The organism is Ensifer sp. ENS07 (assembly GCF_014852185.1).
GTDB lineage: Bacteria > Pseudomonadota > Alphaproteobacteria > Rhizobiales > Rhizobiaceae > Ensifer > Ensifer adhaerens.
Genome location: NZ_JACVBE010000004.1, coordinates 389,953 through 446,836, shown reverse-complemented (window position 1 = coordinate 446,836; position 56,884 = coordinate 389,953). Strand labels below are relative to the sequence as shown.

Genomic DNA, 56,884 nt, shown 5'->3' with positions numbered 1-56,884 from the left:
GAAGCCCGCAATCATGTTGCCGTTGATGATGTAGTCGAACTTGCCGCCGGCGATGTTGTCGCCCTGGCTCGTCAGCACGCGGTAGCGATAACCGAAATAGCCCTTGCCGGCCTGGGCCCTGGCAAGCACTGCGCCATCGGCGAGCGCTTCACCCGCGGGACTCTGTGGCTGGCCCTCGCCCGCGGGCCAGTAGAGCCCGTCGGTCTTGCCCTCGCTGCTGATCAGCTTCTGCGCGTATTCGAGCACGCCGTCGCCGTCATGATCTTCCTGCGCATATTCCTCCTGCGCCTCGACATAGGCGCGGACCGTCGCGATCGTGTCGAGTTCGTTGCGGCCGACCAGGCGATTGGCGATCTCCTCGAGACCGGTATAGGTGTCGAAGGCCCATTTTCCGTCGTCGCCCTTGGCAATCGGGAACGGGAAGGGCCAGAGCACTTCGCCGATCTCCAGTACCTTTCGGTTTTCGACGTCCTGTACGGCCACCTTCTTCTTTACGCCCGCCTGGATATCGGCGTAGGCGTCCATCACCCCGTCGCTGGTCTTGGCCTTGGCCGCATCCAGCCCCACCAGGTTCGCGAGCTTGTCGAAATCGCCCGAACCAACGGCGGCCTTGAACGCATCGATTGCCTGTTCCGGTGTGTCGAACGCCGGCGGATCGCTTGCGGCCGCATAGTCGGAGAGCGGCGTGTGCGCCGCGGGATCCTGCGCAGAAGCGACCGTCGCCGAGCCGCTGGCGAGCACGGCGGCTGCAAAGGAAGACAGGAGCAGATCATGTACGCGCTTGGTCATTTTCGTTCTCCTCCCTTGAGTTACCGGTGCCGTCCGCCGCCGCCGCCACCACCACGCCTGATCTCACGGTGCGGCTGGCCACCGCCGCGCTGGCCGCCACCAAGCGCCTGGCGGCCGCGGTCCGACTGCATCTTGGTCACCCGTCCGCTCTGGACCTGACCAAGGGCGGATGGTTTTCCGCCACCGCCACGATCGATCTTGCCGCCCGGCTTCGGCTTGGCGACCTGGCGATCGGCCCGGGCCGCCGGCTTGGCATTGCCGATCTTGTCGCCCTGAGGTCTCTGCTTGACCTGGTTGCCCGGTTTGCGGTCGCCAGGAGCTGCGTTGGTTCGCCCGAGATTTTCCCGCTGGCGCGCCTCGACCTTGCTCTTGCGGACATCGTCGACCGAGATCCGGCTACCGGATCTATTTGCCGCCGCGCCGATCTCGTTGGTGCGGGCCACCTTCGCCCGGTTGGCGATGTTGTTGCCTTTCGCCGACTTGAAGTCCCGCTCCATGGAGGTGCGATCGATCTTGGCGAACTGGTTCTTGTCGAAGCTGATCTTGCTGCGGTCGACATTTTTCCAGTCGACGTCGTTGAATTTCACCTTGCCGTTGATGTTGTTGAAGCAATTGTTGCAGTCGATATCGACATCGCCGCCGTTCCAGCGCCCGCCCCAGACGCCCCAGTCGTCCCAGTCGACGACCGCGGCAAAGGCAGCCCCCGTGACCACGCCGGCAAAGAAGGTCGCCGTCGGATAGTAGTAGTTCGGATAGGGCTCGGGATAATAGGCGATCGGGGCCGGCTGATAGCCCGGATCATAGAGCATCTGCGGCTCGTATTGGGGGACGTAGATTTTCTCCGGATTGGCGGCCTGGATCACGACGTTGTCGTTTTCCTGTTTCACCACCACCTTGTCGTCCGACTTGATGACGCCGTCGGCGACGGCCTTGTCGCGCAATTGCTGGATGGCGACGAGCACGTCCTTCTGCTGATAGGCGAGCGCGTCGCTGAGCGACTGGGTCCAGTCGAGGTCGTCGCTCATCATCTTTACGATCTGAGGATAGTTCAGAAGCGAGACGATGCTGCCGTCCCAGCTGTCCTTCGGCTTCATGTCCTTCTTGGTCTGCGAAACCTCGAGGAAGCGCTCGGCCTCGACGATCTGCAGCGGGTAGAGCGAGGCAGAGGTCACGAGTGCGACGAGTTCGTCGGGGTAGAGCGCAATGCGCGCGACGAGGACCTCGAGCTCATCTTCGCTGAGCGGTTGCGGCGCCTCTTCGGTCGCCGCCTGGGCGGCGGCCTGCTCCTGCGCCAGCGCAGTGCCCACCGCAAACGAACCCGTCAGCAAGGCAAGCAACGCCACCGTTGGCGCACGCAAAGAACGAGGTCGGTCGAACATGGTCTCTCCTATCCAGGCACAACGATCAACAAACGAGCCTGGGAGATCCCCCGGCTTGGACGTCACGGCGCCGGCCATACGCGGCCGGCGGGGCAATCGCGAGAATTCCCATTCGCTGTCATCGACGTCCCCTTCCGCACGCTTGCGTGGAGAACCTGGTCGCTTGTCAGAAAGCCGAATGGGACAATCAGGAAGAGCGGCATGAGCACCGGCAGCCAGCTGGCCAGCTGCCGGTGAATTTTAGACATGAGAAACAGAACGCCCGGCAATTGCAACCGGAAAATGAGGACGTGCGTGCGCGCACGCCGTCTTTGCTTGCGCGAGAGCCGGGCCGAAGCCCGTGCCCGCCAGCCGCGAACGTCCCGGATCAAGGGCGGTCGGCATCGGCTCCGAGCATCATTTCAGGCTGCCGTCGCCGCTTCGATCCGCGGTCTTGAAATCCGCCATCACCCGATCAAGAAACTCGTTCCGGCTGATCTTGCCGTCGCTGTTGGTATCCGTGGCGGCAAATTGCTGAGCGTTCAGCGCCTGCTTCGTCTCGTCGGACGTAAGATTTCCGTCCTTGTTCTTGTCGAGATTGTCGAAGGCGCTCGCCATGAAGGCCTCGTACTCGGACCGCTCGACCGCGCCGTCCTTGTTGCTGTCGAGCGCGCTCATCTGTCCCTGGTTCATCGTCGCAGCTTGCTGCGCGATCGCCGGTGTGATCTGGCCGAGCGCAAGCACGCTCATAAGAACGATTTTCTTCATTCTGCTCTGTTCCTCGATCAATAATAGCGGCATGTCAGCGCGTTGCCGGCAGCAGCGCCGAGTGTCGCTCCACCACCAACGGCCCATAGCTGACCGGTGCCTGAACCAATGGTCGAGCCGATCAGGCCGCCGACAATGGCCCCACCAACGGTTCCGGCAATGCAGCCGAATTCGTTGCCGGTCGAACCGCTCTTGGACATATAGGCCGATTGGCACCCCGATAAGGCTAGGGCGCCGGCAAGAACGATAGTTATGGTCTGCTTGCTCATCTTATCCTCCAATATGGCCGTCTGATTGCAATAGAGATCGGCGGAGGCGCCATTGAGTGGCGTCGGATGTAAATAAGCTTCCGAATATTCTCCCGGAATCGGGGGAGACTCTTCTGTTGGATCAGAAGCAGCTCGCGGATTAGACATGCAGTCTGGCAACAAGAGGGCCTTGAACTGCCGGCGAATACTACGCCCGAGAACCCCCGATGACAACGGACAGCGTGATTTTGTAGAGCGCACGGCGCCGGCGCCCCTCCCCGCCGCCCTTTCGGCCTCTGGAATCGTCTCCCGCGCGGCGACATCTCACCTTAGATTTTCTAGGGTCTCCCTCGAAATATCGTCATTTGTGCCGTCGGGCCGGGCGGTCTAGCTCTTTGCCGTCCCGTTGGGCACTTCTTGCAGGGTCTCCATGGCCTGGCGGGACATGGGCCGGCAAAGCGCCAGCTCGGACCCGACACAGCATCTCCGACCGTGGCCGGCGACCCTCCCACACCGCGCCACCGACAGCATACCTATCGAGAGAGAACACATCGAATGGATAGAATGGCGACAATTAAATTAGGTCTTTCTACTGCAATCCTTGCGACCCTGGCGTCCAGCGCCTTCGCCGAAGGCGGCGAGCGGGCGCAGATTGCCGCTGCCGTGGACAAGGCGATCCGCCCTATCATGCGCGAACACAAGGTGCCGGGCATGGCCGTCGCCGTCACCGTTGAAGGCCGGCACTACTTCCTGAACTACGGCGTCGCTTCCAAGGAAACGAACGCACCGGTTACCGAGAATACGCTGTTTGAACTGGGCTCGATCAGCAAGGCCTTCGCCGCGACACTGGCGTCCTATGCGCAGGTCACCGGCAAGCTCTCCTTCGACGATCATCCCGGCAAGTACATCCCGGCCTTTGCGGGCACGCCGATCGACAAGGCGACCCTCCTGCATCTTGCCACCTATACGGCTGGCGGGCTGCCGTTGCAGTTTCCCGATGCGGTCAAGAGCGACGCCGACATGGTCGGCTATTTCAGCACATGGAAACCGGAGGCCAAGCCCGGCAAGACGCGTCGCTATTCCAACCCGAGCATCGGCCTCTTCGGCCACACCGCGGCATTGGCGATGGGCGGCAGCTTCAGCGCGGTTCTCGAAAGCGAGATCTTTCCCAAGCTCGGCCTGAAGCACAGCTATGTCCGCGTTCCCGATAGCCAGATGGGCAGCTACGCCTGGGGCTACGGCAAGGCCGACAAGCCAATTCGCGTCACCGCCGGTACGTTCGACGCGGAGGCCTATGGCGTAAAGTCATCGGCGATAGACATGATCCGCTTCGTCGAAACCAACATCCAGCCTGAACTTCTCGACGGCGCGATCCGCAAGGCGGTCGAAGGCACCCATGTCGGATATTTCGACAGCGGCAAGATGGTGCAGGGGCTGGGCTGGGAACAATACCCCTACCCCGTTTCGCTGGAGCGGCTGCTCGACGGCAATTCGCGCGACATGGCCCTGAAAAGCAACCCGGTCAAGGCATTGGATCCCCCGAAGCGCCCCGATGGCTCGACGCTCTACAACAAGACCGGCTCCACCAACGGCTTCGGCGGCTATGTCGCCTTCGTACCGGAGAAGAAGATCGGCATCGTGCTGCTTGCCAACCGCAACTACCCGAACCCCGAGAGGATCAAGGCTGCCCACGCGATCCTGAAGTCGCTGGAAGCGGCGGCGAAGTAACGGCAGATCGCCCGCGTCAGTTTCGTGTCGCGGCAAGCCCGCGACACGGGAAACGACATCCATCAACAACTCTGCAGCGAATCTTCAATCAGCGCCTGCTTGCATATTGACGCCGAGTATTGTCATCTGCATTTCGCGAAAGCGCGATCAGATGCAGTCGAGTTCAGGCGTATGTGGGGATGCCGATGTTCGAATGGGTGGGAGTTCAGGGTTCGTTACATCGGGGAGGCGCAGGCAGGGGGCGGACAATGTTCGTGCTTGCGGCGCTGACGCTGCTTGCCGGCTGCGGCGGCCATGCCAAGGGTGTGATGGCGCCCGTCGCACTCACCACTCCGGTCCCGGGCGCATCCACCGTCGACATGCTTGTCGCAACCACGCGCGAACCCTCCGGCGATCCGGCAACGCTCTTTTCCGGCGAGCGCGACGCCAATACTTTCCTTACCGACGTCGCGGTTTCGATCCCGCCGGAAACGGCACGCAAGTCTGGCACGGTGCAATGGCCGCGCAAGCTGCCGCCGGATCCGGCCAAGGAATTCGCCGTCACGCGGGTGAACGAGCTCAAGTCGCTCGATGAAGCCAAGTCCTGGTTCCTGCAGCACGATGTCGGCGGCAATGCCTTCGTCTTCGTGCACGGCTTCAACAATCGCTACGAGGATTCGGTCTACCGGCTGGCGCAGATCGTGCATGACTCGGAGGTCCAGGCAACGCCGGTTCTCTTCACCTGGCCTTCGCGCGCCAACGTGTTCGACTACAACTACGACAAGGAAAGCACGAACTATTCGCGCACGGCGCTCGAAGACATTCTGAAAAAGCTATCCGACGCGCCGAAGGTCAAAAGCATAACCATCCTCGCCCATTCCATGGGTACCTGGCTGACGATGGAATCGCTCCGGCAGATGGGCATCCGCGACGGCAACGTGCCGTCCAAGATCGAGAACGTCATCCTCGCCTCGCCCGATATCGATCTCGATGTCTTCGCCAAGCAGTTTGTCGAGATGGGCAAGAAACGGCCGAAGTTCACCATCTTCGTTTCGCAGGACGACCGCGCCTTGGCGCTTTCGAGCTTCATCTCGGGCGACGTTTCACGCCTTGGCGCAATCGACCCGTCGGCAGAGCCTTATCGCACTCAGCTTGAAAGGGCCGGCATCACTGCCATCGATCTGACAAAGGTTAAGTCTGAGGACGGCCTGCACCACGGAAAGTTTGCGGAAAGCCCCGAGATCGTCCAGCTCATCGGCACGCGGCTCGCCACGGGGCAGACGCTCACAGATTCCGATATCTCGGTTGGAACCGGCATTGCCGCGGTCGTTGCCGGCACGGCGAGAAACGTCGGCAACGTCGCGGCCGTGACGGTCTCGGCGCCTGTGTCGATCCTCGAAAACCCGCAGCCGGCAAAGAAGAAGAAGGTGGTCGTCGGAGACACGCTGGCGACCGACATGCCGACGCCGGTGAAGATAAAGTAAGGCTTGGCGGCAGCCTGCCGTCAGCCCTCGTCACCGACGAAGCGATAGCCGACGCCCGGCTCCGTACGGATGATCTGCGGATCGGCCGGATCGCGCTCGATCTTGCCGCGCAGCTGGCCGATGAAGACGCGCAGATAATGCAGGTCTTCGCCGTGCGCGACGCCCCAGACCGAGGTAAGCAGCGTCTTGTGGGTGACGACACGGCCGGCGTGATGCGCCAGCATCACCAGGAGGTCGTATTCCTTTGGCGTCAGCCGGACGGGCTCGCCGTCCTTCGTCACCACCCGCTTGATCGTGTCGATCGAAACACCATCGGCGGAAAGCTGCGTGTGGCCACCTTCCATCTGCACCCGGTGGCGAAGGGCCGCACGGATGCGGGCCGTCAGTTCGCCGATACCGAAGGGCTTTTCGATGTAGTCGTCGGCGCCGAGATCGAGTGCTGCGATCTTTTCGCTTTCCCGGTCGCGGGCCGACAGGATGATGATCGGTACCTGCGACCAGCCGCGCAGGTTGGCGATGACCTCCTTGCCATCCATATCGGGCAGGCCGAGATCGAGGATGACGACATCCGGCGCCATCGTCGCCGCCGCCTTCAGCGCCTCGGCGCCGGTCATCGCCTCGCGAACGTCATAGCCGGCAGCACTCAGCGCGGGTTTCAGGAAACGCTGGATCTGGGGCTCGTCGTCGACGACGAGGATACGCTCCACGCTCATGCACGGTCCTTTTCGGAGATTTCAGCCTTGGCGGCGGGAAAGCGCATGGAAATGCGCGTGCCGCGGCGGCGAAGCGCCGGGCTCTCCGCCTTGATCTGCCCGCCCATCGCTTCGACGAAGCCCTTGGCGATCGACAGTCCCAGCCCCGTTCCCGGAGTGCGGCCATCCGCCTTGCCGCGGCGGAAGAATTTCTCGAAGACCTGCTCGAGGTCCCGCGGCGGAATACCCTTGCCGAGGTCGGTCACTGACAGCACGATCTCGTTGCCGTCGGTACGGGCATAGATGCTGATCGGCTCTTCGCCGCCATATTTGTTGGCATTGTCCAGCAGGTTGAAGAGCACCTGGCCGAGCAGCACGCTGTCGCCCCGCATCAGGGGCAAGTCAGGGGCGATGCTGGTTTCGATCTCGCGCTCGGGAAAATATTTGCGAGCGCGATCGACCGCCGCCCGCACCACGTCGGCGACATCGACCCAATCGCGCTTGGCATTGACGGTACCGGCCTCGATGCGCGTCATGTCGAGCAGGTTGGCGACAAAGCGCGTCAGCCGACCGCCCTCCTCCTCGATCGACTGCAACAGGTCGTCGCGGCTTTCCGGCGGCATGCGATCACCGAGCTGGCGCAAGCTGGTGACGGCGCCGGTAATGGTCGCAAGCGGGGTTCTCAGATCATGCGAAATGGATGAAAGAAGGGCAGCGCGGAAGCGCTCGCCCTCGAGCTTTGCGGCCTGGTCGAGGCTTTCGCGTGACAGGCGGGCGCGGTCGACGGCGATCGCCGTCTGGTCGAGGATCGCTGCCAGCGCCCGCTCCTCGTTGATCTCCAGTGGCTTGTCGGCCTGGACGAAGCCGCAGACGCCGACGACGCCGTGCGGGCTCGTCAGCGGCCGGAAATGGAAAGGGCTGTTCGGCAGGGTTCCCGTGCCGTTGCCGGCCGGCTCGCGTTTGTCCATCGCCCAACGCGCCGCCATGATGTCGGTGACGTCGAGCTCGGTGTCCGGCGGCCAGGCGGCTTTCAGCTGCAGGTCTCCGTCCTCAGGCAGAAGCAGCGCTGAACTGCGTTTCAGCGTCGACTGCATCTGCGTCACCGCCGCCCAGAGCACGTCGTCGGCCTTGGCGGTGCCTGATAGCTTGCGCGAAAAATCATAGAGCGCCTGAGTCGCGGCGGCGCGCTGGCGGGCGGTCTTTGCCTGCTCCCGTACCCGCGATGCCAGGCTGCCGGCAAGGGCTGCGGCAGCGAGGAAGACGACGAGCGCAAAAACCTCGTGCGGCTCGGCGATGGTGAAGGTGCCGGTCGGTTTGATGAAGAAGAAGTTATAGGCGAGCACCGAAAAAAGTGCTGCCGCGATTGCCGCGATGTGACCGGCATAGGTCGCCGAGGCCAGCACCGCGAGCAGATAAAGCAACGAGATGTTGGGCAGGACGACGAAACGGCCAAGCAGCAGGCCGACGGCGGTCGAGACGACGACCGACCCGGCGGCGATGCCGATCGCGCGCCCACTTCCCGGCGGCAGCGTCCGTTTCATCTTCGTTCGCCGTTTGACGGGCACCGTCTCGCGATCGGTCACAAGGTGAATGCCGATGCCGGACACGCGCTCGGCCAAGGCGTCGGGAAGCGACTGGCGAAACAGCCGCATCGGGAACGGCTGGCGGCGCGCGCCGATGACGATCTGCGTCGCGTGTTCCCGGCGCGCCAGCTTCAGGATTTCCTCGACGAAGTCGTTGCCGATAATACGGCGCGTCTCGGCGCCGAGACGTTCGGCAAGACGGAAGGTTTCGTCGAGCCGGCGCACGTCTTCGCCATCGCCGCTCTCGCGGTCGGCGCGCTCGATGAAGACGACGATCCAGGGGGCATTCAATCCTTCGGCGAGCCGGCTTGCCGTGCGCACGACCTTTTCGGACAACGGGTCCGAACCAATGCAGACGAGCAGCCGCTCGCCGCTTGCCCAGATGCCTTCGATGGCGTTCTGCTTGAGATAGTCGACCATCTGGTCGTCGACCCGGTCGGCTGTCCGCCTGAGCGCCAGTTCGCGCAGTGCCGTCAGGTTGCCAAGGCGGAAGAAGCGGTCGACGGCGCGCTGTGCGCTGTCGGGCAGATAAACCTTGCCCTCCTTCAGCCGCTCGATGAGCTCGGCCGGCGACAGATCCACAAGTAGTACGTCGTCAGCGCGCTTCAATACGGTATCCGGCACCCGTTCGCGCACGGGTACACCGGTGATCTGGGCGACGATATCCGAGAGGCTTTCGAGATGCTGGATGTTGAGCGCCGTCCAGACATCGATGCCGGCGGCGATCAGTTCCTCAACATCCTGATAGCGCTTGGGGTGCCGGCTTTCGGCCGGATTGCTGTGGGCCAGTTCGTCGACGACGATGATCCGGGGACGCCGCGCGAGGGCCGCATCCAGGTCGAACTCGGAAAGCATTCGGCCGCGATGGTTCACATCGCGGCGCGGCAGTATCTCCAATCCGTCAATGAGCGCAGCGGTCTCGCTGCGCCCATGCGTCTCCACCAGCCCGACGACGATATCGACACCGTCATCCTTCAGCCGGCGGGCCCGCGACAACATCGCATAGGTCTTGCCGACGCCGGGAGCGGCACCGAGGAATACGGTCAGTTTTCCCCGGCGGTCCTGCGCGGCAAGCGCCAGCAATGCGTCTGGATCCGGGCGACTTTTGGCGTCGCGTTCACTGTCGGGCATTCATGATCTCAGGCGTGATCGATTCTAATAGCTTAGAGCGGGATGCGGGCGGAATACCGCAAGCACTTTTCCGCATCCCGCTCTAGGTTCGAGGCGCATCAAGGGCCAGGTTGAGTTCTAGCACATTGACGCGCGGCTCGCCTACGACCCCGAACAGCCGATCCTCCGTCGCCTTGGCGACCAGAGCGGCGACATCCGCTTGGCTCAAGCCCCGCGCCTTGGCGACGCGGGCGACCTGGGCTTCGGCGAAGGCCGGCGTGATATGCGGGTCGAGCCCGGAACCTGACGTGGTTGCCGCATCCGCCGGAATTTCTCCCGCAAGGCCGGCAGCTTTCAGGCGCTCGACATCGGCTGCGACACGGTCCCTGAGCTTGACCGAGGTGGTACCGAGGTTGGAGCCGCTCGAAGCCCCCGCGTTATAGGCGTCCGGACCGGTCGCGGAGGGCCGCGGCCAGAAGTATTTGTCGGAAGTAAAGTTCTGGCCGATGAGGGCGGAACCGATGAGGGTACCGTCCTTCTCGATGAGGCTGCCATTTGCCTGCGCGGGCATCAGCACCTGCGACGCGCCGGTGATCGCAAAGGGATAGGCAAGGCCGGTGATCGCGGTAAGTAGCACGATCATGACGATGGCGGGGCGAAGTTGGTTCAGCATGGTTACACCAGATTGAGTGCGTTGACGGCGAGGTCGACGAGCTTGATGCCGGCAAAGGGCAGGACAATGCCGCCGAGGCCGTAGACAGCCAAGTTGCGGCGCAGAAGGGCAGCCGCACCGACCGGCCGGTACTTGACGCCCTTCAGCGCCAGCGGGATCAGCGCGACGATGATGAGCGCGTTAAAGATCACCGCCGAGAGGATCGCCGATTGCGGCGAGGCGAGGCCCATGACGTTGAGCGTGGCAAGGGCCGGATAGGTGGTGATGAACAGCGCCGGGATGATGGCGAAGTACTTGGCCACGTCGTTGGCGATCGAAAACGTCGTCAGCGACCCGCGGGTCATCAGCAGCTGCTTGCCGATCTCGACGATCTCGATGAGCTTCGTCGGACTGGAATCGAGGTCCACCATGTTGGCGGCCTCGCGGGCGGCCTGGGTCCCCGTCTGCATGGCGACGCCGACATCGGCCTGGGCGAGTGCCGGCGCGTCGTTGGTGCCGTCGCCGCACATCGCGATCAGGCGGCCGCCCTGCTGCTCCTTGCGGATATAGCCAAGCTTGTCCTCCGGGGTGGCTTCGGCAAGGAAGTCGTCGACGCCGGCTTCGGACGCGATGGCGGCCGCGGTCACCGGGTTGTCGCCGGTGACCATCACCGTGCGGATGCCCATGGCGCGAAGAGCGGCGAAGCGCTCCTTGATGCCGGGCTTCACCACATCCTTCAGATGGATGACGCCGAGCAGGCGCGGACCATCGGCAACGGCGAGCGGCGTGCCGCCGGTGCGGGCCACCTGGTCGACGGCGCGGCGAAACTCGTTCGGCACGTTCTCGTCGCGGATACCGGTGAACTTCAGGATCGAGTCGACGGCGCCCTTGCGCAGCCGGCGGCCGCCGAAGTCCACGCCCGAAAGCCTCGTTTCCGCAGCGAAGGGAATGACCGCGTCGATCCGGGTCGCGCCGGCCCGGCTTGCGCCGCCGCCGACGGCGAGCGCCAGGACCTCGCCCTTGTCGGACGCGGGCAGCGACACATCCGGCGTCTGGCGGCCAAATTCACCGGTGGCAAGCGCCGCGATCGAGCGGCCCTCAGGCGTTTCGTCGGCAAGGCTTGCAAGCAGTGCCGCATCGGCAAGCTCGGCCTCGGTGACGCCGGGCACCGGCATGAAGTCGGCCGCCATGCGGTTGCCGAAGGTGATGGTGCCTGTCTTGTCGAGCAGCAGCGTATCGACGTCGCCAGCGGCCTCGACAGCGCGGCCGGAGGTGGCGATGACATTGAAGCGCACCAGACGGTCCATGCCGGCGATGCCGATGGCTGAAAGCAGGCCACCGATCGTGGTCGGAATCAGGGTGACGAGCAGGGCTGCGAGCACGGTAACCGAGAGCACGGTACCGGAATAGCCGGCGAGCCCCCAGAGCGTGACGACGGCCACCAGGAAGATCAGCGTCAGGCCCGAAAGCAGGATCGACAGGGCGATCTCGTTCGGGGTCTTCTGGCGCTGCGCGCCCTCGATCAGCGCGATCATGCGGTCGACGAAAGTGTCGCCGGGTGCCACGCCGATGCGGATCTTGATCCAGTCGGACAGCACCTGCGTGCCGCCTGTGACGGCCGAGCGGTCGCCACCGGATTCACGGATGACGGGCGCCGATTCACCGGTGATGGCGCTCTCGTTGACAGAGGCGACACCCTCGACGACTTCGCCATCGCCGGGGATCAGTTCGCCAGCCTCGACGAGCACGAGGTCGCCGACCTTCAGCGATGTCGCCGGGATCGTCTGGGTCTCGCGGCCTTCGTCGGCAACGAGCTTGCGCGCCGTCAGTTCGGATTTGGTGCGGCGCAGGCTGTCGGCCTGGGCCTTGCCGCGGCCTTCGGCGACGGCTTCGGCAAAGGTGGCAAAAAGCACCGTGAACCACAGCCAGACGGCGATCTGGCCGGAGAACAGCGGGCTGCCTGTGCCGGTGGCGATGTCGCGCACGAAGAGACCGGTGACCACGGCTGCGACCACTTCGGTGACGAAGATCACCGGATTGCGCACGAGCTGGCGCGGGTCGAGCTTGATGAACGCCGCCTTGATCGCCGGCAGCAGGATCGCCGGGTCCAGAAGACTGGGTGCGATAGGTTTGGAAGACATGTGTCGAATTCCTTTAGAAGGTCTGACCGGCAAGCATCGAGAGATGCTCGACGATGGGACCGAGCGCGAGCGCCGGGAAGAATTGCAGCCCGCCGAGAATGAGGATGATGCCGACAAGCAGGCCGACGAAGAGCGGCGTGTCGGTCGGGAAGGTACCCTTGGACGCCGGCACACGGGTCTTCACCGCGATCGAACCGGCGATCGCCATGACCGGAACCGCATAGGCGAAGCGGCCGAGCAGCATCGCGAACCCGAGCGTCGTGTTGTACCAGGGTGTGTTGCCGGTGAGCCCGCCGAAAGCCGAGCCGTTGTTGCCGGCCGCCGACGTGAAGGCATAGAGGATTTCAGACAGGCCGTGCGGGCCCGCCGTGCCGATGCTTGCGACGGCAAAGGGCAGCATCGCGGAGACGGCGGCAAAGCCGAGGATCGTCACCGGCAGAATGAGGACGGCAAACATCGCGTATTTCATCTCGCGGGATTCGATCTTCTTGCCGAGCAGTTCCGGCGTGCGGCCGACCATCAGGCCGGCAACGAAGACGGCGAGGATCGCAAAGACCACCATGCCGTAGAGACCGGACCCGACGCCGCCCGGCAGGACTTCGCCAAGCTGCATCAGGAACATCGGCACGAGACCGCCGAGGCCCGTCAGCGAGCCGTGCATGCCGTTGACGCCGCCATCCGACAGACCGGTGGTGACAGCCGCATAGAGCGCCGTCATCGCCTGGCCGAAGCGGACTTCCTTGCCTTCCATGTTGCCCTGGGCGGCATCGAGGCCAAGGGCGGTCAGGATCGGGTTGCCGTGGGCTTCCGCCCAGTAGACGACCGCAACGCCTGAGATCAGCAGGATCGCGGTGACGGCGATGAAGGCCCAACCCTGGCGGCGGTTACCGACCATCTGGCCAAACGTGTAGACGAGCGCCGCCGAGATCGACAACATAGCGAAAATGTTGAGATAGTTGGAGAAAGCCGTCGGGTTCTCGAAGGGATGGGCGGCATTGACGTTGAAGAAGCCACCACCATTGGTGCCGAGCTGCTTGATCGCTTCCTGACTGGCGACAGGGCCGAGCGAGATCGTCTGCTTGGCGCCTTCGAGCGTGGTTGCCGACAGATCGGCGTGGAAGGTCTGCGGCAAGCCGGTCCAGACCATGGCAAGGGCCATGACGACGGCGATCGGCAGCAACACGTAAAGCGTCGAACGGGTGAGATCGACCCAGAAGTTGCCGACGGTCGAGGCGTTCGAGCGGGCGAAGGCGCGGGTGACGGCAAGCGCCATGGCGATGCCGGTCGCGGCGGAGACGAAGTTATGCACCGTCAGGCCGGCCATCTGGCTGAAATGGCTGAGCGTGGTTTCGCCACCGTAGTTCTGCCAGTTGGTGTTGGTGACGAAGCTGACCGCCGTGTTGAAGGCGAGATCGGACGGCATGCCCGAGAAGCCCTGCGGGTTCATCGGCAGGTAGGCCTGCAGCCGGAGGATCGCATAGAGCGAGACAAAGCCGGCGAGGCTGAAGGCGAGCATCGACATCGTGTAGGCGAGCCAGCCCTGTTCCTTCTTCGGATCGACACCGGCGGCAAGATAAAGGCCGCTTTCGACGGGACCGAGGACGGGTGAAAAAACGTTGCGTTCACCGGAGAAGACCCGCGCCATATAAAGCCCCAGCGGCTTGATGACGATCAGGACGGCGATGAAGAGGAGGCTGATCTGCAGCCACCCGATGATAGACATGAGATTACTCCGCTAAGGGCGGCCGGACGGCGCAAAGGCGCCCGGCTGATGCGAACGGCCAACGGGTTCGATCCCCGTCAACCGGGTCAGAACCGTTCCGGGCGAACGAGGGTGACGACGAGGTAGGCCGCAAGACCGACGGCGACGGCAAGACCGAGCAGGGCTTCGAACATGACGCCCTCCTAAAGCCGGCTCAGCGCGCGCGCATAAAGCGCGAACACGACAAAGCCGCCGATTCCGGCGGCAAGAAAAAGAACATCGGACATGCAAATTCTCCGGACTGTTGAAGTCCGGATCTTGCGCCCGCAGCGGGTCAATTATCGATTGCGATGGTCGGAAGGAGGCATAAGGAAAAGATAAAGACGCCCGCAAAGATCCGTTCGGGAGCGCGGGAGGCGACCTTCATAGGCGCGGGACCGGTCCGGTATCGGCCTATCTGCCACAAGCTGAAGAGATCCCGAGGCCGCCCACATGCGACCGCCGGTTCGGCAAAAGAGCACCTAGCCCTTGATAATCTCGTTCACGCTCGTTTCGGTGGGCGTGGTGGCTTCGCGCATCCATTCGCGCCAGATCGCAACGAGCAGCGCCATCAGCACCGGACCGACGAAGAGGCCGAGGAAACCCATGGTCTTCACGCCGCCCACGAGGCCGAAGAAGGTCGGCAGGAAGGGAAGCTTGATCGGGCCGCCGACGAGGCGCGGACGCAGCGTCTTGTCGACGATGAAAAGTTCGGTCGTGCCCCAGGTGAACAGCGCCAGGCCATGAATGGGCGAACCGCTGGCGACGAGATAGACCGAGACCAGCGTGAAGCAGAGCGGCGCGCCACCGGGGATCAGCGCCATCAGGCCGGTGATGATGCCGAGCGTGACCGGCGACGGCACGCCGGCAAGCCAATAGGCGACGCCAAGCACGATGCCTTCGCCGATGGCGATGATGCCCATGCCGGTGACCGTCGAGCTGATAGTCAGCGGCACGACGCGGGACAGCCGTTCCCAGCGCATCGGGAAGATGCGCTCGCCGAGCTTGTCGAGTTGGCCGGAGAAGGACTGCCCATCGCGATAGACGAAGAACAGCGTGATCAGCATGAACAGCAGCGTCAGGAAGGCATGGAACGTCGAGGCACCGACGACCAGAACGCCGCGGTAGATATTGCCGATGTTGGAGCCGCTGACGAGCTGGACCAGTTCGCCGAGCGCGCCCGGATGGCCGATATGCTTGACCCATTGCTCGCCAAGCCAGACACCGGCGATCGGAATGCTCGACAGCCATGCGGGCACGACGGCACCGTTGGCATTGGTCTCGACGGCCCAGACGACCCAGTCGCGCACTTCGTCGACCGCATAGACGGCGGCAATCGAGATCGGCACGACGATGAAGGAGATGACGCAGACGATCGCGATGGTGGCGGCAAGCGTCCGGTTGCCGTTCACACCGGCGAGCAGCCGGCGATAGATCGGCCAGCTGGCAAACCCGATGACGACAGCGGCCAGAACCGGAACGACGAAACCATGGAAGAAATAGACGCCGGCGAGCAGAACGAAGACCAGCATCCAGCGGGCAGCGGTCATGGGGCCGACAAGGGCATGGCGCGAAATGGCAGTGTGCCCGAGGAGCCGTGGCTCCACGGCGAAATTCTCTCGTTCGCGATTACCCAATTGCACCAATGATCCTCCGTCTTCCGACGAGCTTACAGCAAACCCGCGGCCTTGCCAGCCACTCTGACACCGCGCGCCGCCCCTTTGCCCCTGCTTTACGGTAGTTTCAGGGCCGTGGCCGACGCTAGCGGCGGGACATGACAGAAAAATTTAGGAGGGTTCAAGAGCCCCCGGCTTTCTTTCGATAAAGCCGGTCATTCCGCCGCAGGTTTTGCAGCCATACGCGCAGGCTGTGCGCGATCGACGAAGACTGAGGCGAGAAAGATACCGAAGCCGGCAACGCCGAGAACGGCACCGACGAGACCGGTGGAGGTCCAGCCATAACCCGCAGCGATCGAAACGCCGCCGAGCCAGGCGCCTAGCGCATTGGCGAGATTGAAGGCGGAGTGGCTAAGGGCAGCAGCCAGCGTCTGGGCCTCGCCGGCGACATCCATCAGCCGGGTCTGCACGCCCGGGACGACGGCAAAGCCACCGCCGATGAAGAGCACGTTGACGATGGCGATCCACGGATTGCCCATGGTGAAATAGAAAAGCACATAGGCAAAGATGTTGAAGACGATGGCGATACCGATCGCCGGCATCAGCGCCCAGTCGGCAAGCCGCGCCCCGACGATGTTGCCGAGGATCATGCCGGCACCGAAGACCGAAAGCATGATCGGCACATTACCAAGCGAAACACCTGCGACTTCGGTCAGCGCCGGTGTGATGTAGCTGAAGACGGCGAACATGCCGCCACAGCCGATGGCGCAGATGCCGAGCATCAGCCAGACCTGCAGCTTGCCGAGCGCACCCAGCTCGCGAAGCGGCGTCGCCTTCGGGTTGCCCTTGTCCCGCGGTACGTGGGCGAAGGTGAGCGCCATGGTCAGGAGGCTGATGGCGCCGACGATGGCAAACGCGGAGCGCCAGCCGAGCGCCTGGCCGAACCAGGCGACGAGCGGCGTGCCGAAGAGAGTGGCGATGGTCAGTCCCATCATCACCCGGCCGACGGCGCGGGCCCGCTGGTTCGGCGCGGCAAGGCCGGCCGCCACCAGGGCAGCCACGCCGAAATAGGCGCCATGCGGCAGCCCGGCGAAGAAGCGCGCGGCAATCAGCGTGTAGAAATCCGGAGCGACGGCGCTCGCGAAGTTGCCGACGGCAAAAACCAGCATCAGGACCAAAAGCACCCGGAAGCGCGAGAAGCGGGCGGCAAGCACCGCGATCAGCGGCGCACCGACGACGACGCCGAGCGCATAGGCGCTGATGACCGCACCAGCCTGGGGCACCGATACCGATACGTCTTCGGCGACTTGCGGCAGGAGACCCATGATCGCAAACTCGCCGGTACCGATCCCGAAGCCGCCGACGGCGAGCGCCACTTCGGCGGCAGAAACACGGGCGCGGCGCGGATCGACGGCAGAGGAGAAGGCTTCGTCACACATGGGCTCACTCATGGGCAATGGCCAGTGTCGCCGTGCCTTGCGGCCGGAGAAAAATCTGGGGGATATGTCGGCGGATGTTGGATTGGACCAACGGGGATATGCTGCAATGCAATACAGGCTTTTCCTGCGGCAGGCAAAGCTTTTGCGGTTCTCGTCATACTTTTTCGCAAGGCTCGCAGAAGCCTGTTAACCGTAAGCTCAGTTGACGTTTACGTCAAAGTTATATAATTCCGAATCTCAGCTTGAAGAGGTGTCGCAAAAGCATCATCCTCATCGGCGTGAGAGGATCGGGAGGGATTTTCTCAGGCCGCATCAGGCCAGCCTGTGGCGACCAGAGGGAGAGAGGTCATGGCGGAAGTCAGCGCACAACAGACGGGTATCAGCCCAGGCAAGATCTGGCTGAAATCCTATCCACCCGGAATAGCCGCCGAAATTGGCCCCCTGCCCTACAAGTCGATCGGCGAATTCTTCGACCACGCCGTTGCCCGCTATTCGAGCCGTCCGGCCTTCACCTGCATGGGCAAGACGCTGACCTTTGCCGACCTCAACGCCCAGTCCGCCAGGATCGGCGCCTGGCTGCAATCGATCGGCCTCGCCAAGGGCGACCGCGTCGCGGTGATGATGCCGAACATCCTCCAGAACCCCGTGATCGTCTACGGCATCCTCAGGGCCGGCTTTACCGTCGTCAACGTCAACCCGCTCTACACGCCGCGCGAACTGCAGCACCAGCTCACCGATTCCGGCGCCAAGGCGATCTTCGTTCTGGAAAACTTCGCGCACACCGTGCAGCAGGTGGTCGACAAGACCGCGGTTAAGCACGTCGTCGTCGCGACCATGGGCGACATGCTGGGCCTGAAGGGTGCGATCGTCAATCTGGTGGTCCGCCGCGTCAAGAAACTCGTTCCCGCGTGGTCGATTCCCGGCCACCTCTCGTTCAAGGACGTTCTTTCCAAGGGCGCGCGAGCCAAGCTGACGAAGCCCAACATCGCCGCGAGCGACGTCGCCTTCCTGCAATATACCGGCGGGACGACGGGCGTCTCGAAGGGCGCGACGCTGACCCATTCCAACCTCTTGTCGAACATGGCGCAGATGGAAATCTGGTTCCAGACGGCGTTCCGCTCGCGCACCCGGCCGGACAATCTCGTCTTCATGTGCGCGCTGCCGCTCTACCATATCTTCGCGCTGACCGTGAATTCGCTGATGGGCCTTGCCACCGGCGGCAACAACATCCTGATCCCCAATCCCCGCGACATCCCGGGCTTCGTCAAGGAACTCGGCAAGCACAACACCAATATCTTCCCGGGCCTCAACACGCTGTTCAACGCGCTGATGAACAATGCGGAGTTCCAGAAGCTCGATTTCTCGTCGCTGATGTTGACCTTCGGCGGCGGCATGGCGATCCAGCGCCCGGTTGCCGAACGCTGGAAGCAGATGACCGGCTGCTCGATCGCCGAAGGTTACGGCCTGTCGGAGACCTCGCCGGTGGCAACAGCCAACATCCTCGACGCGACCGAGTTCACCGGCACGATCGGCATGCCCATCCCGTCCACCGACGTCGAGATCCGCGACGACCAGGGCAATACGCTGGCGATCGGCGAAGTCGGCGAGATCTGCATCCGCGGGCCGCAGGTGATGGCCGGCTACTGGCAGCGGCCGGACGAGACCGCCAAGGCGATCTCGCCGGATGGCTTCTTCCGCTCGGGTGACATCGGCTTCATGAACGCCGACGGCCTCGTCAAGATCGTCGACCGCAAGAAGGACATGATCCTGGTCTCCGGCTTCAACGTTTTCCCGAACGAGATCGAGGAAGTGGCGATGACCCATCCGGGCATCCTCGAATGCGCGGCGATCGGCATTCCGGACGAGCATTCCGGCGAAGCGGTCAAGCTCTTCGTCGTCAAGAGGGATGCAGCACTGACGGAGGAAGAGGTCAAGCGCCACTGCGCCGCCAACCTCACCAACTACAAGCGTCCGCGTTTCGTCGAATTCCGCACCGAACTGCCGAAGACCAATGTCGGCAAGATCCTGCGCAAGGATCTGCGCGGATAAACTACTCCGAAATTCAAACGATTTAAAAAATCCTGAAAACCGCCGCCTCGGCGGTTTTCCAGTCTTGATTTGGTCCACTTAAAGCGAATAGCTACGCAGGCGATTGTCCGACACCCCTGTCCGACCAAGGAGCCCCGCGATGAAAGCGCTTGTCGACCAACTCAAAGCCACCGCCGCTCAAACCAACGCAACCGATATCCGCGCGGCCTTCGCCGCCGACGCAGAACGTTTCGCGCGTTTCAGCACCACGCTCGGCGACCTGCTGCTCGACTATTCGAAATGCGCCGTCAACGACAAGGTGCTGGACGGACTGGAGGCGGTCGCCAGGGCCGCCAAGGTCGAGGAGAAGCGGGACGCCATGTTCCGCGGCGACATCATCAACATCACCGAGGAGCGCGCCGTGCTGCACACGGCGCTGCGCAACCGCGGCAACCGCCCGATCCTCGTCGACGGCAAGGACGTGATGCCCGATGTCAACGGCGTGCTTGCCGCCATGGGCGCCTTTGCCGACGGCATCCGCTCGGGCGCGCTGAAAGGTGCGACCGGCAAGAAGATCACCGACGTCGTCAACATCGGCATCGGCGGCTCGGACCTCGGTCCTGTCATGGCGACGTTGGCGCTTGCGCCCTTCCACGACGGCCCGCGCCTGCACTTCGTTTCCAACATCGATGGCGCCCATATCGCCGATACGCTGAAGCTGATCGATCCGGAAACCTCGCTCTTCATCATCGCCTCGAAGACCTTCACCACCATCGAGACGATGACCAACGCGGCGACCGCCCGCGCCTTCATCGCCGATAAGCTCGGCGAGGCTGCCGTCGGCCATCACTTCGCAGCCGTTTCGACCGCGCTCGACAAGGTCGCCGCCTTTGGCATCGACCAGGCCCGCGTCTTCGGCTTCTGGGATTGGGTCGGCGGGCGCTACTCGATCTGGTCGGCGATCGGCCTGCCGCTGATGATCGCCGTCGGCAAGGAGAATTTCGGCCGCTTCCTCGATGGCGGCCACGCCATAGACGAACATTTCCGCACCGCACCGATCCGTCAGAACATACCGGTCCTGCTCGGCCTTCTCGGCTTCTACCATCGCAACGTGCTCGGCTACCCGTCGCGGGCGATCCTGCCCTATGACCAGCGCCTGTCGCGCTTCCCCGCCTATCTGCAGCAGCTCGATATGGAATCGAACGGCAAGGCGGTGACGCTTGAGAGCACGCCGGTCGAATACTCGACCGGCCCGGTCGTCTGGGGCGAGCCCGGCACCAACGGCCAGCACGCCTTCTACCAGCTGATCCACCAGGGCACGGACGTCATTCCCGCCGAGTTCATGATCGCCGCCAACGGCCACGAGAAGAACCTGCGTCACCAGCACGAGCTGCTGATCGCCAATTGCCTGGCCCAGTCGGAAGCGCTGATGAAGGGCCGCACGCTCGCGGAAGCCAAGGCGCAGCTGACCGCCAAGGGTATGGCCGATTCCAAGGCCGACAAGATTGCGCCGCACCGCGTCTTCACCGGCAATCGCCCGTCGCTGACGATCGTCTATGACCAGCTCGATGCCTTCGCGCTCGGCCGCCTGATCGCGCTTTACGAGCACCGCGTCTTCGTCGAGGGCGCGCTCTTCAACATCAATTCCTTCGACCAGTGGGGCGTCGAGCTCGGCAAGGAGCTGGCGACCGGCCTGCTTCCCGTCGTCGAAGGTAAGGAAAGCGCCGAAGGTCACGATTCGTCGACGGCGGGTCTGGTGGCAGCCTTGCTGAAAGCCGCCCATTAAACAAATCCGCAGGGTTCTCCCCGGAACCGCACCGCTGAAGACGATAGAGGCCTGAGGCGCTTTTCGCGCCTCGGGCCTCGTGATTTTGCACAACCCGGCAACGTCGTGGCGCCGGGTTTCAGCACCTCCATCAGATCGAGCTTCAACAGCAGCGGAAAATAGTCCGTGTCCGACCCCATCTGCATCCGGGCATTGACCATGACCTTTCGGCAACGTCCGGAGAACCGGCCGACAGGCTGCCGCGGTTAGGCTCGCCCCGTTTCGAGCGTGCGATCTTTTCCTGCAACAGCCGCAAACGCGCGGCATCCGCTTCGGCGAGAGCCAGGAGATAGAGCGTTTCTCCCGGTGGCACGCGGCTCCCGAGCGCCGCAGCCGGCACACTGCCCGCGTGGACGTTGAGCGCATAGCTCTGGCTTTCCGCAGGCGCGCTCCCCTCCTGCCAGGAAAGCTCCAGGGCCGCATCCAACATCACAATTGACGGCAATTATTTATTGTTTTACGATAAAAATACAAGTGAAACGATAAGGGACTTTGTATGACGAACTCCGCCGAGAGGCTGCGCAAGCTCAGCCGCTTCATGAAGCTCATGATCATATTGTGCGGAGCGTTGTTCTGTTCGGCGGTCGTCTACACGCATTGGCAGATCTTCTTCGACCGGCAAGGCTTCGAACAGGGCGTTCGCGACATCGTCTTCCCTCGGGTCGAGATCATCACTCTGTCCTATCGAGCCATCGGGACCGTCGCCTTTCTGACTGCGATCAACAACGCGCTCGTCATTGCCGGCCTCGCATTCGCCTGGCAGCTTTTCGACAGCTTCCAGCGCGGCGAGATCCTGTCCGGCCGCAATGGCGTGCTGTTGCGGCGGGTGGGACTGACCGCCCTTTTCGGCTCGCTGTGCATGACCGTCAGCAATGGGATCGGCATCCTCGCTGTCACCTATGACAACCCGGGCACCACGGGACATGCGGTGATGTTCGACATCAATGGCGGCACGATGATCGTGCTTCTGATGGCCGGGCTCGTCGTCGGCCTCGGCCATGTCATGGTCATCGCATCGGGGGTCGAGGCGGAGAACAGGAGCTTCGTCTAGCGCATGCCGATTGTCGTCAATCTCGATGTGATGCTGGCGAAACGCAAGGTTCGTTCACGCGATCTTGCCGAACAGGTGGGGATCACCGAGCAGAACATCTCGCTGCTGAAATCCGGAAAAGTGAAGGGCGTGCGCTTCGACACGCTGGAAAGGATCTGCGCAGCACTCGACTGCCAGCCGGGCGATATCCTGGAATACCGCCCGGACCCGGACTAACGATCAAAGACCGATTTCATGCTTCCACGGCGGGCTGGCGCCTGCGCGCGAGACCGTGACGGCCGCCGCCTTGGCGCCGAGCGCCAGCGCGTTGCGAACGGCGGTTTCAGTGAGGCCGGCGACATCGGCCTTGCTCAGGAGACCGGCGAGCTTCAGCGATGCCAGCACGCCGGCATCGAAAGTGTCGCCGGCACCGACCGTATCGACCACGGTCACGCGCTCACCGGCAACCTCGACCTTGTGGCGGGCGGTATAACCGACGGCGCCATCGGCGCCCTTGGTAATCAGCACCAGCTTCGGGCCGCGCCTCAGCCATTCGGCCGCGAGATCGTCGTGACTTCCCTCCATGCCGAACCAGGCGAGATCCTCGTCGGAGAACTTGATGATATCGGACATCGCCGCCATGCGGTTCATGCGGGCGAGATGAGCCTCTCGGTCCTTGATGAAACCGGGGCGGATATTCGGATCGAAAGAAATGACCCGCTTTTCATGCTCGCGCGTCATCAATGCTTCGTAGGTCGAGCCGCAGGGCTCGGGGATGAGGCTGATCGCGCCAAAATGCAGTGCCTCACAGAAATCGCCGAGCGTTGGCAGGTGCTCGCGGGTGATCATGCGGCCGGCAGTGTTTTCATCGAAGAAGGCGTAGCTGGCATGGCCGTTGACCAGCTTGACGAAGGCAAGCGTCGTGTGCAGCGACAGCGTCGCGCAGGGGCCGAAATCGACATTCGCTGCCTTCAGCGTGTCGCGCAGGATATCGCCGAACATGTCGTCGGAGAGACCCGTGAAAAATCCGGTCTGGATGCCGAGGCGGCCAAGGGCGATCGCCGTGTTGAAGATCGCGCCGCCGGCATAGGGCGCAAAGGCACTCTCGCCCGCGGTCGTGTCCCGCGGCAGCATGTCGATCAGCGCTTCTCCGCAGCATACGATCATCGGCTTATCCTCCTCGACAGATTTTCAATCGATTTAAAAATTATGACTGAAGACGCTACGAGGCCCCGGCAGAACCGGGGCCTCGCCAGAGATTACGCCAAGGCGCTGACGCCGCCGTTGCGGCCCGACCAGGCGAGCGGCGCGTTGAGGAAGGCCTCGACCTCACCGAGCGTCTTTTCGTCGAACAGCTTCTGCTCGCGGGCGACCGCAAGCACGTTGCGCCATGTGGCGATCCAGTGCAGGTCGACGCCCTTGCCTTTCATCTCGCCGACCGCTTCCGGGAAGATGTCGTAGTAGAAGAGCGCAATGCCGTGGTCGACGATGCCACCGGCTGCGCGGATCGCGTCGATGAACTTGAACATCGAGCCACCAGCCGTCGTCAGGTCCTCGATGACGAGAACGCGGGCGCCTTCCGGCATATGGCCTTCGATCTGGGCGTTGCGGCCGTGGCCCTTGGGCGCCTTGCGCACATAGATCATCGGCAGACCGAGACGTTCGGCAAGCATGGCGGCGAAGGGAATGCCGGCGGTTTCGCCGCCTGCAACCACGTCGAACTTCTCAAAACCGGCTTCGCGCAGGATCGACGCTGCAGCAAAATCCATCACCGCCGAACGGATGCGCGGATAGGAAATCAGCTTGCGGCAGTCGATATAGACGGGGCTCGCCATGCCGGACGACAGCTTGTAGGGCTTGTCGGCGCTGAAATGCACGGCCTTGATCTCCCAGAGCATCTTGGCGACCAGCTCGGCCATGACGGCCTTGTCGGTGAACGCGTTGGAAAACATCAAACTCTCCTTCAAAACTTCAAGCGATCAAACGACGGCCCAGTGCAGCGGGAACATCGGATCGAAGACGGTGACCGGACCGGCACCGGTCTCGATCTTCTTGGGATAAGTGACAGCCTCTGCCTGTTTCCTGAGCGTGATCGTTTCCTCGTTCACCGGCAGCCCGTACCAGGCGGGACCGTTCAGCGAGGCGAAGGTTTCGAGCTTGTCGAGCGCGCCCTCCTCCTCGAACACATGCGCCAGGCAGCTCATGGTGTTGATCGAGGTGTAGATGCCGGCGCAGCCGCAAGCGCATTCCTTCAGCGGATCGACGTGCGGTGCGGAGTCCGTGCCGAGGAAGAAGCGCTTGTCGCCGGAGACGGCAGCCGCGCGCAATGCCAGGCGGTGGTTCTCGCGCTTGGCGACCGGCAGGCAGTAATAGTGTGGCTTAATCCCACCGACGAGAAAGGCGTTGCGGTTGATGATCAGGTGATGGGTGGTGATCGAACCTGCAAGGTTCGCCTTCGACGCCTTGATGTAGTCGATGCCGTCCTTGGTAGTGACGTGCTCCATCGTCACCTTCAGTTCCGGCAGGCGCTTGCGCAAGGGATCGAGCACGGTCTCGATGAACACGGCCTCGCGGTCGAAGATGTCGACATCAGAGCTGGTGACTTCGCCATGCACGCAGAGCGGCAGGCCGATCTTTGCCATGCGCTCCAGCACCGGCATCGCCTCGTCGATGTTGCGCACGCCGCAGTGCGAGTTGGTCGTCGCACCTGCCGGGTAGAGCTTGACCGCCTTGACGAGACCGCTCTTGTGGCCGGCTTCGACGTCGTCGGGATTGGTGCCTGCGGTCAGGTAGAGCGTCATCAGCGGCTCGAACCGGTCCCCGGCCGGGATCGCCGAGACGATACGTTCGCGATAGGCGGAGGCGTCTGCGGTCGTGACGACAGGCGGCACCAGGTTGGGCATGATGATCGCGCGGGCGAAATGGCGGCTGGTATCGGCGATAACGCCCTTCAGCATGTCGCCGTCGCGCAAATGAAGGTGCCAATCATCCGGGCGGCGGATAACGAGGTCTTGCATGGTCAGCGTTCTCCTAGGTCAGAGCAGGCGCAGACGGAAAACCGCAGCCCCGGGCTCGCGCCCGATCCGCGCGCGCAGCTTTGCGAGCCGGCGGGTACGCGGGTGGCGGGCGGTTTCTCATGTGGTGGAACCGCGTCTCGATATCACCAATGCGCCCGCAAACACAATCCGCAATCCGACCATCGCTCAGAAATCCGCAAGCACCAGATCCGCCGCCCGCTGATGGTCGACCACGCGATGCGCGTTCGGGATGTCGTTACCGAGAGCCTTGCGCTTCGCCGCCTCCTCGTCATAGCCGTGATCGGACCAGCGCTGCAAAAGCCGCCGCTCCAGTTCTGCCACGCCGGGATTGATGAAGATCGAGAAATCGAAGGCGCCTTCGAGCCCGTCCCACGGCGCCTCGTCGAGCAGCAGGTAGTTGCCCTCGACCAGGATGATGCGGGTCTCGGGCGCAACGATCCTGGCAGAGGCGATCGCGATCTCGCGCGAGCGGTCGAAGACCGGAACCAGCACCTCGCCGTCATTGGCGCGCACCGCGGCGACCGTCGAAAGAAAAGCCCTGACGTCGAATGTCTCCGGCGACCCCTTCCGTGGGAGGAGACCTTTTTCCTCAAGAACGGCATTGTCCATGTGGAAGCCGTCCATCGGCAGAACCGCCGCCCTTTCGCCGCCGGCAACCAGGGTTTCGGCCAGCGCCTCGGCCAGCGTCGACTTCCCGGCACCGGGCGGCCCGGCGATGGCGACGACGAAGCGGGCGGCACCAGCCGCCCGTTTCAGGATTTCGTTTGCAATCGGCTCGACATTCATGCCGCAAGCGCCTCGCGCGGCGGCTCCTTCGCCCCGGTCATGAAGGCAACCGCATCCGACATCGTATGCTCCTTCGGATTGATGACACAGAGCCGCTTGCCGAGACGGTGAACGTGGATGCGGTCGGCCACCTCGAATACATGCGGCATGTTGTGCGAGATCAAGACGATCGGCAGGCCGCGCGAGCGCACGTCGAGGATCAGCTCCAGCACCCGCCGGCTTTCCTTGACGCCGAGTGCCGCCGTCGGCTCGTCCATGATCACCACCTTGGAGCCGAAGGCCGCGGCCCGCGCCACGGCCACGCCCTGGCGCTGGCCGCCCGAGAGCGTTTCCACCGCCTGGTTGATGTTCTGGATCGTCATCAGCCCGAGCTCGGACAGTTTCGCCCGCGCCCGCTTTTCCATTTCCGCGCGATCGAGGGTGCGGAAGAGCTTGCCCATGATGCCAGGTTTGCGGATTTCGCGGCCGAGGAACATGTTGTCGGCGATCGACAGCGCCGGCGACAGCGCCAGGTTCTGATAGACCGTTTCGATGCCGGCTGTTCGCGCTTCCATCGGCGAACGGAAGTTGATCAGTTGGCCCTCAAGCCGGATCTCGCCCTCATCCGGCGTGATGGCGCCGGAGATCGCCTTGATCATCGAGGACTTGCCGGCACCGTTGTCGCCAATCACGGCGAGGATCTCGCCGGGATAGAGATCGAAATCGGCATGATCGAGGGCGGTGACGCGACCGTAACGCTTGACCAGGCCGCGCGCGGTGAGAATGGGTTCCTGAGCCATCAGCCTGCTACCTTTCTGATCCATTGGTCGATTGCGACGGCGGTGATGATCAAGACGCCGGTGAGGAAGACTTTCCACTGCGGATCGGCGCCGAGCATGTTGAGCCCCATGGAGACGACGCCGACGATCATCGCGCCGATCAGTGTGCCGAGGATCGACCCGCGGCCGCCGAAGAGCGAGATGCCGCCGATAACAGCTGCGGTGATGGCCTGCAGATTGTAGTCGGTGACGGCTGCAGACGGCGAGATCGAGCCGTTGCGGCCGATCGAGACCCAGGCGGCAAGTGCCGCGATCAGGCCGGCAAGCGTATAGGCACTCAGAAGCACGCGGCTGGTGCGGATACCCGAGAGCTTCGCCGCCTCCGGATCGTCGCCAACGGCATAGAGGTGGCGGCCCCAGGCGGTGTGATTGAGCGCGTACCAGAGGCCGAAGACCAGCACAACCATCATCACCACGCCGAGCGTGAAGACGGCGGAGCCCACCTTGAAGCTGACGCCGAAGAGGTGGAGCATCTGGGTGACGGCCGTTACGTCGGCCTCGCGGATCGTCGCGTTGGCCGAATAGATGAAGTTCGTCGACATGATGACATACCAGGTGCCGAGCGTGACGATGAACGGCGGAAGCTTGACCCTGGAGACGAGGAAGCCGTTGAGGAAGCCGCAGGCGCCGCCGACGACGAAGCCGATGAAGATCGCGATCGGTGCCGGAAGGCCGTAGGTGACGGCGCAATTGCCCATGATCACAGCCGACAGCACCATGATGACACCGATCGAAAGATCGATGCCGGCGGTCAGGATCACCAGCGTCTGTGCGGCACCAAGAATGCCGACGATGGCGATCTGCTGAAGGATCAGGGTCAGGGTGTAGGACGAGAAGAACTTACCCCCGATGGCGATGCCGAAGATCAGGATCGCTGCAATCAGCACGATGAACGGCACGGCGGCCGGCGTCGAATGCAGGAAATGCTGGATCTTCTGGACCGCTGTCTTGTCATGCGTATCGAACGACGCGACCTGCGTCGAACTGTTGACCAGGACTTTTTCGAATTCCTGGGATGGCTGCGCGGCTGTGTTGGGCTCGCCCATGGACCTTCCTCCCGTGAACCCCACTCCCAAGGGGTTGCGATGGTGTCGTGCACAGCCCGCCCACAATGACGCGGGCAATAGCACTCTTTAAAAGCTGCGCGGTTTTCGTCGCCTTGTCAAAGACATCGGCGCTTACGCGAAGGGCGGCCGGGGCCGCCCTTCCGTTGCCTTTACATGGTGACGGTAGAAGGCGGGCAATCAGCCCCAGCACTTCTCCGTGCCGACCTTGGTATCGATCGATTCGACGCCGGCTGCCGGCTTGTCGGTGACGAGCGAGACGCCGGTATCGAAGAAGTCCTTGCCTTCCGTCGGCTTCGGCTTCTCACCGGTGTCGGCGAACTTCTTGATCGCCTCGATGCCGAGAGCCGCCATCATCAGCGGGTACTGCTGCGAGGTTGCGCCGATGACACCTTCGGCGACCGACTTGACGCCCGGGCAACCGCCGTCGACCGAAACGATCAGCACGTCCTTTTCCTTTCCGACGGCCTTCAGCGCCTGATAGGCGCCGACGGCGGCCGGCTCATTGATGGTGTGGATGACGTTGATATCCGGATCCTTCTGCAGAAGGTTCTCCATCGCCTTGCGGCCACCTTCCTCGTTGCCGTTGGTGACGTCGTGGCCGACGATGCGCGGATCGTCCTCGTCGCCGATCTTGTTCGGATCCTTCGTGTCGATGCCGAAGCCCATCATGAAGCCCTGGTCACGCAGAACGTCGACTGTCGGCTGCGACGGCGTCAGGTCGAGGAAGCCGATCTTGGCGGTCTTGGCACCATCACCCATGGTGGCGGCGGCCCATTGGCCGATCAGCTTGCCGGCGAGCAGGTTGTCGGTGGCAAAGGTCGCATCGGCGGCGGTTGCCGGATCGAGCGGCGTGTCGAGCGCGATCACGAGCAGACCGGCTTCCTGCGCCTTCTTGACCTGATCGACGATCGCCTTGGTGTCGGAGGCGGCGATCAGGATGCCTTTGGCACCGTCTGCAATGCAGGATTCGACCGCAGCCACCTGGCTGTCATGGTCGCCGTCGATCTTGCCGGCATAGGACTTCAGCGTCACGCCGAGTTCCTTGGCCTTGGCAGTCGCGCCCTCTTTCATCTTGACGAAGAAGGGATTGGTGTCGGTCTTGGTAATCAGGCAGGCGCCGACATCGGCGGCTTGCGCGGGCATGGCGAAGACAACGCCAAGCGACAGCGCGCCAAAAGCAGCGGAAAGAACAGTCTTCTTCATGAAATCCTCCCAAGGATTGAAAATCGTGCCGGCGGACCGGCCCTGGCTACACCACCGCAGCATTCTCCTCCGCTGCAACTGGCGCTTCCGAGACAAAAACAAACACTAAATTTCCGGGGTGTCAATAAATAAATCAAATTGAATTATTATTTCGATGTGGCATTGTTGGGATGACAGCGCTCCACCGGAGGATTGGCGCGCCGACCAAATTGACAGAGCCGCGACAAGTGGAAACAAGAGACCTGCGCCAAGCGGGCGGCAGAACGGGATGAGGAACTATGCAGGCGGTTTGCGCCCGCATCCCGCTCACATAATCCAATGCCAACGGGAGGAGACGGTGGCATGTCACTGACAGACGGCCCCGACCGGGGACCGACGCAACCTGAAGTCATCGATCCGAGCGGCGGCGCCAACCAGACGCGCGTGCGCGCCTATAACGAACGGCTGGTCATGTCGCTGGTCCGGCGCCACGGCGGCCTCTCCAAGGCCGACATTGCCCGGCGCTCCGGCCTGTCGGCGCAGACCGTTTCGGTGATCATGCGCGCGCTCGAAAGCGACGGCCTTCTGGTCAAAGGCGATCCCGTCAGAGGCAAGGTCGGCCAGCCCTCGACGCCGATGCGGCTCAACCCAGACGCGGTCTATTCCTTTGGCGTCAAGATCGGCCGGCGCAGCGCCGATCTGGTGCTGATGGATTTCGTCGGCAACATCCGGCTGCATCTGCACCACGTGCATGCCTACCCACTGCCCGGCGACCTCGTCGATTTCATCATTTCCGGCATGGCGAAGCTCGAACAGCAGCTTGGCCCCGACCAGCGCAAGCGCATCGCCGGCATCGGCATCGCCACCCCCTTCGAGCTCTGGAACTGGGCCGAAGAAGTGGGCGCGCCGCGCGAAGAGATGAACAGGTGGCGCGACGTCGACCTGCAGGCGGCGGTCGCTGCCCGTACCACCTATCCGGTGTTTCTGCAGAACGACGGCACCAGCGCCTGCGGTGCCGAGCTCGCCTTCGGCGTCGGCGCCAGCTATCCGGATTTCGTCTATTTCTATATCGGCTCGTTCATCGGCGGCGGTGTTGTGCTGAACTCCGCACTCTTCTCCGGGCGAACAGGAACGGCTGGCGCCGTCGGTCCGCTGCCGGTCTCGGGCAAGGACGGCAAGACCATCCAGCTGCTCAAGATCGCCTCGGTCTTCGTGCTCGAAAACCTCTTGCGCGAACGCGGCATCGATCCGCGGCCGCTCTGGTACTCGGCCGACGACTGGATCGACTTCGGCGAACCGCTCGACATCTGGATCGACGACTGCGGCGCAGCCCTCGCCCAGGCCGTCGTCTCCGCCGTTTCGATCGTCGACTTCTCGGCCGTCGTCATCGACGGCGGCTTCCCGCCCTGGGTGCGGGCGCGGTTGCTTTCCGCCACGCGCAAGGCGCTCTACGACCTCGACCTTCAGGGCGTGACTATTCCCGAACTGGTGGAAGGCATGGTCGGCAGCCATGCGCGCGCCATCGGCGGCGCGAGCCTGCCGCTCTTTTCCCGCTACCTGCTCGACACCAATGTCCTCTTCAAGGAGCTCGGCTGATGCTGAAAGGCCTAAACCCGATCCTCAGTCCCGAACTGCTCGCAACGCTGCGAGCGATGGGCCACGGCGACGAGATCGCGCTGGTGGATGGCAACTACCCCGGCCAGGAACATGCGCGCCGTCTCATCCGGCTCGACGGGCACCCGCTGATCCCCGTGCTCGACGCTATCTTGAGCGTCTTGCCGATCGACGATTTTGTGCCCGAGGCGATCTTCCGGGCCACTGTCAAACAGGACAAGGACACGCTCGACCCGGTCCACCAAGAGATCGTAGCGTGCTGCGGCAAGCACGAACCGAACCGCCGCGTTGTGCCTCTGCTCGGCGCCGATTTCTATCCGCGCGTCAGGGCCGCCCACACTGTGGTCCAGACGAGCGAGCCACGGCTTTACGGCAACGTCATCCTGCGTAAGGGCGTGATTTATCCCTAAGACTTCGCACACAACGAAAAAAGCCCGCCGGCGAACCGGCGGGCCTTGCATTTCATCAAGTGAAATCCGCGCCTCAGGCGCCGCGCTTGTCGATCGACAGCGCGCCCGGGCCAAAGGCGGCGAGCACGAGGAAACCACCGGCGACCGAGATGTTCTTCATCATCATCAGGCTGTTGAAGACGCTCAGCAGGCCGTTGGCTTCCGGCGGGAAGGTCGGAATGTTGATCGCACCGCTATGGAAGACGAAGGCGGTCACGAGCGTGAAGGCCGCCAGCAGGTAGGCCGCAATCTTCGTCTGGAAACCGACGAGAACGGCAAGACCGGCAACCAGTTCGAAGGCGCCGGCGAGATAGGCAAGCAGCGTCGGCGCGGGCCAGCCGGCACCGGTGATCATTCCGGCGGTCGCCGACGGATCGGTGAGCTTGCCGAAACCGGCCGTGATAAACATGATCGAAAGCAGGATGCGTCCGACGAGGACGACAACATTCTGAGACATGGAAGACTCCTGTGAGAAACGGTTCGTTGGCAACAGAAGTATCAGTATTTTCAAAATCATCTAGCCGTTGCGCGGGCGACAGATCGTTCACAAAAATGAAACGCCGATGACGCATCGTCAACCTTCTATCGGCCACTTCTCGACGCAGGACTGCAAGACAATGCGGAACTACAACGACGACGCCTCGTTCTTTTATGTTGCAACGACGGAGCGGCTGGGCGAAGAATTTCGGCGCGGCAGGGGACGCCGCGCGGGGGAATGTCATGAACGAAATCAACAGGAGCCCGGCATTCTGGCGCTCGTTTCCGATCTTTGAAGAATTCGACAAGGACGCTATCGCCGAACTTGCCAATATCGCAACCTATCGGAAATGGCCGGCCGGCACCGTGATCTTCCAGCGCGGCGACGAAGGCAACTACATGATTGTCGTCATCTCCGGGCGCATCAAGCTGTCGCTGATCACGCCGCAGGGCCGCGAACTGATGCTGCGCCAGCACGAAGCCGGCGCGATCTTCGGCGAGATGGCGGTGCTCGACGGTCAGACCCGTTCGGCCGATGCGACCGCCACGACCGCCTCCGAGGGCTATGTAATCGGCAAGAAGGCCTTTCTCGACATCGTCACCAATCGACGGGAGGCGGCCGAAGCGGTCATCCGCTTTCTCTGCGCCCAGCTTCGCGACACGACGGAGCGGCTGGAAACCATCGCGCTTTACGACCTCAACGCCCGGGTGGCGCGCTTCTTCCTCGCGACCCTCCGGCAGATCCACGGCAACGAATTGCCGGAAAGTGCCAATCTCAGGCTGACCATGAGCCAGACGGACATCGCCGGCGTGCTCGGCGCCAGCCGACCCAAGGTCAACCGCGCCATCCAGTGGCTTGAGGAGAGCGGCGCGATCAAGCGCAACGAAGGCATCATCGCCTGCAAGGTCGGTCGCCTGCAGAGCATCGCTGACCCCGAGGAGGACTAGACCGCATGGTCGTTGAGCCGCGCCGGCGTTTGCGTTTCACGCCGCTCGCCGGCGGTTGCCTCACGAGCCTGCTTGCGGCCATAGCACTCTATCTCTACGCCGGACCGCTGTTCGAAACCCAGCGCGAGTTGTTCTTCGACAGTCTGACGCAATGGGTTCCTGCCCCCCAGTCGCCCGACCTCGTCGTCGTCGACATCGACCGGCAGGCCCACCAGTCGCGCCCTTCGGGTGAATGGGACCGGACAGCGACCGCCGAGCTTCTGTCGCGACTCGCGACCGCGGGCGCCAAGGTGATTGCAGTCGATTTCGTCTTCAGCGCCGATTGCGACCCCAGCTCCGACGGCAACCCGGCGCTTGCCGCAGCACTTTCGAAGACCGCCGTCGTTCTCGGTTTTCTCGTCGCCGATACGGTGCAGGAGCGGCCGCGTCCCGTGCCGCCGCTGGCGCTCAGCCGACCCTTCACCGCGCCCGAACTGTGGTTTCTCGACGGCGCGGAAACGTCATGCCGGGCCTTCATGGATCAGGCGAGTGCGGCGGCGGCCTCGTTTCTCGTCGGCGACGAGGATGCGCGCATACGCCGGGTTCAGGCCTATGCCATCCTCGGCAACGACGCCTATCCGACGCTGGCGATCGAAGCGGCCCGGCAGATGCGGAGCGGCGGCACGCCCATCCTCGGCGGCCAGCCGGCCTGGATGCGCATCGACGGGCAAACGATCTTGCTCGACGACACCGGAAGCCTGCGTTTCGTCGCAAGTCCCCAGGAACGGCTCAGCGAACGTACGGTTTCGGCGGCCGACGTCTTGTCCGGCAAGGCTTTGCCCGAGCGCTTCGCCGGCAAACTCGTGCTGATCGGCAGCAGCCTGCCAAGCCTCGGAGGCCTCAGACCGAGCGCCTCGATGCCGCTCGAACCCTCGGTGCAGATCCACGCCGACATCGCCAACGCGATCATGACCGGCTTCGTGCCGCAGCGCGACGGCCGATTGCCGCTTGCCGAAGCCGTGGCCGCACTTGTCGCCGGCCTCGGCATCGCCTTTGCCGCCACCCGCCTGCGGCCGCTGACATCGGCGGCGCTCGGCCTTTGCACCGTCGCCGCCGCGGTCGCTGCAGCTGCCGTCGTCTACGATGCCAGCGGCTGGCTCATCGATGCCGTCAGCGTCTCGGTCGCGCTTATTGCCGTCCTCGCGGTGACCAGCGTCCTGCAATTTGCCCAGGTGCGGCGCGCGGAAGCGACGGCCCGGCAGAAGTTTTCGCAATATCTGCCGCAGTCGGTGGTCGCCCGCTACATCGACAATCCCGGACTTGCCCGCATGGCTGGCGAGGAGCGCCAGGTGACCGCGCTCTTTACCGACATCGAGAGCTTTTCCACCCTGTCGCAGAGGCTCAAGCCGCGGGCGCTCATCGCCCTGCTCGACATCTATTTTGCCGAAGTCAACGCGCTGGTGGCCGACCATGGCGGCATGGTCGACAAGGTGGTGGGCGATGCGGTGCACGCGTTCTTCAACGCCCCGGAGGATCTGGCTGATCATGTCGACAGGGCCATCGATTGCGCCAAGGCGATCCATGCGCTGACGGAAGAGATGCGCAGGCGTCCGCAGTTCGCCTCCAACGGTTTCGGCCGGACGCGGATCGGGATCGAGACCGGACCGGCCGTCGTCGGCGAGGTCGGCGCCGGCGGCAAGCTCGACTACACGGCCCACGGCGATGCGATCAATCTGGCGGCACGCCTTCAGGAGGCAAACAAGTTTCTCGGCACGGCGATCTGCGTCGGGCCCGCTGCCGCTCAGGAAAGCAAAAGGCCGCTTCGCCCGCTTGGCAGCCACGAGATCCGCGGGTTCTCGACGATGGAACTGTTCACGGTCGCCGACTGAGGCGGCGCGCCGTCTGCACCCGCCGCTTCGGATAATGTCGGCGTCAGCTCAGCGCGTCAGGCCGACGCTGGCATAGGCCTCCTTGATGCGCGCCTCGCCCCAGTTGGCGGGCTCGCTCGGGGCGTCCCCGCGATGATGAAACTCCACCCCCTGCCCCGCAGCGACGATCTTGGTTACGCCGCCGCGCGCGACCGAAACGCTTCCATGTTCGACAAAGACGGCAAAGGCGGCCCGGCTCGGACCACAGAAGAACTTGGTGCCGCGCACGCCGATCATGCCGAAGGCCGTGCGGACGGCGACATCGACCTTCGGCAACCCCTCAGGCCGGTCGAAGACCATGCGACCCGTTCCAAGCTCGAGCGTGCCGCCCTGCCCGGCAATGAAGCTATCGACGAGCAGTTCGGTTTCGGCGCCAAGAAGCACGCGCGTATCCGTGCCCAGATTCAAGGTTGCAAAACTCTCGGCGTTCGTGTGCACGCGGTCGTTCTCGAACAGCTGACCGCCGACGGCGAGTGGCTTATCCTTTTTTGCCTGCCTCAGCCGGACATCGCCGCGGATCTCCGTTGCCTCGCCAAGGGCTGAGCCTGCCCAGGCGGGCGTAGCACCACCGCCGACCGCCGTCAGCAACAGACCGCCGACGACGACGCGCCGGCTCACCAGCATCTTGCGCATCGACGCTGCCAGATCTTCCATCGCTTATCTCCCGTATCGCTGCCGCCTTGCGAGGATAGCCCCGGCGCTCCCGGATGCAAGCGGGCGCAGGGCCGGCCCGCAGCAGTCCCTCGCCACTTCGCCCGAGCTTTCGTTGCCGGGCTGTTCCCGCCGGAACAGCCGTCTCCAACGAGCAGGGATAAGTTCACCGTCAAGAGAAGGGAGAGCTTCATGGAAAATCGCAGCGCATCCGGCACCCGCATCATCAACGCCGTATTCCTGGCTGTCGTCAGCTTGCTGGCGGTTGCTGCGATCGCACTTCCTTCAGCCCGCGCCGCCGAGCTTTCCGCAGCCGACGTCTGCGACCGCGAGGCAGGCAGCATTTTCGACCTGCAACGCAATATGGCCTTCCCGGCCGTTGCCACTGAGGACATCAAGATCGGCGTCGCGCTGTCGGCCTGCCGCGAGGCCTATAACCAGAAGAGTGGCGCCCGCACCGAGTTTCAGCTGGCCCGCGTTCTCGACAAGGCCGGCCAGAAGATCCAGTCGCAACGCATTCTCGGCGAAGCCGCCGAACATGGCCACGCGCTGGCCATGACCAACTATGCCGTTCTCGTCGGCGAAGAAGGCGATACCGCCACCGAATTCGCGCTGAACCAGAAGGCCGCCGCCGCCGGCAACATTCTCGCCGCCTACAATCTCGGCGTCTCCTATCGCGACGGCATGGGAACCTCGGTCAACGGCGAACTCGCGATCGCATGGTTCGAGCGGGCATCCCTCGCCGGCGACGACGTCGCCGCCTTCAATCTCGCGGTCATCCTGGACGAAGGAAAGCTGGTCGCTGAGGACAACGCGAAGGCCGCCAAGTTCTACCGGCTGGCCGCCGACAGGGGCAATGTCGATGCCATGGTCAATCTCGGCCTGATGCTCGAGAACGGCGAAGGCATCAACAAGGACATCCCTGCGGCACGGGAAATCTTCCGCAAGGCCGCCAATGAAGGCGATGCGTTTGCCGGCCAGAAGCTCGCCGCACTCAGCGTAAGCGATGGGTTTGAGACAGCCATGCTCCCCAAGGCAAGCCGCATCAAGTAATCGAACACGCCTCCCAAGGGCCACGCGGGTCGGAGATCCCATGATCTTCGGCCCGCGTTTTCGTTTAGAACACCCCCTAAGAACGCGACCGACTAGCGGATTTCGCCTGCCTGCGGCCCCCAGGTATCGGTGAGCGCGAAGCCATCGGCCAACGGATCGAACGGGTCGAGCGCCACCTGGTGCAGACCGAAGGTCCAGCCGCGACCGGCAATGGTCGGGATGATCGCCTCGCGACCGGCAACAGTCGTGACCCCTTCGAGGCCCACTTCGAATTCCGAACCGATGATCGAGCGGGACTTCAGGACGTCACCGACCTTGACCTTGCCGCGCGCATGCAGCGTCGCAAGGTTGGCGGAGCTGCCCGTGCCGCAAGGCGAGCGGTCGACGCGGCCCGGCCACATCGTGGTGCAGGTGCGGATCGTGCCGTCAGCCTCGACATCGCGGAACATCACATAGGCGACGCCCTTGATCTCCGGGATTTCCGGATGAACGACGGGGATGGTGCGGTTGACGATGTCCTTCAGGATCATGCCGGCTTCGACGATCTCGCGGGCGTTCGCCTTGTCGATCGTGGTACCGATCTGGCCGACATCGACCAGGGCGTAGAAGATGCCGCCGTAGCAGAGATCGAGCTTGATCTTGCCCCACTTCGGCGTCTCGACCTCGACGTCGAGCTCATGCACGAAGGACGGCACCATCGTCAGCTTCACCTTTTCGCAGCGGCCGTCGCGGCAGGTGGCGGTCGCCTTGACGAGGCCGGAGGCAGTGTCGAGCATGACGACGGTCTCGGGTTCCTTCATCTCTATGATGCCGGATTCCAAGAGCGCGGTCGTGACGCAGATCGAGTTCGAGCCGGACATGGCATGGGCCTGGTCGGCCTGCAGGATGATGAAGCCGGCATCGGCTTCCGGCCGCTTCGGCGGCACCAGAAGGTTGACCGACCCGATCGAGCCGGAGCGCGGCTCCAGGCACAGGAACCGGCGCAGGCTGTCATCGACCGTGTTGATGTGGTTGAGCTGCTCGGCGATCGAGTTGCCCGGGATCTTCGGCACGCCGCCGATCGCGACCTTGCCGATTTCACCCTCGCAATGAACGTCCAGCAACTGGATCGTGCGCTTCCACCGCATGCCGTTTCTCCAACGCGTTTGCCATAGCCTTAGCGGCGACCATGGCTGATATATCAGATGCGCCTGCATTACCGCTTTCCGCGCGCGCCCGCAAGAAAAACCGCGGGCCGCAGTTCGTCTGTCGAGCCCAAAGATGCGGCTTGACGCACGCCCGTCGGCGCGACAGCTTGGGCCAATCGGACGCAACCCTCTGGAACTCCATGACAAAGCTGATCATCTTCACCGACCTGCATATGGTGCCCGAGGGTACGACAATCATCGGCCTTGACCCCCATCAGCGGCTGGCCAACGGCATCGCGCATGTCAACCGCTACCATGCGGACGCAGACCGGGTGGTCTTCATGGGCGACCTCACCCACTACGCGGACCGCGCGTCCTACGAGCGCCTGAAGCGGCTCATCGATCAGCTTACGCCGCCGGTCGCCATCACCATCGGCAATCATGACCGGCGCGAGGTGTTCCGCGACGTCTTTGCCGATGCCGAGACCGACGAGAACGGCTTCGTGCAGCAGGCGATCGATTTTGCCGACTGCCGCGTCCTCCTGCTCGATACGCTGTTTGCCCCGCCCTATGATTATCCGACCAGCCATGCCGGCGTACTTTGCGCCAAGCGGCTCGCCTGGCTCGACCGGCAATTGGCCGATGCCGGCGACCGGCCGGTGCTCATCTTCATGCATCACCCGCCGCACAGGACCGGCTTTAGCGGCATGGACATGATCCGGCTCGCCAACGAGGCGGAGTTTTATGATCTCGTCAAACGGCACGGCAATGTCCGGCACATCTTCGCCGGCCATGTGCACCGCACGATCAGTGGTTCTTCCCGCGGCATTCCCTTCTCGGTCTTCAAGAGCCCGGTGCACCAGCAGCCGATGCCCTTCGACGCACCGGACGCGTCGCTGTCGGTCGACGAGCCGGCGGCCTATGGCATCGCTGTCGTGACCGCCGATGGCGTGCTGGTGCATACGGAGGACTACGAGATCGCTCGCCGGGATGCCGCCATCGCGTAAGGCCATTTCGAACGCACGGCCTTCATGCTAGTTTGACGGCATGACCGAACCCGTATCCCTCGACGAAAGCTTCGATTGCCAGAGCTGCGGCGCCTGCTGCGCCTATTCGGCCGACTGGCCGCGTTTCTCGCTGGAGACGGACGAGGAGCTCGACCTGATCCCGGCGGAGTATGTGTCCGCCGATCTCGGTGGCATGCGTTGCGAGGACGATCGCTGCTTGGCGCTCAACGGCAAGCTCGGCGACCATGTCGGCTGCAAGATCTACGCGATCCGACCGATCGTCTGTCGCACCTGCATGCCGGGCGATGACGAGTGCCTGATGGCCCGCGAGAAGCATTTCGGCAAGGCCGCATAACACCGGATCATCCGGCGATATTGCGAACATTCCGCATCCTCTGCGGCGCCGTGCGCGTGGGACGGTGAAACATTCCGCCAAAGATCAAATTTGCCGGATGGATGTACGGCGAAAGGAAGCGTATTTTCCGCCCACGATCGAGGGCGCGCCGCGCCTTCAAAACCGCTTCCCGGAGGATAGCGCTCGATGAGCCAGACACCGCTTCACAAGACCACTGCAGAGACCGGCGCGCCTCAGGCTCCCTTTGCCGAGTTCGCCCCGCCAGTCCGACCGCAGAGCACGCTGCGCCAGGCGATCACCGCCGCCTACCGCCGGCCGGAAACGGAAGCGCTGCCGGCGCTGGTCGAAGCCGCAACGCTCGACGCCACCACCCGCGCGGCCGCCGCCAAGACGGCGCGCAAGCTGATCGAAGCGCTACGCGCCAAGCACAAGGGTTCGGGCGTCGAAGGCCTCGTGCAGGAATATTCGCTCTCCAGCCAGGAAGGCGTGGCGCTGATGTGCCTGGCCGAAGCGCTGCTGCGCATTCCGGACACCGCGACGCGTGACGCGCTGATCCGCGACAAGATCGCCGACGGCGACTGGAAGTCGCATATCGGCGGTGGCCGCTCGCTGTTCGTCAACGCCGCCACCTGGGGCCTCGTCGTCACCGGCAAGCTGACCTCAACCGTCAACGACCGCAGCCTTTCCGCCGCGCTCACCCGCCTGATCGCCCGCTGCGGCGAGCCGGTCATCCGCCGCGGCGTCGACATGGCAATGCGCATGATGGGCGAACAGTTCGTCACCGGCGAAACCATCGACGAGGCGCTGCGCCGTTCGCGCGCACTCGAGCAGAAGGGCTTCCGCTATTCCTACGACATGCTCGGCGAAGCGGCGACGACGGCTGCCGACGCGGAGCGTTACTACCGCGACTACGAGCAGGCGATCCATGCCATCGGCAAGGCATCGGCCGGCCGCGGCATTTATGAAGGCCCCGGCATCTCGATCAAGCTTTCGGCGCTGCACCCGCGCTACGCCCGTTCGCAGGCGTCGCGTGTCATGGATGAGCTTCTGCCGAAGGTGAAGGCGCTCGCCGTTATCGCCAAGAAATACGACATCGGCCTCAACATCGACGCCGAGGAAGCCGACCGTCTCGAACTTTCGCTCGACCTGCTCGAAGAACTCTGCCTCGACAAGGATCTCGCCGGCTGGGCCGGCATGGGCTTCGTCGTCCAGGCCTATGGCAAGCGCTGCCCCTACGTGCTCGACTTCATCATCGACCTTGCGCGCCGCGCCGGCCGCCGCGTCATGGTGCGCCTCGTCAAGGGCGCGTACTGGGACGCCGAGATCAAGCGCGCGCAGCTCGACGGTCTCGAAGACTTTCCGGTCTATACCCGCAAGATCTACACCGACGTCTCCTACATCGCCTGTGCCAAGAAGCTGCTGGCCGCAACCGACGTGATCTTCCCGCAGTTCGCGACCCACAACGCCCAGTCGCTGGCGACCATCTACGAAATGGCCGGCAAGGACTTCAAGGTCGGCAAGTACGAGTTCCAGTGCCTGCACGGCATGGGCGAGCCGCTCTATGACGAGGTGGTCGGCAAGGGCAATCTCGACCGTCCCTGCCGGATCTACGCGCCGGTCGGCACCCATGAGACGCTGCTGGCTTACCTCGTTCGCCGCCTGCTCGAAAACGGTGCGAACTCCTCCTTCGTCAACCGCATCGCCGACCCGAAGGTCTCGGTCGACGAACTGATTGCCGATCCGGTCGAGATCGTGCGCGCGATGCCGGTCGTTGGCGCACCGCACGACCAGATCGCGCTGCCCGACAACCTCTTCGGCGACACGCGCCGCAACTCCGCCGGTCTCGACCTTTCGAACGAAGCCGGCCTGACTTCGCTGACCGCAGCGCTCCAGGCAAGTGCGACGGTTAACTGGAAGGCCGTTCCGCAGTTGGCAACGGGGCCCGCCTCCGGCGAAACCCGCGCCGTCGTCAACCCCGGCGACCACCGCGACGTGGTCGGCTCGGTCACCGAGGCATCGGAAGCCGACGCCCGCCAGGCAGCGACGCTTGCCGCCAAGGCCGCCGCGAGCTGGGCCGCCGTCTCGCCCGCCGAGCGCGCCGCCTGCCTTACCCGCGCTGCCGACCTGATGCAGGCGCGCATGCCGACCCTGCTTGGCCTCATCGCCCGCGAAGCCGGCAAGTCGCTGCCGAACGCCATTGCCGAAGTGCGCGAAGCGATCGACTTCCTACGCTACTACGCCGAACAGACGCGTCGCACGCTCGGCCCGGCTCACAAGGCGCTTGGTCCCATCGTCTGCATCAGCCCATGGAACTTCCCGCTGGCGATCTTCGCCGGCCAGATTGCCGCCGCGCTCGTCGCCGGCAACCCGGTGCTGGCGAAGCCCGCTGAAGAAACCCCGCTGATCGCCGCCGAAGGCGTGCGCATTCTGCACGAGGCCGGCATTCCAGCCGACGCGCTGCAGCTGCTCCCCGGCGACGGCCGCATCGGTGCGGCGCTCGTTGCCGCGCCTGAGATCGCCGGCGTGATGTTCACCGGCTCGACCGAAGTCGCCCGCCTGATCCAGGCGCAGCTTGCCGATCGACTGTCGCCCGCCGGCCGGCCGATCCCGCTGATTGCCGAAACCGGCGGCCAGAACGCCATGATCGTCGACAGCTCGGCACTTGCCGAACAGGTCGTCGGCGACGTCATCGCCTCGGCCTTCGACAGCGCCGGCCAGCGCTGCTCGGCGCTGCGTGTACTCTGCCTGCAGGAAGACGTTGCCGACCGCACGCTTTCGATGCTGAAGGGTGCGCTGCATGAGCTCAAGATCGGCCGCACCGACCGGCTCTCGGTCGATGTCGGCCCTGTTATCACCGCTGAGGCCAAGGGCATCATCGAGAAGCACATCGATGCCATGCGCGGCCTCGGCCGCAAGGTCGAGCAGATCGGCCTTGCTTCCGGCACCGAACAGGGCACCTTCGTGCCGCCGACGATCGTCGAGCTCGACAAGCTCTCGGACCTCAAGCGCGAAGTCTTCGGTCCGGTTCTGCACGTCATCCGCTACCGCCGCGACGATCTCGACCGGTTGATCGACGACATCAACGCCACCGGCTACGGCCTCACCTTCGGTCTGCACACGCGCCTCGACGAGACCATCGCCCACGTCACCTCGCGGGTGAAGGCGGGCAACCTCTACGTCAACCGCAACGTCATCGGCGCCGTCGTCGGCGTTCAGCCCTTCGGCGGACGTGGCCTCTCCGGCACCGGCCCGAAGGCTGGCGGCCCGCTCTATCTCGGCCGCCTCGTCGCCACCGCCCCGGTCCCGCCGCAGCACAGCTCGGTTCACACCGATCCTGTTCTGCTCGACTTTGCCAAGTGGCTCGACGGCAAGGGTAAAAAGGCGGAAGCCGAAGCCGCCCGCACCGCCGGCAGCAACTCGGCCCTCGGGCTTCACTCGGAACTTCCGGGCCCGGTCGGCGAGCGCAACCTCTATGCGCTGCATCCGCGTGGCCGCGTGCTGCTGGTTCCGACCACCGAAACCGGCCTCTACCACCAGCTGGGTGCCGCCCTTGCGACCGGCAACACCGTCGTCGTCGACGCGGCTTCCGGTCTGCAGGCTTCGCTGAAGGATCTGCCGGCGAGCATCGCCGCACGCCTTTCCTGGTCGAAGGATTGGGCCGCCGACGGTCCGTTCGCAGGCGCGCTCGTCGAAGGTGACGGTGCCCGCGTGCGCGAAGTCAGCAAGACGATCGCCGGCCTTCCCGGCCCGCTCGTTCTCGTCCAGGCGGCTTCGAGCGAAGAGATCGTCAAGAACCCCGACGCCTATTGCCTGAACTGGCTGCTCGAGGAGGTCTCGACCTCGATCAACACGGCAGCGGCCGGCGGCAATGCCAGCCTGATGGCGATCGGCTGATCGGTTCCATATCTTGCGAAGCGCCCTCTCCCCGTCGTGGGAGAGGGCTAAACTGACTGACATTTCACCAATAGGGCGTCCTCGCCCCTGCACTCGTTCCGGGACAACGGCGAAGTGTGTGCGGTCTCCATCGTGACCGCATCTACCAGAGCACAAGCTGCATCCACCGTGGCGCCGCCCCCAACAATCCGTTATCAGCGTCTGAGAAACGGAAGCAGCAATGTTCACCCTCAAGCGCACCGAAACGGCAAACCAGGACGTCAAGAAGAGCCGGTTTCTGGCCTTTGCCGCGCCCATTACCGATGAACAGGCGGCAAAAGACTTCCTCGCCGCCCATTCCGATCCTACCGCCAACCACAATTGCTGGGCTTGGCGCATCGGCCAGGCCTATCGCTTCAGTGACGACGGCGAGCCGAGCGGCACGGCCGGAAAACCGATCCTCGCGGCCATAGACGGCCAGGAGCTCGACCGCGTCGCGGTCGTGGTCACCCGCTGGTTCGGCGGCATCCTGCTCGGCAGCGGCGGCCTGGTGCGCGCCTATGGCGGCACGGCGGCGCTGTGCCTCAGGGCGGCGGAAAAGATCGAGATGATCGAGACCGTGCGCGCCACCGTCGCCCTCGACTTTTCCGACATGGCGCTGATCAAGGCGCGGCTTCTCGCGCGCGATGTGGCGATCATCAATGAGAGCTTCACCGACAAGGGGCCTGTGCTGGCGGTGGAGCTTCGCAAGGACGAGGCGGAGGCGATCCTCGCCATGGTCCTTGACCTCAGCCGCGGCAAGGCCGTGGTTTCGCTGGACGACTAGCCCCTTAGGTCCGAGAAACCCCACGGCGCAGCACCGACCGCAACGAACGGGTCACTGCCGAAAAATGTGCGCGGTATCCTGCGCCACGTCCCGCGCTAATTTACTCGATCCGAACAGTCATATTAGAAGCGCCCCAGCCAGCGTATGATCCGCGACGCACAAACAGGAGACAGCACGATGAAGACGAGAGTTCTTGGCAAGACCGGCGCAACCATATCCGAAATCGGCTTCGGCGCCTGGCAAATTGGCGGCTCCTGGGGCGATGTCAGCGAGGCAGACGGCAAGCGCGCGCTCAATGCCGCGCTCGATGCTGGCGTCACCTTCGTTGACACCGCCGATGTCTATGGCGACGGCCGCTCCGAAAAGATCATTGCAGCGGTGTTGAAGGAGCGCGGGGGCGACAAGCCCTTCGTCGCAACCAAAGCCGGCCGCCGGCTGAGCCCGCATGTGACCGAAGGCTATACCGGCGAAAACATCGAGGCCTTCATTGACCGCAGCCTTTCAAATCTCGGCGTCGAGACGCTCGATCTGGTGCAGCTGCATTGCCCGCCGACCGAGGTCTACTATAGGTCGGAACTGTTCGGCGCGCTCGACCGGCTCGTTGCCAAGGGCAAGATCCGCCACTATGGCGTCTCGGTCGAAAAGGTCGAGGAAGCGCTGAAAGCGATCGAATATCCCGGCGTTGCGACCGTGCAGATCATCTACAACATCTTCCGCCAGCGTCCGCACGAACTGTTCTTCGCGGAAGCGCAGAAAAAGAATGTTGGCGTCATCGTGCGCGTGCCGCTCGCCTCGGGGCTGCTTTCCGGCAAGATCAGCAAGGATACCGCATTCGCAGCCGACGACCACCGCAACTTCAACCGCCATGGCGAAGCCTTCGATGTCGGCGAGACTTTTGCCGGTGTGCCGTTCGAGGCGGCGCTGGAAGCCGTCGAGCAGCTTCGCCCGCTGGTGCCCGAGGGCGTGCCTATGGCGCAGTTTGCGCTCCGCTGGATCCTCGAGCAGCAGGCGGTCTCCGTGGTGATCCCGGGCGCCCGTAGTGAGGCTCAGGCGCAATCCAACGCCGCTGCCAGCGCGCTTGCCGCCATCGACGACGAGACCAAGGCGGCGATTGCCGCGGTTTACGAGCGGCTGGTGAAGGTTCATGTTCATCATCGCTGGTAACTGACGCCTCACCGACGGGGCGACCAAAGGGGGGCAGCGACATGAGCGATCCCTTCGATCTGCAGCGGTTCGTCACCGCACAGGACCGCGTCTATGCCGCGGTCCTCGATGAACTCGCGCACGGCCAAAAGCGAACGCACTGGATGTGGTTCGTCTTTCCGCAGCTTGCTGGCCTTGGCCATTCGGCAATGGCAGAGCGCTATGCGATATCCGGGCTCGGCGAAGCGTCGGCCTATCTCGCCCATCCGGCGCTCGGCCCCAGGCTGCGCGAATGCACCGAGCGGACCAATGCGGTTACGGGCAGATCGGCCCACGACATTTTCTCCAGCCCCGATGACATGAAGTTCCGGTCATCGATGACCCTGTTTGCCGAGGTCGAGAAAGACGGGGGGCCGTTCGGAGCGGCGCTTGCGCGCTATTTCGCGGGAGAGAAGGATCGGCGCACTATGGAAATCCTGGCGCAACGGCATTGATGCCGGCGTTCAAGCGCTCAAGATGCGCGTTTCGGCGACCGTCAGAGGTTGGGCGTCGAATGGATCAGGAAGAACAGGATCATGAAGGCACAAACCGAAAGGCCAGCAACAATCACCAGCAGTTCTTTCATCATATAGCGATACATCGGCACCTCCCTTCTTCAGCGGCCCCTTCCCCCTTCATATAGGAAGCCGAGGGACCGATTTTCACACTTCGGCGTCAAAAGATCGTGAACCCGCCCGCGCTTTCGTGATCGGATTCTTGATCGTTGCGGCCCGGCCCATTGCCGCCGTGACACCGCGTACGAGCAGCGTAAATCATTATATACTAACATATATTATTGTCTCCTAATCCTTTCGAAGGTCAGCGTCGCCGAGGCTGCCACTGACGGGCGCGAAACAAGCGGCACGACAACCATTGACGAATGGCAGATTGCCTTCTAAATCTACACCCAACGTCAGGTTTAGATAGGTGCCGGATTGTCGTCGCTCATGCAAATTGGGGAACTGTCGGAACGGGCCGGCGTCAGCCACCGCACGATCCATTACTACGAGCGGCTGGGCCTGGTGAAGCCGGCCGAGCGCGAAGGGGCCGGCTACCGATACTATGACGAGACCGCCGCGAAACGACTGGAGAAGATCGCGGCGCTGAAGCGTCTCGGTCTCAGCCTCGACGAGATCGCCGCTGTCATCGACCTCTATTTCGAGGATACAAGCGGCATCCGGGGAAAGGAGCGCGTGCTGGAAATCCTGCAAGCCCAACTCGACAAGACGAACGCCCAACTCGACGAACTCTCTGCATTCAAACGGGACCTCGAAAACAACATCGCCCGCATGCACGGGCTGATCTCCGAGGCGCGGCAAAAGTAAGCGCGGCACCAATGGGATTTGGCATATGCTTGATCTACACTTGACGTCAGGTTACGCTAATGGGTTCACTTGCCCTACTGGCTCGGCCCGCGCCGGCTCCGCTTCCGTTGTCGGCAGCGTCAGCTTCTTGAGCGCTCTCCTTGGCGATCCGCGATCGCAGGGCTCGATCTCATGACCACCTTCCGCCCCCCCCCCAAACCAGACAAAAGGAGCTCTGGACATGCCGCATAGATGCCCTCTCGCGGTCCTTGCCGCCCTCGGCCTTGTCGCCGTCACGGCAACCGCAAACATGGCCCTGGCAGAGACCAAGGCAACGCCAGCCGCGACCGGCAGTGCCCACCCCGCAGCCGCCACCATCGGCGCCTTCATGCCCGCCGGTTACCGCGAGGCAGCCCGCCGAACCGCCGTCGTCGATGGTGAAGCTGCGGAACTCGTCCGCTACGAGCGCGCCGACGGACGCAATGCCGCCCTCGGCGGCGAGCACTTCAGCACCGTCATCGCCGACGACGGCCGCCTCAAGGGTTTTGCCCGGATCGATCTGGACCTAGTCCGCCACCTGTTGCCGACACGCGAGGAAGCGCAGGCAATCGCCATGGACTTCCTGCGTGAAGCGGCGCCGGACCTTCTGCCGGGAATGAGGATCAGCTGGATCGACCCGCATGACGAGCCGCTACGGGTTACCCGCAAGGGACGCACCGAGGACCTGACCCTCACGGGCATGAAGGTCAAGATGCGCAACCAGGCCGACGGCCTCTGGATATGGGTCATCGTCGGCGCGGACCGCAAGGTCATGGTCTTCGAGCGCGACATTCACTGGATCAGCTTTCCCGGACGCCGCGGAACGGAAAAGTGGCTTCACGATGCCTGGCTCGTCGAGAAGGGCTACAGCCTGGGCCAGTCCTGATCGGCCTACCGGATTGAGGGAACGCGAGCCCTCAGGGCCGCTGACTGCTCGATTCGGATCCAGTGAAGGAGCGGCACCGCGATTTACCAGCCGCAAGCCTGGCCCGCGGAACGCTGCAAACGAAGACACTTGAAGGATGTGAGAGGCGCGTCGCGAAACGCAAGGTCGCGACGCGCGACCCAAGTGGCGATCAGGAAGAACCGGATCTAGACATCATCTATGCCTTTGAAAAGAATGGCGCACCCGAAGAGATTCGAACTCCTGACCCCCAGATTCGTAGTCTGGTGCTCTATCCAGCTGAGCTACGGGTGCTTTTGCCTGAAGCGGTCGAACCGCTTGCGTGAGCGGTTCTCTAAAGGGTCCTTTCGGGGATTGCAAGCGCCGTTCTGTAAAAAATTTCATTTTTACGACGGCACGCCCGCTTTGCTGTGGACCGAGGCAACCGCGCCGGCGCTGAACCCGCTGGAAAGCAAGGGGTGCCGCCGCAGGACCTGGCTGCGAAAAATAATTGAAGGGTGCCACCTCCGCCGCCCATGCGCCAGACGAGCCGCGCGCGGTGGTCGGTCAGACCCCGCCCAAATATGGAATCACCAACGGTTCCGGCTCGACACTCAAGAGGGTGAATGTGCGGCGCTAATGGCGGAACTTCGAACGGAAGGCGTCGAGCGGCACCGGCCGGTCGGGCAGCTCGATGCGAAACAGCGTGCCCGGCGTCGGCTTTTCGACGAGCGCGATCGTGCCGCCATGGGCCAACACCAGTTCGCGCGCGATCGCCAGCCCAAGCCCCGTGCCTCCGGAGCGTGCCGAGCCGCGGAAAGCGGCGAACAGGTTTTCCCGCGCCTTGGGCGGCATGCCGGGCCCGGTATCATCCACGGAAATGGTGACGACGCTGCCGATGCGCATGGCGGAAACGGCAACGGTGCGTGGGCGGCCATCCTCCGGCTCGTGATTGGTCAGCGCCTGCACGGCGTTGCGGCAGATGTTGTGCACCACCCGGAAGAGCTGCTCGCTGTCGGCGTCGACTTCGAGGTCGTCCTGCATCTGGATCTGGAAATCGATGCCGGATTGCGGATCGATCGCCAGCAATTCGGCGACATCGGAGACCAGCGGTTTCAGCGCAACGAAGCGTCGATGCGGCTCGGCCTCGGTCGTGCGACCGTAGGACAGGACCTCGCGGGTGTAGCCGACGGCGCGGTCGATGGTGCGCAGCAGGGTCGGCGCGAAGCGCTTGACCACCGGGTCGTCCACGTCGGCCAGGCGGTCGGAAATCAACTGCGCCGAGGACAGGATGTTGCGCATGTCGTGGTTGATCTTCGACACGGCGAGCCCGAGTTCGGCCAGGCTCTTCTGCTGCTTCAGCGTCTTTTGCAGCTCGCGCTGCATGCTGGCGAGATGCTGCCCGGCGACGGCGAGTTCGTCGTGCCCCTGCGGCGGTACGAGCACGCGGGCCGGATCGGCCGGATCGTTGGAAAACTCCTGCATGTTGGCCGTCATGCGCCGGATCGGCGCAATCAGCATGCGGTTGATGGCCAGGAAGATCAGCGCCGCGGTGATCAGCGAAATGATCAGCGACAGGACAAAGACGTTGCGCGAGTAGACGAGCATGGCCTTGCGCAGGCTCGCATCCTTCATCAGGAGCTCGATCGTCGCATCGCTTTCGCCGAGCGGCCCATAGACGCGGATCACGCGGTCGCCGCCGAAGAGCAGCGTATCGAAGGCATCGCGGATGGCAGCAACGGCTGTGGAATTGGCGACGTCGTACTCGCCCTGGATCTCAAGCGGCATGTCGGTGAGCGCGATCATGCGCGAGGCGTCCTTGCGCCGGATGACGATCGCCTTCGTGCCGGTCGCCATCAGCGTGTCCTTCTGGACGCTGCGCGGCAGTTCGACATTCTGCAGACCATCGACGACGACGGCAGCAGCGGCTGCCGTATTCAGCCGATCCTCGAGCCAGCGAATGCGCATGGTGGCAACTGACGGCGCGAAGATCAGCACTTCCGCCAGCATGACGAAGACAATGGTCAAGAGCAGCAGCTTGCCGGATAGGCCGCGGAAAAACCCGGCACCGGTTCTCAATGCCTCGCCTGCCATCGCCGGACGTGTTTCTTCCGCCATGCCTTACAAACTTTCCTGCCCGTCAACCAAAACGCCTGGGACCCCGTATGAACATCCGGGCCATGGGGCATCGCGCCTGGGGCGCATAATAGGAGATGGCCGCCGTTTTTCCAATCGCAGACGGACCTTAGAGGGTGCGGCATAGGCGCGGCTGTCTCTTCGTCTCGTGCCGTCGATCATGACAAAGGATCGCGTCCCGCCCATTTTTCTCCCCTTGCATCGCCGAAGCAAATTTCGGCGCGCCGCCGCCTCGGCTCGACCTACCTGCACAGAATTGGCATCGGTGTAAGTCACCCAGGGAACAGTTCGAGTGGCGAGCCTTGCGGACGACAAGGACAGCCGTGCGGCCTGATCGAGGGCAAGTCTGGAAGGCTCACGAAACAGAAAGCCCGCGGCACCTTATGGCACCGCGGGCTCCAATCACTTGGTGAGGCAATTCGCCGATCAGAACTCTTCCCAATCGTCCTTGGCAACCGCCGCAGCGGAGCCGCCGCCGCCAAACGCGCGGGCGACGTTGCCCATCATGCGCCGGGCGGGCGATGCGACCGGCTGGGCCGTCTCCCGAGCCACGGCGATCGGCCGGGCGGCAACATTGTCGACCTTGAAGTAGGCGATCAGGCTCGCGAGATTGTTGGCTTCGCCGGAGAGCTTGTGGGTTGCGGCATTCGCCTCTTCCACCATGGCGGCGTTCTGCTGGGTCACCTGGTCCATCTGGTTGACGGCAGTGCTGACTTCGCTGAGGCCCGTCGACTGTTCGCGCGCGGCCGTCGCGATCGAGTGGATGTGGTCGTTGATTTTCAGGACCCGTTCCTCGATCTCGCCAAGTGCCGAACCGGTCTCCTGTACCAGGCGGACGCCGGTTGCCACTTCGCTGCCCGACTTCGAGATCAGCGACTTGATGTCCTTGGCGGCACTTGCGGCACGCTGGGCGAGCTCACGCACTTCCTGTGCGACGACCGCGAAGCCCTTGCCCGCATCGCCGGCACGGGCTGCCTCGACGCCGGCGTTCAGCGCCAGCAGGTTGGTCTGGAAGGCGATTTCGTCGATCACGTTGGTGATCTGACCGATTTCGCTCGAGGCCTGCTCGATGCGGCCCATGGCGTCGACGGCGTTGCGCACGACGGCCGCCGACTGCGCGGCACTGTGCTTGGCTTCGTTGACCATGACGGTCGCTTCCTGCGCCCGCTCGGTGGAGCTCTTGACCGCAACCGTGATCTGGTCGAGCGCTGCAGACGTTTCCTCAAGGGCTGCGGCCTGCTGCTCCGTCCGCTTTGACAGATCGTCGGCGGCCGAACGCAGCTCGGACGAATTGCCGTTGATCGAGTCGGTGGTCACACGGACCTCGCGCAGCGTCTTTTGCAGCGTGGAAAGGGTTTCGTTGACGTTCTTCTGCAGCTCGGCGAAGGCACCCTGATAATGGCCGTTCATGCTCTGGGTCAGGTCGCCGGCCGCAAGGCTCGCAATCACTCGGCGGGTTTCGGCGATACCGGCATCGACGCTGCCGACCAGCTCGTTGACGCTGCCAGCAAAGCGGTTGAGGTCGTCGTTCTCGTAGTCCTTGCCTATGCGCTTGGTGAAATCACCGGCGGCAGCGGCCGCAACAACGACGCCGATGCTCGACTGCAGGTCGGCGCTCTTTTCACGCAGTACCGCTTCCTGCGCGTTGAGGTCGCGTACGGCCAGGCCGTTCTGCTTGAAGACCTGAACGGCTTCTGCCATTTCGCCGATCTCGTCCTTGCGGCCCACGAAGGGCACGTCCGCGGTGAGATCGCCGCCAGCCAGTTGCTTCATCTTGCCGGTCAACTCGAGGATCGGACGGCTCAAATGGTTCGTAGCGATGTAGAAGGCCGCTCCAATGCCGGCGATGAGGCCAAGGCCGGCGATAGCAAGAATCGTGATGATCACGCTGCGCTCGAAGGTGGCAACGTCAGCCGTCACGACTTCAAGCGTCTTCAGGTTGATGTCGACGACGCCGTCGATCTGCTCCTGGAACGCCTTGCGGTTGGCGCGATTGGCGTCGGTATTGCCCTGCTCGTTGCCAGCCTGCGGTGAAACTTCTTCGCCAAGCCGCGCCGTCTCGACGCGGAAGGTCCTGAATTCCGCGGCGCGGGCGACCAGCGTGTCGAAGGACGCTTTGGTGTCGGCGGGGATCAGCGGGCGCCAATCGGCGAGCAGCGTGTCGATCTTGTCGAGATTCTTGCGAATGCCCTCGGCAAAGGGCTTGGCCTTCTCGATGGTCGGGGCGGCATAGATGCCACGCGATTCCATGACGACCGCGGTCACCAGACGATTGAGGCGTTCCGCGTAGAAGGCGCGCTTCGCCACGTTCTCGTACTGGTGGAACTTTTCGTTGTATTTACTGACAGCAACCAGCGACATGCCGGTCACCGCAACCGCCAGCACGCTCATGATGCCGACAATTAGATTGATCTTACCGCGTATTTTCATCCCGACCTCCACGGAGTGACGAGAGCTTCCGATTATCGGACATGCCGCCGCCCCATATGCACCGGAGGGACCCTAAAATAGGCGTGGTTAATAAAGCTCGTCGCCCTCGACCGGCATTCTGGGGAGATCCAGTTAGGGCTCCATTTACCAATCTCGGCTAGTTGGCCTTCCTTTTCGCGGCCCGACGGATCGCCTTTGGCGGGTGCGCCGGCGGTTTTTGCGGTGCTGTCGCCACTGAATCGCCGCCCGCAATTGACTTTCCGGGAAAATTCCCCTTATAAGCCGCGCACGTCCGGTCAAGCCCTCCTGCCCGAAATGGCGGAGCCATGTCCGATAACGTAAACGCTCCTTGCTACACGCAAACCCAAGAAGGGCCGCACACCGCGGTATTAAATAAATGAAGCGTACCTACCAACCGTCCAAGCTTGTCCGCAAGCGTCGCCACGGCTTCCGTTCGCGTATGGCTACCAAGGGTGGCCAGAAGGTCCTCTCGGCCCGCCGGGCCCGTGGCCGCAAGCGTCTTTCGGCTTAAGCCGAAGTTGCCCGAAACCAGTGTCCGGGCACATGACGTCAGATAAAGACAAAACGACTGTCGGGCGGCTGAAAAGCCGTCCGCAGTTTTTGGCCGTTCGGGCAGGAGAAGGCCGCAGAGGCCCCTTGTTTCTCCTCGAAGTGCTCGACCGCAACGATCCGGAAGGCGAAGCCCGCGTCGGCTTCACCGTCACCAAGAAACACGGCAATGCCGTCGAGCGAAACCGGATGCGCCGACGCCTGAAAGAGGCGGTGCGGCTTTCCGCCGGGTTTGCAATGAAACCCGGACACGACTATGTGATTGTCGCCCGACGCGAACTCCTGAATGCTCCCTTCGACGCCTTGACCCGGGGCCTTCACGAGCGCATCGAAAACAAGCCGAAACAGAAGCGGCCGCCGGCCGGTTCCAGGAAACTATGATGGAAAAAAACCGCAACTATTTCGTGGCGATTGGCCTGTCCGTGCTGATCCTCATTGCCTGGCAGTTCCTTTACGTCAATCCGAAGATGGAAAAGGAACGCATCGCTGCGGAAGCGCTGCAGGCCCAGCAGGCGCAATCGCAGTCGGCAACGCCGACTCAAGCGACGCCGGGCCAGGCTCTGCCGGGCGGCGGCGCGATCCCGGGCGCCGGTGAAAACCGCGACCAGGCGATTGCCAAATCGGCCCGCGTTGCGATCGACACGCCGGCGCTTTCCGGCTCCATCAACCTGACCGGTGCCCGCTTCGACGACCTGAAGCTCAAGGAATACCGCGAGACGGTCGATCCGAAGAGCCCGGTCATCACCCTCTTCAGCCCGGCCGAAACGGTCGACGGCTACTTTGCCGAAATCGGCTATGTCGGCAGCGACGCAACCGGCACCGTGCCCGGCCCGCAGACCGTCTGGACGCTTTCGGGCGGCGACAAGCTGACCGCGGCGACCCCGGTGACGCTGACCTTCACCAACGAGAAGGGCATCACCTTCAACCGAACCATCTCGGTTGACGAACATTACATGTTCCAGGTGGTCGACAGCATCAAGAACGGCGCAGCCGAGCCGCTCAGCCTTTCCTCCTACGGCCGCGTGACCCGCTTCAACAAGCCGACGACGCCGAGCGTCTACGTACTTCATGAAGGCTTCATCGGCGTGCTCGGCGAGCATGGCCTGCAGGAACTGAAGTACGGCAAGATCGAGGACGAAAAGTCGGTCGAGCCGGGCAAGGCAACCGGCGGCTGGCTCGGCATTACTGACAAGTACTGGGCAGCGGCGATCGTTCCGCCGCAGGCAACCCCCTACGACACGCGCTTCACGCACTTCACCGACGGTCGCGCGCGCTACCAGAGCGACTACAAGAGCGACGCGATCACGGTCGCGCCCGGTCAGTCCTCGGAAATCAAGAACCTCGTCTTTGCCGGCGCCAAGGAAGTTCCTGTCGTCGACAACTATGAAGTGGCCTACTCGATCCCCAACTTCGACAAGCTGATCGACTGGGGCTGGTTCTACTTCATCACCAAGCCGATGTTCAAAATGATGGATTTCTTCTTCCGTCTGTTCGGCAACTTCGGCATCGCGATCCTGATCACCACGATCGTCGTCAAGGGTCTGTTCTTCCCGCTTGCCAACAAGCAGTACGCATCGATGGCGAACATGAAGAAGGTTCAGCCGAAGATGGAGGAACTGAAGAAGAAGTTCGGCGACGACCGCATGGGGCTGCAGCAGGCGATGATGCAGCTCTACAAGGAAGAGAAGATCAACCCGCTGGCCGGCTGCTGGCCGATCCTCATCCAGATCCCGGTGTTCTTCGCGCTCTACAAGGTGATCTACATCACCATCGAGATGCGCCACGCGCCGTTCTTCGGCTGGATCCACGACCTTTCGGCGCCCGATCCGACGACGATCGTCAACCTCTTCGGCCTCTTGCCGTTCGACGGTCCGGCCTTCCTGCACCTCGGCGTCTGGCCGCTGATCATGGGCGTTACCATGTTCGTGCAGATGCGCATGAACCCGACGCCGCCGGATCCGACCCAGGCGATGCTGTTCACCTGGATGCCCGTGGTCTTCACCTTCATGCTGGCCTCCTTCCCGGCCGGTCTCGTGATCTACTGGGCCTGGAACAACACGCTTTCGGTGCTGCAGCAGTCGATCATCATGAAGCGCCAGGGCGTGAAGATCGAGCTCTTCGATAATCTGAAGGGCCTGTTCTCGAAGAAGCCCAAACCGGCGGAATGACGCCAGCCGGTAGCACAATCGCAGAGCCCCGGACTTCGGTCCGGGGCTTTTTTTGTTTCCACGCCGCGGCGCGACACGCGGATGGCGTTGACGCGGACGTGCGGTCCGGGCATCTGGCGTTATTGAAATCAGCGCGCCCCTGCTCCAGGACAATTTGTCATGACCGATCCGTCGGCCACCTCCGCCCCGTTCGCCGCCAGCGAGAAGCTTGGCGCCCTGCTCGTCTTCGGCTCGGCCTTCTTCTGGAGCTTTGGCGGCGCGATTGCGCGGTTCCTGCACATTTCCGACAGCTGGACGATCGTCTTCTGGCGCTGCCTGTTTGCCGGCCTGTTCCTGCTCGCCTTCATGCTGGTGCGTGACGGACCGCGCGGCACGGTGGCCCTGTTCAAGGGCATGGGCTGGCCGGGCATCTCCGTCGGGCTCTGTTTCACCATCGCCTCGACCTCCTTCATCATTGCGATCTCCTACACGACGATCGCCAATGTCGTTCTGCTCGGCGCCGGGGTGCCGCTGTTTGCGGCGCTGATGAGCTGGGTGCTGTTTCGCGAGCGGGTATCGCGCTTCACCTGGGGCGCGATCACCGCCGTCATCTTCGGCGTCGGGATCATGGTCTCGGAAAGCCTGACGGGAACAATGTCACCGGTCGGCGATGCGCTGGCGCTGCTGATCCCCGTCGTCTTCGCGCTGGCAACCGTCATTACCCGCCGATACCCGCATGTGCGCATGACGCCGGCGACCTGCTTCGGCTGCTTTGCCGCAAGCGGCATTGCCGCCAGTCAGTCCTCGGGCCTGGCGGTGACTGGAGGCGAGCTCGCGCTGCTCTTCGTCTTCGGCGCCTTCAACCTCGGGCTTGGCATGGCGCTCTTCGTGACCGGTGCCCGGCTGGTGCCCTCGGCTTTGGCCGCGCTGCTCGGGACGGCGGAAACCGTGCTGGGGCCGCTCTGGGTCGCGATCATCCATGGCGAGGTGCCGAGCAGCCGGACGATCGTCGGCGGCACCTTCATTCTCCTGGCGCTGCTGGCCTACCTGCTCAACGAATTCCGGCGGACGCAAACCATCCCCACACGGCCGGTCCGCACGCCGACGCCTTGACATCCACGGCCAAAACCTTGAAGCCAAGGACTTTCTCGATGAAGGACCGACCGCCGATGGCCGATACCAGACCCAAAGACGACAAGCCGTTGTTCGGCCGGCCGTGGATTTTCATTCGCGGCGTCCCCGCCATGAAATTCCTGCCGCCGGAAGGACCGGCCGAGATTGCCTTTGCCGGCCGCTCGAACGTCGGCAAGTCGTCGTTGATCAACGCGCTGGTCGGCCACAAGGGTCTGGCAAGAACCTCCAACACCCCGGGCCGCACGCAGGAACTCAACTACTTCGTACCGGATGGATTTTCCGGCGAGGCCGACGACCTGCCGCCGATGGCGCTCGTCGACATGCCCGGCTACGGCTATGCCCAGGCGCCGAAGGAACAGGTCGATGCCTGGACAAAACTGGTCTTCGACTACCTGCGCGGCCGCTCGACGCTGAAGCGCGTCTACGTGCTGATCGACAGCCGCCACGGCATCAAGAAGAACGACGACGAGGTGCTCGACCTGCTCGACAAGGCAGCCGTCTCCTATCAGCTCGTGCTGACCAAGACCGACAAGATCAAGGCCGCCGGCGTGCCGCGGCTGATCGCCGAGACGCTCGAAAAGATCAAGAAGCATCCCGCCGCCTTCCCGGAAGTCCTTGCGACTTCCTCGGAGAAGGGCGAAGGGCTCGACGAGCTGCGGGCGGCAATCGGCATCGCGATCGCGCGCTAAAGGGGGCCTCAGGGCGTCCGGCATCGCGCTGCAAGCACCCGCCCATGCGAAATCGATGTCTTTGATCTCTGTCACTACCCCGACATGCAATCCGCGCTATCTCTGCGTTGCGTCCAGAACGGTGGCGCGGCCAGAGATAGGAGTGTGACATGTCCGATTTGATCGTTGTCGGGTTCGATTCCCCCGAGGAGGCTGACAGGGTTCTGGTCCGGCTCGCCGGGCTGAAGAAGGAATATCTGATCGACCTCGAGGATGCGGTGGTCGTCGTGCGCGACACCGAAGGCAAGGTCCACCTCAAGCAGAGCCTCAACCTGACCGCCGTCGGCGCCACCTCGGGCCTGCTCTCCGGCTCGCTCTGGGGCGGCCTGGTCGGCCTCCTGTTCCTCAATCCGCTGGCAGGCTTTGCAATCGGCGGTGCGCTCGGCGCGGGTGCCGGCGCCCTCTCGGGCTCGCTCAGCGACTACGGTATCGACGACGAATTCATCAAGTCGCTCGGCAACACCATCCCGAACAACTCCTCCGCTCTGTTCATCCTGGTGCGCAAGGTTCAGCCGGAAAAGGTTCTCGCCGAATTCCCCGACCTGCGCGGCCGCGTGCTGAAAACGTCGCTTTCGCCCGAACAGGAGCAGAAGCTGCAGGCAGCGCTCTCCGGCACAACAGCGGCTGCACCGCCCGCCGGCGCCTAATCGTCCGGCTGGCTTATCGAGACAGCACGAAGGCGAGCGCCAGGCCATTGATGCAATGGCGCTTGCCGGTCGGTGGCGGGCCATCGTCGAAGATGTGACCGAGGTGGCCGCCGCAACGGCGGCAATGGCATTCCGTACGGGTCATGAGCAGCGAATTGTCTTCCCGTGTCGCCACGGAATTGGGGAGCGATTGCCAGAAGCTCGGCCAGCCCGTGCCACTGTCATACTTCGCCTCGGACGAATAGAGCGGCAATGCACAACCGGCGCATTGGAAGGTGCCCTTGCGCTTCTCGTG

The 56,884-nt window shown here is 63.5% G+C and carries 51 protein-coding genes, 1 tRNA gene and 1 pseudogene (2 of these 53 running past the window's edge); 27 read left to right on the top strand and 26 right to left on the bottom strand.

Annotated features, from left to right (window positions below):
* The 4 genes from IB277_RS17095 to IB277_RS17080 all read right to left on the bottom strand — a co-directional run.
* Nucleotides 1-789, bottom strand: partial view of a DUF2950 domain-containing protein gene (locus IB277_RS17095; RefSeq protein ID WP_089043225.1) — the 5' portion only. It extends 168 nt beyond the left edge of the window; 789 of the gene's 957 nt are visible here — the first part of the coding sequence; it begins with the start codon at nt 787-789; its stop codon lies off the left edge, out of view.
* 20 nt (nt 790-809) lie between these two features.
* Nucleotides 810-2,168, bottom strand: coding sequence for a DUF3300 domain-containing protein (locus IB277_RS17090; protein ID WP_051659370.1), 1,359 nt, complete (start codon nt 2,166-2,168; stop codon nt 810-812).
* A gap of 396 nt (nt 2,169-2,564) precedes the next feature.
* Nucleotides 2,565-2,915, bottom strand: a complete 351-nt coding sequence (locus tag IB277_RS17085) for an EF-hand domain-containing protein (protein WP_090295034.1) — start codon at nt 2,913-2,915, stop codon at nt 2,565-2,567.
* A 17-nt stretch (nt 2,916-2,932) separates the two neighbouring features.
* Complete coding sequence (locus tag IB277_RS17080; RefSeq protein WP_034797201.1) at nt 2,933-3,184, bottom strand: glycine zipper 2TM domain-containing protein; 252 nt, start codon at nt 3,182-3,184, stop codon at nt 2,933-2,935.
* A gap of 534 nt (nt 3,185-3,718) precedes the next feature.
* On the opposite strand from IB277_RS17080, the gene ampC reads away from it, so the two are divergent.
* Nucleotides 3,719-4,891 (top strand): class C beta-lactamase, encoded by a 1,173-nt coding sequence (ampC, locus tag IB277_RS17075; protein ID WP_060581846.1) that lies wholly within the window; start codon nt 3,719-3,721, stop codon nt 4,889-4,891.
* A gap of 248 nt (nt 4,892-5,139) precedes the next feature.
* Nucleotides 5,140-6,354 (top strand): alpha/beta hydrolase, encoded by a 1,215-nt coding sequence (locus IB277_RS17070; protein WP_051659371.1) that lies wholly within the window; start codon nt 5,140-5,142, stop codon nt 6,352-6,354.
* Nucleotides 6,355-6,374: 20 nt separating this feature from the next.
* Here IB277_RS17070 and IB277_RS17065 read toward each other — a convergent pair whose 3' ends face one another.
* From IB277_RS17065 to IB277_RS17030, 8 genes are all read right to left on the bottom strand, one after another.
* Nucleotides 6,375-7,067: a response regulator gene (locus tag IB277_RS17065; RefSeq protein WP_090295038.1), complete on the bottom strand. Its 693-nt coding sequence runs from the start codon at nt 7,065-7,067 to the stop codon at nt 6,375-6,377.
* Nucleotides 7,064-9,760: a sensor histidine kinase KdpD gene (locus tag IB277_RS17060; protein WP_090295039.1), complete on the bottom strand. Its 2,697-nt coding sequence runs from the start codon at nt 9,758-9,760 to the stop codon at nt 7,064-7,066. The genes IB277_RS17065 and IB277_RS17060 overlap by 4 nt, the downstream gene beginning before the upstream one ends.
* Nucleotides 9,761-9,842: 82 nt before the next feature.
* Nucleotides 9,843-10,412 (bottom strand): potassium-transporting ATPase subunit KdpC, encoded by a 570-nt coding sequence (kdpC, locus tag IB277_RS17055; RefSeq protein ID WP_060581843.1) that lies wholly within the window; start codon nt 10,410-10,412, stop codon nt 9,843-9,845.
* A gap of 2 nt (nt 10,413-10,414) precedes the next feature.
* Nucleotides 10,415-12,532, bottom strand: a complete 2,118-nt coding sequence (gene kdpB / locus IB277_RS17050; protein WP_110818535.1) for a potassium-transporting ATPase subunit KdpB — start codon at nt 12,530-12,532, stop codon at nt 10,415-10,417.
* Nucleotides 12,533-12,545: 13 nt separating this feature from the next.
* Nucleotides 12,546-14,255, bottom strand: coding sequence for a potassium-transporting ATPase subunit KdpA (kdpA, locus tag IB277_RS17045; RefSeq protein ID WP_060522356.1), 1,710 nt, complete (start codon nt 14,253-14,255; stop codon nt 12,546-12,548).
* 86 nt (nt 14,256-14,341) lie between these two features.
* The gene (gene kdpF, locus IB277_RS38920) at nt 14,342-14,428 is read right to left on the bottom strand and encodes a K(+)-transporting ATPase subunit F (protein WP_060522357.1); all 87 of its coding nucleotides are present in this window, start codon (nt 14,426-14,428) and stop codon (nt 14,342-14,344) included.
* A gap of 327 nt (nt 14,429-14,755) precedes the next feature.
* Nucleotides 14,756-15,916 carry an AI-2E family transporter gene (locus tag IB277_RS17035; RefSeq protein WP_034797607.1) on the bottom strand — a complete coding sequence of 387 codons (1,161 nt, stop codon included), beginning with the start codon at nt 15,914-15,916 and terminating at the stop codon, nt 14,756-14,758.
* A gap of 188 nt (nt 15,917-16,104) precedes the next feature.
* Nucleotides 16,105-17,340, bottom strand: coding sequence for an MFS transporter (locus tag IB277_RS17030; protein WP_060581841.1), 1,236 nt, complete (start codon nt 17,338-17,340; stop codon nt 16,105-16,107).
* A gap of 336 nt (nt 17,341-17,676) precedes the next feature.
* Between IB277_RS17030 and IB277_RS17025 the strand changes: the two genes are divergently transcribed.
* From IB277_RS17025 to IB277_RS17010, 4 genes are all read left to right on the top strand, one after another.
* Nucleotides 17,677-19,377: a long-chain fatty acid--CoA ligase gene (locus IB277_RS17025; RefSeq protein WP_060522360.1), complete on the top strand. Its 1,701-nt coding sequence runs from the start codon at nt 17,677-17,679 to the stop codon at nt 19,375-19,377.
* Between the two features lie 139 nt (nt 19,378-19,516).
* A complete protein-coding gene (gene pgi / locus IB277_RS17020; RefSeq protein ID WP_034797225.1) occupies nt 19,517-21,142 on the top strand; it encodes a glucose-6-phosphate isomerase in 1,626 nt (541 codons plus the stop codon).
* Nucleotides 21,143-21,677: 535 nt separating this feature from the next.
* On the top strand, nt 21,678-22,232 hold the full coding sequence (locus IB277_RS17015; protein ID WP_060581837.1) for a DUF2975 domain-containing protein: 555 nt from the start codon (nt 21,678-21,680) through the stop codon (nt 22,230-22,232).
* A gap of 3 nt (nt 22,233-22,235) precedes the next feature.
* Nucleotides 22,236-22,448 (top strand): helix-turn-helix transcriptional regulator, encoded by a 213-nt coding sequence (locus tag IB277_RS17010; RefSeq protein ID WP_090295046.1) that lies wholly within the window; start codon nt 22,236-22,238, stop codon nt 22,446-22,448.
* Nucleotides 22,449-22,451: 3 nt separating this feature from the next.
* On the opposite strand, the gene IB277_RS17005 is transcribed toward IB277_RS17010, so the two are convergent.
* The 7 genes from IB277_RS17005 to IB277_RS16975 form a co-directional block, all read right to left on the bottom strand.
* Nucleotides 22,452-23,378 (bottom strand): carbohydrate kinase, encoded by a 927-nt coding sequence (locus IB277_RS17005; RefSeq protein ID WP_192371323.1) that lies wholly within the window; start codon nt 23,376-23,378, stop codon nt 22,452-22,454.
* A gap of 92 nt (nt 23,379-23,470) precedes the next feature.
* Nucleotides 23,471-24,163, bottom strand: a complete 693-nt coding sequence (locus IB277_RS17000; RefSeq protein ID WP_043618867.1) for an orotate phosphoribosyltransferase — start codon at nt 24,161-24,163, stop codon at nt 23,471-23,473.
* 27 nt (nt 24,164-24,190) lie between these two features.
* Nucleotides 24,191-25,228, bottom strand: coding sequence for a dihydroorotase (gene pyrC, locus IB277_RS16995; protein WP_090295048.1), 1,038 nt, complete (start codon nt 25,226-25,228; stop codon nt 24,191-24,193).
* 186 nt (nt 25,229-25,414) lie between these two features.
* Nucleotides 25,415-26,035 (bottom strand): nucleoside triphosphate hydrolase, encoded by a 621-nt coding sequence (locus tag IB277_RS16990; protein ID WP_090295050.1) that lies wholly within the window; start codon nt 26,033-26,035, stop codon nt 25,415-25,417.
* Nucleotides 26,032-26,814 carry an ATP-binding cassette domain-containing protein gene (locus IB277_RS16985; RefSeq protein ID WP_034797240.1) on the bottom strand — a complete coding sequence of 261 codons (783 nt, stop codon included), beginning with the start codon at nt 26,812-26,814 and terminating at the stop codon, nt 26,032-26,034. Before IB277_RS16985 ends, IB277_RS16990 begins: the two co-directional genes overlap by 4 nt.
* Nucleotides 26,814-27,899: an ABC transporter permease gene (locus tag IB277_RS16980; protein ID WP_034797242.1), complete on the bottom strand. Its 1,086-nt coding sequence runs from the start codon at nt 27,897-27,899 to the stop codon at nt 26,814-26,816. Before IB277_RS16980 ends, IB277_RS16985 begins: the two co-directional genes overlap by 1 nt.
* A 198-nt stretch (nt 27,900-28,097) precedes the next feature.
* Nucleotides 28,098-29,123: a sugar ABC transporter substrate-binding protein gene (locus tag IB277_RS16975; protein ID WP_034797243.1), complete on the bottom strand. Its 1,026-nt coding sequence runs from the start codon at nt 29,121-29,123 to the stop codon at nt 28,098-28,100.
* Between the two features lie 342 nt (nt 29,124-29,465).
* Here IB277_RS16975 and IB277_RS16970 point away from each other — a divergent pair, with 342 nt between their 5' ends.
* A complete protein-coding gene (locus IB277_RS16970; RefSeq protein ID WP_034797247.1) occupies nt 29,466-30,698 on the top strand; it encodes an ROK family transcriptional regulator in 1,233 nt (410 codons plus the stop codon).
* Nucleotides 30,698-31,126 carry an RbsD/FucU family protein gene (locus IB277_RS16965; protein WP_060519841.1) on the top strand — a complete coding sequence of 143 codons (429 nt, stop codon included), beginning with the start codon at nt 30,698-30,700 and terminating at the stop codon, nt 31,124-31,126. Before IB277_RS16970 ends, IB277_RS16965 begins: the two co-directional genes overlap by 1 nt.
* A gap of 73 nt (nt 31,127-31,199) precedes the next feature.
* Here IB277_RS16965 and IB277_RS16960 read toward each other — a convergent pair whose 3' ends face one another.
* Nucleotides 31,200-31,622 (bottom strand): DoxX family protein, encoded by a 423-nt coding sequence (locus tag IB277_RS16960; protein ID WP_034797251.1) that lies wholly within the window; start codon nt 31,620-31,622, stop codon nt 31,200-31,202.
* Between the two features lie 106 nt (nt 31,623-31,728).
* Between IB277_RS16960 and IB277_RS16955 the strand changes: the two genes are divergently transcribed.
* From IB277_RS16955 to IB277_RS16945, 3 genes are read left to right on the top strand one after another with little or no spacing between them, the layout of a single operon-like run.
* Nucleotides 31,729-31,938, top strand: a complete 210-nt coding sequence (locus IB277_RS16955) for a hypothetical protein (protein ID WP_143034208.1) — start codon at nt 31,729-31,731, stop codon at nt 31,936-31,938.
* Nucleotides 31,886-32,590 (top strand): Crp/Fnr family transcriptional regulator, encoded by a 705-nt coding sequence (locus IB277_RS16950; protein ID WP_034797255.1) that lies wholly within the window; start codon nt 31,886-31,888, stop codon nt 32,588-32,590. The genes IB277_RS16955 and IB277_RS16950 overlap by 53 nt, the downstream gene beginning before the upstream one ends.
* A gap of 5 nt (nt 32,591-32,595) precedes the next feature.
* Nucleotides 32,596-34,458: a CHASE2 domain-containing protein gene (locus IB277_RS16945; RefSeq protein WP_090295054.1), complete on the top strand. Its 1,863-nt coding sequence runs from the start codon at nt 32,596-32,598 to the stop codon at nt 34,456-34,458.
* Nucleotides 34,459-34,506: 48 nt separating this feature from the next.
* Here the strand turns inward: IB277_RS16945 and IB277_RS16940 are convergent, their stop codons facing one another.
* Complete coding sequence (locus IB277_RS16940) at nt 34,507-35,130, bottom strand: FecR domain-containing protein (protein WP_089043361.1); 624 nt, start codon at nt 35,128-35,130, stop codon at nt 34,507-34,509.
* Nucleotides 35,131-35,340: 210 nt separating this feature from the next.
* Between IB277_RS16940 and IB277_RS38915 the strand changes: the two are divergent.
* Nucleotides 35,341-35,886: pseudogene (locus tag IB277_RS38915) on the top strand (sel1 repeat family protein); the annotation flags it as partial.
* The gene (locus IB277_RS38910) at nt 35,863-36,201 is read left to right on the top strand and encodes a tetratricopeptide repeat protein (protein ID WP_309139233.1); all 339 of its coding nucleotides are present in this window, start codon (nt 35,863-35,865) and stop codon (nt 36,199-36,201) included. The pseudogene IB277_RS38915 and the gene IB277_RS38910, both read left to right, overlap by 24 nt.
* Before the next feature lie 92 nt (nt 36,202-36,293).
* Here IB277_RS38910 and IB277_RS16930 read toward each other — a convergent pair whose 3' ends face one another.
* The gene (locus IB277_RS16930) at nt 36,294-37,328 is read right to left on the bottom strand and encodes a proline racemase family protein (RefSeq protein ID WP_060581832.1); all 1,035 of its coding nucleotides are present in this window, start codon (nt 37,326-37,328) and stop codon (nt 36,294-36,296) included.
* Between the two features lie 200 nt (nt 37,329-37,528).
* Here IB277_RS16930 and IB277_RS16925 point away from each other — a divergent pair, with 200 nt between their 5' ends.
* The 8 genes from IB277_RS16925 (at nt 37,529) to IB277_RS16890 (ending at nt 46,800) form a co-directional block, all read left to right on the top strand.
* Entirely contained in the window at nt 37,529-38,335 is an 807-nt protein-coding gene (locus tag IB277_RS16925) for a phosphodiesterase (RefSeq protein ID WP_034797261.1), read from the top strand.
* 40 nt (nt 38,336-38,375) lie between these two features.
* Nucleotides 38,376-38,690, top strand: a complete 315-nt coding sequence (locus IB277_RS16920) for a YkgJ family cysteine cluster protein (protein WP_034797263.1) — start codon at nt 38,376-38,378, stop codon at nt 38,688-38,690.
* A gap of 186 nt (nt 38,691-38,876) precedes the next feature.
* Nucleotides 38,877-42,584, top strand: a complete 3,708-nt coding sequence (putA, locus tag IB277_RS16915) for a trifunctional transcriptional regulator/proline dehydrogenase/L-glutamate gamma-semialdehyde dehydrogenase (RefSeq protein WP_090295057.1) — start codon at nt 38,877-38,879, stop codon at nt 42,582-42,584.
* A 220-nt stretch (nt 42,585-42,804) separates the two neighbouring features.
* Entirely contained in the window at nt 42,805-43,389 is a 585-nt protein-coding gene (locus IB277_RS16910; protein ID WP_110818536.1) for a YigZ family protein, read from the top strand.
* Between the two features lie 177 nt (nt 43,390-43,566).
* The gene (locus IB277_RS16905; RefSeq protein WP_090295061.1) at nt 43,567-44,553 is read left to right on the top strand and encodes an aldo/keto reductase; all 987 of its coding nucleotides are present in this window, start codon (nt 43,567-43,569) and stop codon (nt 44,551-44,553) included.
* A 41-nt stretch (nt 44,554-44,594) separates the two neighbouring features.
* Nucleotides 44,595-45,026 carry a DUF1810 domain-containing protein gene (locus tag IB277_RS16900; RefSeq protein WP_090295062.1) on the top strand — a complete coding sequence of 144 codons (432 nt, stop codon included), beginning with the start codon at nt 44,595-44,597 and terminating at the stop codon, nt 45,024-45,026.
* A gap of 492 nt (nt 45,027-45,518) precedes the next feature.
* The gene (locus IB277_RS16895; protein WP_090295064.1) at nt 45,519-45,896 is read left to right on the top strand and encodes a MerR family transcriptional regulator; all 378 of its coding nucleotides are present in this window, start codon (nt 45,519-45,521) and stop codon (nt 45,894-45,896) included.
* Nucleotides 45,897-46,116: 220 nt separating this feature from the next.
* Nucleotides 46,117-46,800: a hypothetical protein gene (locus IB277_RS16890; protein ID WP_192371322.1), complete on the top strand. Its 684-nt coding sequence runs from the start codon at nt 46,117-46,119 to the stop codon at nt 46,798-46,800.
* Between the two features lie 235 nt (nt 46,801-47,035).
* Here IB277_RS16890 and IB277_RS16885 read toward each other — a convergent pair.
* The 3 genes from IB277_RS16885 to IB277_RS16875 form a co-directional block, all read right to left on the bottom strand.
* A tRNA-Arg gene (locus IB277_RS16885) sits at nt 47,036-47,112 on the bottom strand.
* A gap of 321 nt (nt 47,113-47,433) precedes the next feature.
* Nucleotides 47,434-48,915 carry a HAMP domain-containing sensor histidine kinase gene (locus IB277_RS16880; RefSeq protein ID WP_060519828.1) on the bottom strand — a complete coding sequence of 494 codons (1,482 nt, stop codon included), beginning with the start codon at nt 48,913-48,915 and terminating at the stop codon, nt 47,434-47,436.
* Nucleotides 48,916-49,359: 444 nt separating this feature from the next.
* Entirely contained in the window at nt 49,360-51,363 is a 2,004-nt protein-coding gene (locus IB277_RS16875) for a methyl-accepting chemotaxis protein (RefSeq protein WP_034797297.1), read from the bottom strand.
* A 397-nt stretch (nt 51,364-51,760) separates the two neighbouring features.
* Between IB277_RS16875 and rpmH the strand changes: the two genes are divergently transcribed.
* The 6 genes from rpmH (at nt 51,761) to IB277_RS16845 (ending at nt 56,589) form a co-directional block, all read left to right on the top strand.
* Nucleotides 51,761-51,895 (top strand): 50S ribosomal protein L34, encoded by a 135-nt coding sequence (rpmH, locus tag IB277_RS16870; protein WP_060519824.1) that lies wholly within the window; start codon nt 51,761-51,763, stop codon nt 51,893-51,895.
* Nucleotides 51,896-51,915: 20 nt separating this feature from the next.
* Nucleotides 51,916-52,314: a ribonuclease P protein component gene (gene rnpA / locus IB277_RS16865; protein WP_034797300.1), complete on the top strand. Its 399-nt coding sequence runs from the start codon at nt 51,916-51,918 to the stop codon at nt 52,312-52,314.
* Complete coding sequence (gene yidC, locus IB277_RS16860) at nt 52,314-54,101, top strand: membrane protein insertase YidC (protein WP_034797302.1); 1,788 nt, start codon at nt 52,314-52,316, stop codon at nt 54,099-54,101. Before rnpA ends, yidC begins: the two co-directional genes overlap by 1 nt.
* A 159-nt stretch (nt 54,102-54,260) precedes the next feature.
* The gene (locus tag IB277_RS16855) at nt 54,261-55,193 is read left to right on the top strand and encodes a DMT family transporter (protein WP_110818537.1); all 933 of its coding nucleotides are present in this window, start codon (nt 54,261-54,263) and stop codon (nt 55,191-55,193) included.
* Between the two features lie 56 nt (nt 55,194-55,249).
* Nucleotides 55,250-55,903 (top strand): ribosome biogenesis GTP-binding protein YihA/YsxC, encoded by a 654-nt coding sequence (gene yihA / locus IB277_RS16850; protein ID WP_060607324.1) that lies wholly within the window; start codon nt 55,250-55,252, stop codon nt 55,901-55,903.
* 149 nt (nt 55,904-56,052) lie between these two features.
* Complete coding sequence (locus IB277_RS16845; RefSeq protein WP_034797308.1) at nt 56,053-56,589, top strand: DUF1269 domain-containing protein; 537 nt, start codon at nt 56,053-56,055, stop codon at nt 56,587-56,589.
* Between the two features lie 13 nt (nt 56,590-56,602).
* Here the strand turns inward: IB277_RS16845 and msrB are convergent, their stop codons facing one another.
* Nucleotides 56,603-56,884, bottom strand: the 3' portion of a protein-coding gene (gene msrB / locus IB277_RS16840) for a peptide-methionine (R)-S-oxide reductase MsrB (protein ID WP_090295070.1). 210 nt of this gene lie beyond the right edge of the window; the window shows 282 of its 492 coding nt (coding positions 211-492); its start codon lies off the right edge, out of view — the gene reads right to left on this strand; it ends in the stop codon at nt 56,603-56,605.

What these genes read in the sequence shown, in the direction of transcription:
- IB277_RS17090 (WP_051659370.1), bottom strand. Translation starts at nt 2,168, where the DNA reads ATGTTCGACCGACCTCGTTCTTTGCGTGCGCCAACGGTGGCGTTGCTT.
- IB277_RS17085 (WP_090295034.1), bottom strand. Translation starts at nt 2,915, where the DNA reads ATGAAGAAAATCGTTCTTATGAGCGTGCTTGCGCTCGGCCAGATCACA.
- IB277_RS17080 (WP_034797201.1), bottom strand. Translation starts at nt 3,184, where the DNA reads ATGAGCAAGCAGACCATAACTATCGTTCTTGCCGGCGCCCTAGCCTTA.
- ampC (WP_060581846.1), top strand. Translation starts at nt 3,719, where the DNA reads ATGGATAGAATGGCGACAATTAAATTAGGTCTTTCTACTGCAATCCTT.
- IB277_RS17070 (WP_051659371.1), top strand. Translation starts at nt 5,140, where the DNA reads ATGTTCGTGCTTGCGGCGCTGACGCTGCTTGCCGGCTGCGGCGGCCAT.
- IB277_RS17065 (WP_090295038.1), bottom strand. Translation starts at nt 7,067, where the DNA reads ATGAGCGTGGAGCGTATCCTCGTCGTCGACGACGAGCCCCAGATCCAG.
- IB277_RS17060 (WP_090295039.1), bottom strand. Translation starts at nt 9,760, where the DNA reads ATGCCCGACAGTGAACGCGACGCCAAAAGTCGCCCGGATCCAGACGCA.
- kdpC (WP_060581843.1), bottom strand. Translation starts at nt 10,412, where the DNA reads ATGCTGAACCAACTTCGCCCCGCCATCGTCATGATCGTGCTACTTACC.
- kdpB (WP_110818535.1), bottom strand. Translation starts at nt 12,532, where the DNA reads ATGTCTTCCAAACCTATCGCACCCAGTCTTCTGGACCCGGCGATCCTG.
- kdpA (WP_060522356.1), bottom strand. Translation starts at nt 14,255, where the DNA reads ATGTCTATCATCGGGTGGCTGCAGATCAGCCTCCTCTTCATCGCCGTC.
- kdpF (WP_060522357.1), bottom strand. Translation starts at nt 14,428, where the DNA reads ATGTTCGAAGCCCTGCTCGGTCTTGCCGTCGCCGTCGGTCTTGCGGCC.
- IB277_RS17030 (WP_060581841.1), bottom strand. Translation starts at nt 17,340, where the DNA reads ATGAGTGAGCCCATGTGTGACGAAGCCTTCTCCTCTGCCGTCGATCCG.
- IB277_RS17025 (WP_060522360.1), top strand. Translation starts at nt 17,677, where the DNA reads ATGGCGGAAGTCAGCGCACAACAGACGGGTATCAGCCCAGGCAAGATC.
- pgi (WP_034797225.1), top strand. Translation starts at nt 19,517, where the DNA reads ATGAAAGCGCTTGTCGACCAACTCAAAGCCACCGCCGCTCAAACCAAC.
- IB277_RS17015 (WP_060581837.1), top strand. Translation starts at nt 21,678, where the DNA reads ATGACGAACTCCGCCGAGAGGCTGCGCAAGCTCAGCCGCTTCATGAAG.
- IB277_RS17010 (WP_090295046.1), top strand. Translation starts at nt 22,236, where the DNA reads ATGCCGATTGTCGTCAATCTCGATGTGATGCTGGCGAAACGCAAGGTT.
- IB277_RS17005 (WP_192371323.1), bottom strand. Translation starts at nt 23,378, where the DNA reads ATGATCGTATGCTGCGGAGAAGCGCTGATCGACATGCTGCCGCGGGAC.
- IB277_RS17000 (WP_043618867.1), bottom strand. Translation starts at nt 24,163, where the DNA reads ATGTTTTCCAACGCGTTCACCGACAAGGCCGTCATGGCCGAGCTGGTC.
- pyrC (WP_090295048.1), bottom strand. Translation starts at nt 25,228, where the DNA reads ATGCAAGACCTCGTTATCCGCCGCCCGGATGATTGGCACCTTCATTTG.
- IB277_RS16990 (WP_090295050.1), bottom strand. Translation starts at nt 26,035, where the DNA reads ATGAATGTCGAGCCGATTGCAAACGAAATCCTGAAACGGGCGGCTGGT.
- IB277_RS16985 (WP_034797240.1), bottom strand. Translation starts at nt 26,814, where the DNA reads ATGGCTCAGGAACCCATTCTCACCGCGCGCGGCCTGGTCAAGCGTTAC.
- IB277_RS16980 (WP_034797242.1), bottom strand. Translation starts at nt 27,899, where the DNA reads ATGGGCGAGCCCAACACAGCCGCGCAGCCATCCCAGGAATTCGAAAAA.
- IB277_RS16975 (WP_034797243.1), bottom strand. Translation starts at nt 29,123, where the DNA reads ATGAAGAAGACTGTTCTTTCCGCTGCTTTTGGCGCGCTGTCGCTTGGC.
- IB277_RS16970 (WP_034797247.1), top strand. Translation starts at nt 29,466, where the DNA reads ATGTCACTGACAGACGGCCCCGACCGGGGACCGACGCAACCTGAAGTC.
- IB277_RS16965 (WP_060519841.1), top strand. Translation starts at nt 30,698, where the DNA reads ATGCTGAAAGGCCTAAACCCGATCCTCAGTCCCGAACTGCTCGCAACG.
- IB277_RS16960 (WP_034797251.1), bottom strand. Translation starts at nt 31,622, where the DNA reads ATGTCTCAGAATGTTGTCGTCCTCGTCGGACGCATCCTGCTTTCGATC.
- IB277_RS16955 (WP_143034208.1), top strand. Translation starts at nt 31,729, where the DNA reads ATGACGCATCGTCAACCTTCTATCGGCCACTTCTCGACGCAGGACTGC.
- IB277_RS16950 (WP_034797255.1), top strand. Translation starts at nt 31,886, where the DNA reads ATGAACGAAATCAACAGGAGCCCGGCATTCTGGCGCTCGTTTCCGATC.
- IB277_RS16945 (WP_090295054.1), top strand. Translation starts at nt 32,596, where the DNA reads ATGGTCGTTGAGCCGCGCCGGCGTTTGCGTTTCACGCCGCTCGCCGGC.
- IB277_RS16940 (WP_089043361.1), bottom strand. Translation starts at nt 35,130, where the DNA reads ATGCGCAAGATGCTGGTGAGCCGGCGCGTCGTCGTCGGCGGTCTGTTG.
- IB277_RS16930 (WP_060581832.1), bottom strand. Translation starts at nt 37,328, where the DNA reads ATGCGGTGGAAGCGCACGATCCAGTTGCTGGACGTTCATTGCGAGGGT.
- IB277_RS16925 (WP_034797261.1), top strand. Translation starts at nt 37,529, where the DNA reads ATGACAAAGCTGATCATCTTCACCGACCTGCATATGGTGCCCGAGGGT.
- IB277_RS16920 (WP_034797263.1), top strand. Translation starts at nt 38,376, where the DNA reads ATGACCGAACCCGTATCCCTCGACGAAAGCTTCGATTGCCAGAGCTGC.
- putA (WP_090295057.1), top strand. Translation starts at nt 38,877, where the DNA reads ATGAGCCAGACACCGCTTCACAAGACCACTGCAGAGACCGGCGCGCCT.
- IB277_RS16910 (WP_110818536.1), top strand. Translation starts at nt 42,805, where the DNA reads ATGTTCACCCTCAAGCGCACCGAAACGGCAAACCAGGACGTCAAGAAG.
- IB277_RS16905 (WP_090295061.1), top strand. Translation starts at nt 43,567, where the DNA reads ATGAAGACGAGAGTTCTTGGCAAGACCGGCGCAACCATATCCGAAATC.
- IB277_RS16900 (WP_090295062.1), top strand. Translation starts at nt 44,595, where the DNA reads ATGAGCGATCCCTTCGATCTGCAGCGGTTCGTCACCGCACAGGACCGC.
- IB277_RS16895 (WP_090295064.1), top strand. Translation starts at nt 45,519, where the DNA reads ATGCAAATTGGGGAACTGTCGGAACGGGCCGGCGTCAGCCACCGCACG.
- IB277_RS16890 (WP_192371322.1), top strand. Translation starts at nt 46,117, where the DNA reads ATGCCGCATAGATGCCCTCTCGCGGTCCTTGCCGCCCTCGGCCTTGTC.
- IB277_RS16880 (WP_060519828.1), bottom strand. Translation starts at nt 48,915, where the DNA reads ATGGCGGAAGAAACACGTCCGGCGATGGCAGGCGAGGCATTGAGAACC.
- IB277_RS16875 (WP_034797297.1), bottom strand. Translation starts at nt 51,363, where the DNA reads ATGAAAATACGCGGTAAGATCAATCTAATTGTCGGCATCATGAGCGTG.
- rpmH (WP_060519824.1), top strand. Translation starts at nt 51,761, where the DNA reads ATGAAGCGTACCTACCAACCGTCCAAGCTTGTCCGCAAGCGTCGCCAC.
- yidC (WP_034797302.1), top strand. Translation starts at nt 52,314, where the DNA reads ATGGAAAAAAACCGCAACTATTTCGTGGCGATTGGCCTGTCCGTGCTG.
- IB277_RS16855 (WP_110818537.1), top strand. Translation starts at nt 54,261, where the DNA reads ATGACCGATCCGTCGGCCACCTCCGCCCCGTTCGCCGCCAGCGAGAAG.
- yihA (WP_060607324.1), top strand. Translation starts at nt 55,250, where the DNA reads ATGGCCGATACCAGACCCAAAGACGACAAGCCGTTGTTCGGCCGGCCG.
- IB277_RS16845 (WP_034797308.1), top strand. Translation starts at nt 56,053, where the DNA reads ATGTCCGATTTGATCGTTGTCGGGTTCGATTCCCCCGAGGAGGCTGAC.